At 70.8% G+C, this 55,901-nt stretch carries 54 protein-coding genes and 1 pseudogene (2 of these 55 only partly in view); 27 read left to right on the top strand and 28 right to left on the bottom strand.

All coding sequences use genetic code 11. The features are described from left to right. The 9 genes from J2S55_RS03295 to J2S55_RS03255 all read left to right on the top strand — a co-directional run. On the top strand, positions 1–1,386 hold the 3' portion of the coding sequence (locus J2S55_RS03295; RefSeq protein WP_306857171.1) for an acyl-CoA carboxylase subunit beta. It extends 42 nt beyond the left edge of the window; only the last 1,386 of its 1,428 coding nucleotides appear in the window; its start codon lies beyond the left edge, outside the window; the stop codon is at positions 1,384–1,386. 16 nt (positions 1,387–1,402) lie between these two features. Continuing rightward, a complete protein-coding gene (gene gntA / locus J2S55_RS03290; protein WP_306857170.1) occupies positions 1,403–2,047 on the top strand; it encodes a guanitoxin biosynthesis heme-dependent pre-guanitoxin N-hydroxylase GntA in 645 nt (214 codons plus the stop codon). Next, positions 2,044–3,390, top strand: a complete 1,347-nt coding sequence (locus J2S55_RS03285; protein ID WP_306857169.1) for a cation:proton antiporter — start codon at positions 2,044–2,046, stop codon at positions 3,388–3,390. Before gntA ends, J2S55_RS03285 begins: the two co-directional genes overlap by 4 nt. A 136-nt stretch (positions 3,391–3,526) precedes the next feature. Further along, a complete protein-coding gene (locus tag J2S55_RS03280; protein ID WP_306857168.1) occupies positions 3,527–4,333 on the top strand; it encodes an AfsR/SARP family transcriptional regulator in 807 nt (268 codons plus the stop codon). 47 nt (positions 4,334–4,380) lie between these two features. Further along, positions 4,381–5,475, top strand: coding sequence for a sugar phosphate nucleotidyltransferase (locus J2S55_RS03275; protein ID WP_306857167.1), 1,095 nt, complete (start codon positions 4,381–4,383; stop codon positions 5,473–5,475). Then, the gene (locus J2S55_RS03270) at positions 5,472–6,917 is read left to right on the top strand and encodes a class I adenylate-forming enzyme family protein (RefSeq protein WP_306857166.1); all 1,446 of its coding nucleotides are present in this window, start codon (positions 5,472–5,474) and stop codon (positions 6,915–6,917) included. The genes J2S55_RS03275 and J2S55_RS03270 overlap by 4 nt, the downstream gene beginning before the upstream one ends. 18 nt (positions 6,918–6,935) lie before the next feature. Continuing rightward, the gene (locus J2S55_RS03265; protein WP_306857165.1) at positions 6,936–8,216 is read left to right on the top strand and encodes a cytochrome ubiquinol oxidase subunit I; all 1,281 of its coding nucleotides are present in this window, start codon (positions 6,936–6,938) and stop codon (positions 8,214–8,216) included. Positions 8,217–8,240: 24 nt separating this feature from the next. Next, a complete protein-coding gene (cydB, locus tag J2S55_RS03260) occupies positions 8,241–9,248 on the top strand; it encodes a cytochrome d ubiquinol oxidase subunit II (RefSeq protein WP_306857164.1) in 1,008 nt (335 codons plus the stop codon). 51 nt (positions 9,249–9,299) lie between these two features. Continuing rightward, entirely contained in the window at positions 9,300–10,214 is a 915-nt protein-coding gene (locus J2S55_RS03255) for an aldo/keto reductase (protein ID WP_306857163.1), read from the top strand. 224 nt (positions 10,215–10,438) lie between these two features. Here the strand turns inward: J2S55_RS03255 and J2S55_RS03250 are convergent, their stop codons facing one another. The 3 genes from J2S55_RS03250 to J2S55_RS03240 all read right to left on the bottom strand — a co-directional run bounded on the left by J2S55_RS03250 (position 10,439) and on the right by J2S55_RS03240 (position 13,193). Further along, a complete protein-coding gene (locus J2S55_RS03250; RefSeq protein WP_306857162.1) occupies positions 10,439–11,116 on the bottom strand; it encodes a response regulator transcription factor in 678 nt (225 codons plus the stop codon). Then, on the bottom strand, positions 11,109–12,068 hold the full coding sequence (locus J2S55_RS03245; RefSeq protein ID WP_306857161.1) for a sensor histidine kinase: 960 nt from the start codon (positions 12,066–12,068) through the stop codon (positions 11,109–11,111). Before J2S55_RS03245 ends, J2S55_RS03250 begins: the two co-directional genes overlap by 8 nt. A gap of 207 nt (positions 12,069–12,275) precedes the next feature. Then, positions 12,276–13,193 (bottom strand): UbiA family prenyltransferase, encoded by a 918-nt coding sequence (locus J2S55_RS03240; RefSeq protein WP_306857159.1) that lies wholly within the window; start codon positions 13,191–13,193, stop codon positions 12,276–12,278. A gap of 159 nt (positions 13,194–13,352) precedes the next feature. Here J2S55_RS03240 and J2S55_RS03235 point away from each other — a divergent pair. Together J2S55_RS03235 and fabG are read left to right on the top strand one after the other, a co-directional pair. Continuing rightward, a pseudogene (locus J2S55_RS03235) lies at positions 13,353–14,720 on the top strand (2-isopropylmalate synthase); the annotation flags it as partial. Between the two features lie 162 nt (positions 14,721–14,882). Then, positions 14,883–15,587, top strand: coding sequence for a 3-oxoacyl-ACP reductase FabG (fabG, locus tag J2S55_RS03230; RefSeq protein ID WP_306857157.1), 705 nt, complete (start codon positions 14,883–14,885; stop codon positions 15,585–15,587). A 16-nt stretch (positions 15,588–15,603) separates the two neighbouring features. Here fabG and J2S55_RS03225 read toward each other — a convergent pair whose 3' ends face one another. From J2S55_RS03225 to J2S55_RS03215, 3 genes are all read right to left on the bottom strand, one after another. Next, entirely contained in the window at positions 15,604–16,494 is an 891-nt protein-coding gene (locus tag J2S55_RS03225) for a Gfo/Idh/MocA family protein (RefSeq protein WP_306857156.1), read from the bottom strand. A 16-nt stretch (positions 16,495–16,510) separates the two neighbouring features. Next, a complete protein-coding gene (locus tag J2S55_RS03220) occupies positions 16,511–17,455 on the bottom strand; it encodes an NAD-dependent epimerase/dehydratase family protein (protein ID WP_306857154.1) in 945 nt (314 codons plus the stop codon). Positions 17,456–17,528: 73 nt separating this feature from the next. Then, the gene (locus J2S55_RS03215; protein ID WP_306857152.1) at positions 17,529–17,873 is read right to left on the bottom strand and encodes a YrdB family protein; all 345 of its coding nucleotides are present in this window, start codon (positions 17,871–17,873) and stop codon (positions 17,529–17,531) included. 115 nt (positions 17,874–17,988) lie between these two features. Between J2S55_RS03215 and J2S55_RS03210 the strand changes: the two genes are divergently transcribed. Then, positions 17,989–18,687, top strand: coding sequence for a TetR/AcrR family transcriptional regulator (locus tag J2S55_RS03210; RefSeq protein ID WP_306857151.1), 699 nt, complete (start codon positions 17,989–17,991; stop codon positions 18,685–18,687). 51 nt (positions 18,688–18,738) lie between these two features. Next, positions 18,739–19,101 carry a VOC family protein gene (locus tag J2S55_RS03205; RefSeq protein WP_306857150.1) on the top strand — a complete coding sequence of 121 codons (363 nt, stop codon included), beginning with the start codon at positions 18,739–18,741 and terminating at the stop codon, positions 19,099–19,101. A 130-nt stretch (positions 19,102–19,231) separates the two neighbouring features. On the opposite strand, the gene J2S55_RS03200 is transcribed toward J2S55_RS03205, so the two are convergent. The 3 genes from J2S55_RS03200 to leuA form a co-directional block, all read right to left on the bottom strand. Then, positions 19,232–19,717 carry an Ohr family peroxiredoxin gene (locus J2S55_RS03200; RefSeq protein ID WP_306857149.1) on the bottom strand — a complete coding sequence of 162 codons (486 nt, stop codon included), beginning with the start codon at positions 19,715–19,717 and terminating at the stop codon, positions 19,232–19,234. Between the two features lie 286 nt (positions 19,718–20,003). Next, the gene (locus J2S55_RS03195; protein ID WP_306857148.1) at positions 20,004–20,828 is read right to left on the bottom strand and encodes a D-arabinono-1,4-lactone oxidase; all 825 of its coding nucleotides are present in this window, start codon (positions 20,826–20,828) and stop codon (positions 20,004–20,006) included. 94 nt (positions 20,829–20,922) lie between these two features. Next, a complete protein-coding gene (gene leuA / locus J2S55_RS03190) occupies positions 20,923–22,632 on the bottom strand; it encodes a 2-isopropylmalate synthase (RefSeq protein WP_306857146.1) in 1,710 nt (569 codons plus the stop codon). Positions 22,633–22,962: 330 nt separating this feature from the next. Here leuA and J2S55_RS03185 point away from each other — a divergent pair, with 330 nt between their 5' ends. After that, entirely contained in the window at positions 22,963–23,208 is a 246-nt protein-coding gene (locus tag J2S55_RS03185; RefSeq protein ID WP_306857144.1) for a DUF2630 family protein, read from the top strand. Positions 23,209–23,389: 181 nt separating this feature from the next. Here J2S55_RS03185 and J2S55_RS03180 read toward each other — a convergent pair whose 3' ends face one another. The 3 genes from J2S55_RS03180 to J2S55_RS03170 are packed head-to-tail and all read right to left on the bottom strand — an operon-like array spanning position 23,390 to position 25,701. Beyond that, positions 23,390–23,524, bottom strand: a complete 135-nt coding sequence (locus J2S55_RS03180) for a hypothetical protein (RefSeq protein WP_306857142.1) — start codon at positions 23,522–23,524, stop codon at positions 23,390–23,392. A 57-nt stretch (positions 23,525–23,581) separates the two neighbouring features. Beyond that, the gene (locus J2S55_RS03175; RefSeq protein WP_306857141.1) at positions 23,582–24,613 is read right to left on the bottom strand and encodes a hypothetical protein; all 1,032 of its coding nucleotides are present in this window, start codon (positions 24,611–24,613) and stop codon (positions 23,582–23,584) included. Further along, complete coding sequence (locus J2S55_RS03170; RefSeq protein WP_306857139.1) at positions 24,565–25,701, bottom strand: transporter substrate-binding domain-containing protein; 1,137 nt, start codon at positions 25,699–25,701, stop codon at positions 24,565–24,567. The genes J2S55_RS03175 and J2S55_RS03170 overlap by 49 nt, the downstream gene beginning before the upstream one ends. A 253-nt stretch (positions 25,702–25,954) precedes the next feature. On the opposite strand from J2S55_RS03170, the gene J2S55_RS03165 reads away from it, so the two are divergent. Further along, the gene (locus tag J2S55_RS03165; RefSeq protein WP_306857137.1) at positions 25,955–27,931 is read left to right on the top strand and encodes a serine/threonine-protein kinase; all 1,977 of its coding nucleotides are present in this window, start codon (positions 25,955–25,957) and stop codon (positions 27,929–27,931) included. Positions 27,932–28,007: 76 nt separating this feature from the next. Here the strand turns inward: J2S55_RS03165 and J2S55_RS03160 are convergent, their stop codons facing one another. The 3 genes from J2S55_RS03160 to J2S55_RS03150 all read right to left on the bottom strand — a co-directional run bounded on the left by J2S55_RS03160 (position 28,008) and on the right by J2S55_RS03150 (position 31,331). Further along, a complete protein-coding gene (locus J2S55_RS03160) occupies positions 28,008–29,456 on the bottom strand; it encodes a hypothetical protein (RefSeq protein ID WP_306857136.1) in 1,449 nt (482 codons plus the stop codon). 95 nt (positions 29,457–29,551) lie between these two features. After that, entirely contained in the window at positions 29,552–30,697 is a 1,146-nt protein-coding gene (locus J2S55_RS03155; protein WP_306857135.1) for an FAD-dependent monooxygenase, read from the bottom strand. 355 nt (positions 30,698–31,052) lie between these two features. Then, positions 31,053–31,331 (bottom strand): hypothetical protein, encoded by a 279-nt coding sequence (locus tag J2S55_RS03150; RefSeq protein ID WP_306857133.1) that lies wholly within the window; start codon positions 31,329–31,331, stop codon positions 31,053–31,055. Between the two features lie 201 nt (positions 31,332–31,532). Between J2S55_RS03150 and J2S55_RS03145 the strand changes: the two genes are divergently transcribed. Then, positions 31,533–33,077 carry an endonuclease/exonuclease/phosphatase family protein gene (locus J2S55_RS03145; RefSeq protein WP_306857131.1) on the top strand — a complete coding sequence of 515 codons (1,545 nt, stop codon included), beginning with the start codon at positions 31,533–31,535 and terminating at the stop codon, positions 33,075–33,077. Between the two features lie 142 nt (positions 33,078–33,219). Here J2S55_RS03145 and era read toward each other — a convergent pair whose 3' ends face one another. Then, positions 33,220–34,140, bottom strand: coding sequence for a GTPase Era (gene era / locus J2S55_RS03140; RefSeq protein WP_306857130.1), 921 nt, complete (start codon positions 34,138–34,140; stop codon positions 33,220–33,222). Positions 34,141–34,157: 17 nt separating this feature from the next. Next, complete coding sequence (locus J2S55_RS03135) at positions 34,158–34,490, bottom strand: cytidine deaminase-like protein (protein WP_503167696.1); 333 nt, start codon at positions 34,488–34,490, stop codon at positions 34,158–34,160. A gap of 148 nt (positions 34,491–34,638) precedes the next feature. On the opposite strand from J2S55_RS03135, the gene J2S55_RS03130 reads away from it, so the two are divergent. Genes J2S55_RS03130 through J2S55_RS03120 form a run of 3 tightly spaced genes read left to right on the top strand, consistent with a single transcriptional unit; the run spans position 34,639 to position 37,379 of the window. After that, positions 34,639–35,877: a sensor histidine kinase gene (locus tag J2S55_RS03130; RefSeq protein WP_306857128.1), complete on the top strand. Its 1,239-nt coding sequence runs from the start codon at positions 34,639–34,641 to the stop codon at positions 35,875–35,877. Then, positions 35,868–36,509 (top strand): response regulator transcription factor, encoded by a 642-nt coding sequence (locus tag J2S55_RS03125; protein ID WP_306857126.1) that lies wholly within the window; start codon positions 35,868–35,870, stop codon positions 36,507–36,509. Before J2S55_RS03130 ends, J2S55_RS03125 begins: the two co-directional genes overlap by 10 nt. Before the next feature lie 15 nt (positions 36,510–36,524). After that, on the top strand, positions 36,525–37,379 hold the full coding sequence (locus tag J2S55_RS03120) for a DUF4097 family beta strand repeat-containing protein (RefSeq protein WP_306857124.1): 855 nt from the start codon (positions 36,525–36,527) through the stop codon (positions 37,377–37,379). 132 nt (positions 37,380–37,511) lie between these two features. On the opposite strand, the gene J2S55_RS03115 is transcribed toward J2S55_RS03120, so the two are convergent. The 5 genes from J2S55_RS03115 to J2S55_RS03095 form a co-directional block, all read right to left on the bottom strand. Next, the gene (locus tag J2S55_RS03115; protein ID WP_306857122.1) at positions 37,512–37,928 is read right to left on the bottom strand and encodes a hypothetical protein; all 417 of its coding nucleotides are present in this window, start codon (positions 37,926–37,928) and stop codon (positions 37,512–37,514) included. A gap of 761 nt (positions 37,929–38,689) precedes the next feature. Beyond that, positions 38,690–39,994 (bottom strand): hemolysin family protein, encoded by a 1,305-nt coding sequence (locus J2S55_RS03110; RefSeq protein ID WP_306857120.1) that lies wholly within the window; start codon positions 39,992–39,994, stop codon positions 38,690–38,692. Further along, positions 39,991–40,473 carry an rRNA maturation RNase YbeY gene (gene ybeY / locus J2S55_RS03105; protein WP_306857119.1) on the bottom strand — a complete coding sequence of 161 codons (483 nt, stop codon included), beginning with the start codon at positions 40,471–40,473 and terminating at the stop codon, positions 39,991–39,993. Before ybeY ends, J2S55_RS03110 begins: the two co-directional genes overlap by 4 nt. 85 nt (positions 40,474–40,558) lie before the next feature. Further along, a complete protein-coding gene (locus tag J2S55_RS03100; protein ID WP_306857117.1) occupies positions 40,559–41,623 on the bottom strand; it encodes a PhoH family protein in 1,065 nt (354 codons plus the stop codon). Positions 41,624–41,714: 91 nt separating this feature from the next. Next, on the bottom strand, positions 41,715–42,065 hold the full coding sequence (locus J2S55_RS03095; protein ID WP_306858551.1) for a histidine triad nucleotide-binding protein: 351 nt from the start codon (positions 42,063–42,065) through the stop codon (positions 41,715–41,717). A gap of 285 nt (positions 42,066–42,350) precedes the next feature. Between J2S55_RS03095 and J2S55_RS03090 the strand changes: the two genes are divergently transcribed. Next, positions 42,351–42,830 carry a SigE family RNA polymerase sigma factor gene (locus J2S55_RS03090; RefSeq protein WP_306858550.1) on the top strand — a complete coding sequence of 160 codons (480 nt, stop codon included), beginning with the start codon at positions 42,351–42,353 and terminating at the stop codon, positions 42,828–42,830. Continuing rightward, complete coding sequence (locus tag J2S55_RS03085) at positions 42,827–43,489, top strand: hypothetical protein (RefSeq protein WP_306857115.1); 663 nt, start codon at positions 42,827–42,829, stop codon at positions 43,487–43,489. The genes J2S55_RS03090 and J2S55_RS03085 overlap by 4 nt, the downstream gene beginning before the upstream one ends. Positions 43,490–43,525: 36 nt before the next feature. Here the strand turns inward: J2S55_RS03085 and J2S55_RS03080 are convergent, their stop codons facing one another. The 3 genes from J2S55_RS03080 to hrcA form a co-directional block, all read right to left on the bottom strand. Beyond that, positions 43,526–44,257, bottom strand: a complete 732-nt coding sequence (locus tag J2S55_RS03080; protein ID WP_306857113.1) for a 16S rRNA (uracil(1498)-N(3))-methyltransferase — start codon at positions 44,255–44,257, stop codon at positions 43,526–43,528. Positions 44,258–44,344: 87 nt separating this feature from the next. Then, entirely contained in the window at positions 44,345–45,487 is a 1,143-nt protein-coding gene (gene dnaJ, locus J2S55_RS03075) for a molecular chaperone DnaJ (protein ID WP_306857111.1), read from the bottom strand. A gap of 12 nt (positions 45,488–45,499) precedes the next feature. Beyond that, positions 45,500–46,513, bottom strand: coding sequence for a heat-inducible transcriptional repressor HrcA (hrcA, locus tag J2S55_RS03070; RefSeq protein ID WP_306858549.1), 1,014 nt, complete (start codon positions 46,511–46,513; stop codon positions 45,500–45,502). Between the two features lie 179 nt (positions 46,514–46,692). On the opposite strand from hrcA, the gene J2S55_RS03065 reads away from it, so the two are divergent. From J2S55_RS03065 to J2S55_RS03055, 3 genes are read left to right on the top strand one after another with little or no spacing between them, the layout of a single operon-like run. Beyond that, entirely contained in the window at positions 46,693–47,427 is a 735-nt protein-coding gene (locus J2S55_RS03065) for a hypothetical protein (protein WP_306857110.1), read from the top strand. A 55-nt stretch (positions 47,428–47,482) separates the two neighbouring features. Continuing rightward, complete coding sequence (locus tag J2S55_RS03060; protein WP_306858548.1) at positions 47,483–48,298, top strand: DUF3097 domain-containing protein; 816 nt, start codon at positions 47,483–47,485, stop codon at positions 48,296–48,298. 24 nt (positions 48,299–48,322) lie between these two features. Continuing rightward, complete coding sequence (locus J2S55_RS03055) at positions 48,323–48,994, top strand: DUF4870 domain-containing protein (RefSeq protein ID WP_306857109.1); 672 nt, start codon at positions 48,323–48,325, stop codon at positions 48,992–48,994. A gap of 149 nt (positions 48,995–49,143) precedes the next feature. On the opposite strand, the gene hemW is transcribed toward J2S55_RS03055, so the two are convergent. Then, complete coding sequence (gene hemW, locus J2S55_RS03050) at positions 49,144–50,355, bottom strand: radical SAM family heme chaperone HemW (protein ID WP_306857108.1); 1,212 nt, start codon at positions 50,353–50,355, stop codon at positions 49,144–49,146. Positions 50,356–50,535: 180 nt separating this feature from the next. On the opposite strand from hemW, the gene J2S55_RS03045 reads away from it, so the two are divergent. Further along, complete coding sequence (locus J2S55_RS03045) at positions 50,536–51,813, top strand: glycoside hydrolase family 18 protein (RefSeq protein ID WP_306857107.1); 1,278 nt, start codon at positions 50,536–50,538, stop codon at positions 51,811–51,813. 85 nt (positions 51,814–51,898) lie between these two features. On the opposite strand, the gene lepA is transcribed toward J2S55_RS03045, so the two are convergent. After that, positions 51,899–53,737: a translation elongation factor 4 gene (lepA, locus tag J2S55_RS03040; protein ID WP_306857106.1), complete on the bottom strand. Its 1,839-nt coding sequence runs from the start codon at positions 53,735–53,737 to the stop codon at positions 51,899–51,901. A 74-nt stretch (positions 53,738–53,811) separates the two neighbouring features. Here lepA and J2S55_RS03035 point away from each other — a divergent pair, with 74 nt between their 5' ends. After that, positions 53,812–54,813: a glycoside hydrolase family 18 protein gene (locus tag J2S55_RS03035; RefSeq protein WP_306857105.1), complete on the top strand. Its 1,002-nt coding sequence runs from the start codon at positions 53,812–53,814 to the stop codon at positions 54,811–54,813. Between the two features lie 148 nt (positions 54,814–54,961). Then, positions 54,962–55,234, top strand: coding sequence for a 30S ribosomal protein S20 (gene rpsT / locus J2S55_RS03030; RefSeq protein WP_306857103.1), 273 nt, complete (start codon positions 54,962–54,964; stop codon positions 55,232–55,234). A gap of 436 nt (positions 55,235–55,670) precedes the next feature. On the opposite strand, the gene J2S55_RS03025 is transcribed toward rpsT, so the two are convergent. Then, on the bottom strand, positions 55,671–55,901 hold the 3' portion of the coding sequence (locus tag J2S55_RS03025) for a MarR family winged helix-turn-helix transcriptional regulator (protein WP_306857101.1). Its footprint extends 258 nt past the window's final position; only the last 231 of its 489 coding nucleotides appear in the window; its start codon lies beyond the right edge, outside the window; it ends in the stop codon at positions 55,671–55,673.

Raw genomic sequence — 55,901 nt, 5'->3', positions numbered from 1 at the left:
GCGGCCGGGGACGCGGACCCCAGGGACCCCCATCCGCGCCTGGCGGCGTTCTTCGACCCCGGATCGCTGACGCTCCTGGCCCCCGCCGACGGCAGCGGGGTGCTCGCCGGCATCGGCCGGGTGCAGGGCGTCAAGGCGGTGGCCTTCGCCAGCGATCCCCGCGTGCAGGGCGGCGCGATGGGCTCGGCGGGCTGCGAGCACATCGTCCGCGCCTACGACACCGCGGTGCACGGGCGCCTGCCGATCATCGGGCTCTGGCACTCCGGCGGCGCCCGACTGGCCGAGGGCGTGGCCTCGCTCCACGCGGTGGGCCGCGTCTTCGCGGCCATGACCCGCGCCTCCGGCGTCGTGCCGCAGATCTCCGTCGTGTTCGGCCCCGCCGCGGGCGGAGCCGCCTACGGCCCCGCGCTGACCGACATCGTGATCATGTCCGCCCAGGGCCGCATCTTCGTCACCGGGCCCGACGTGGTGCGCAGCGTCACCGGCGAGGACGTCGACATGGCCACGCTGGGCGGGCCCGACCCGCACAGCCGCAAGAGCGGCGTCGTGCACGTGGTCACCAAGACCGACGAGGAGGCGTTCGCCAGAGCCCGGACCCTCACCGGGCTGCTGGGCGAGCAGGGCGGCGTGCCCGGCGAGGTCGCCGAGATCGACTTCTCGACGCTGCTGCCGGACAACCCCAAGCGGGCCTACTCCGTGCAGCCGGTCGTCGACGGGCTCCTCGACGAGCGCGGCGTGGAGCTGCACGCCAAGTGGGCGCCGAACATCGTGACCACGCTGGGCAGGCTCGGCGGGCGGACCGTCGGGGTCATCGCCAACAACCCCATGCGGCTCGGCGGCTGCCTCAACGCCGTCTCGGCGGAGAAGGCCGCCCGCTTCGTGCGGATGTGCGATGCGTTCGGAGTCCCCCTCGTCGTCATCGTGGACGTCCCCGGCTACCTGCCCGGGGTGAGCCAGGAGTGGGACGGCGTCGTACGGCGCGGCGCCAAACTGCTCCACGCCTTCGCCGAGGCGAAGGTCCCCCGGGTCACCCTGGTCACGCGCAAGGCGTACGGCGGCGCCTACATCGCGATGAACTCCCGCGCGCTCGGCGCGACCCGCGTCTTCGCCTGGCCGACCACCGAGGTGGCCGTGATGGGCACGGTCGCGGCCGTGCGCATCCTGCACCGCCGCCGCCTCGCCGCCTGCGCCTCCCCCGAGGAGCAGGCGGCCCTGGAGGAGGAGCTGGCCGTACAGCACGACGAGATCGCCGGCGGCCTCGGACGCGCGGTCGAGCTCGGTGTCGTCGACGAGGTCATCGCCACCCACGAGACCCGGGGTGCGATCGCGCGGGCCATCGCCTGCGCCCCGCCCGCGCGGGGCACCCACGGCAACATCCCCCTCTGATCTTGGAGCTACCGGCATGGATGACGATGTCTTCGACGCTCTGGCCAAGTTCATCGAGCAGAGCGACTTCGTCTGTCTCGGGGCGCGTGCGGCGTTGCGCAAGAAATCCATCGTGCACCACCACTATCCGGAGCTGGGCGCCGAGGAGTCGGTCCTGGCCCACCACCGCGACCTCCTCACCTTCCTGGAGACCTTCGAGCCGTCCGCACGCAGCTTCACCTCCTTCGTCGCCACCTTCGAGGGACCGCTCCACCTCACGGAGCAGGAGTACGAGGACCGGGTCTGGCGCCACCTGCAGACCATGCACGACGAGGACAGCAGGAATTACAAATGGAGTGACAGATACGACTCCGATCCCGCGTCGGCCGACTTCGCGTTCTCCGTCGGCTCGCACCCGTTCTTCGTCGTAGGACTGCACAACGGCGCCTCCCGGCCCAGCCGGCGATTCGAGAAACCGGCCCTGGTTTTCAATTCGCATATACAGTTCAACGCCCTGGGGATCAAGTTCTTCAAACTCCGCGGCAAGATACGTGCCCGTGAGCGTTCGTTCCACGGGTCCGCCAACCCCAGTTTCACCACTTACAGAGAGGAGGCACGACACTACGGCGGCAGGTTCACCGAACCGGAGTGGAAGTGCCCGTTCTCGCCGAACGGAGAATGACGGTCTTGGACGTGGTCGCGCACTTCTTCCTCGGCGTCGTCGTCGTGCTGTCCTGCGCGCACCTGGCCGGCTCGCTGGCCCAGCGTCTGGGACAGCCCCGGGTGGTCGGCGAGATCTGCGCAGGTCTCGCGCTCGGCCCCTCACTCCTGGGCAACCTCAGCCCCGAGCTCGCGGACCTCCTCCTGCCGCGCGACATCCTGCCGATGATCGACGGGCTCTCCCAGCTGGGCCTGGTGCTGTTCGTGTTCGGCGTCGGCCAGGAGCTGGCCTCCACCCGGCTGCGCGGGACCGCCAGGCAGGGACTGCTGATCAGCCAGGCGTCGATGGCCGTGCCGTTCGTCGCGGGCGTGCTCGTCGCCGTCCCGCTGATCGGCGGGACGGCCGAGCACCCGGTGGCCTCCGTGCTGTTCATCGGATGCGCGCTGAGCATCACCGCCTTCCCCGTGCTGGCCCGCCTGCTCAGCGACCTCGGCATCGGCCGCACCCGTCCGGGACAGCTCAGCCTGCTCGCCGCCGCGGTGGGCGACGGGGCCAGCTGGCTGCTGCTGGCCGTCGCCCTGGCGGTGGCCGGCGGCTCGGGGCCCGGCGGCCTGCTGGTGAGCGCGGTCGGCGCGGTCGTCGTCACCATCGCCTTCCTCGGCCCCGTGCGCCTGGCGCTGGCCCGCTGGGCCGACCGGGCCGGCCCGGCGTCCCCGATCTCCGGCGGCCTGCTGCCGGTCGTGGCGGTGGCGGCGACGGCGACCCTGACCGCGGTGATCGGCATCCACCAGCTCATCGGCGCGCTGCTGGTCGGCATCGCCTGGCCGGCCCACCGCCAGGGGGCCGCCGCGCTCATGGAGACGTCCAAGTCGGTGCTCCTGCCGTTCTTCTTCCTGAGCTTCGGGCTGGGCGTCGACCTCGGCTCGCTCCAGCTGGACGGGGCCACCATGGGCGCCCTGGCCGCGCTGCTCACCGCCGCCGTCGGCGCCAAGATCGCCGGCCCCGGCCTGTGCGGCCGGCTCACCGGGCTGTCCTGGCGCGACTCCTTCATCCTGGGCTCCCTGCTGAACACCCGCGGCCTCACCGAACTGGTGGTGATCCAGGTCGGCTACCAGGCCGGGCTCATCGACCAGCGGCTGCTGGCCATCCTGACGGTCGTCGCGCTGGCCACCACCGTCATGACCGCGCCCCTGCTCCGGCTGGCCGGCCTGCGCCCGCCGGGCACCCGCACCCGGCGGGCGGCCGCCGGACCGGCCCCGCCCCCGGCCGGAACGTCCGCCCCCGCGCCCCCGGCCCCAGCCGAAACCCCCCTCCCGGCACCTCCGGTCCCAGCCGAAATGTCCGTACCGGCGCTCCACAACTGAATCTTTCGATACTCAGGCGATCCCCCTGGTTCACATCGGGCGACCTTGGTGAATTTCTATTGTCGCTGGCCCGGGGGACTGACTACCTTCAGATCTGACCGCGATCGGAACCGGCCTGGAATTGAGGGTGATCCTGATGGTGGAGTTCAAAGTGCTCGGACCGTTGGAAATCAGTTCAGGCAGCCGGGCCTGGCGACTTACCGCTCCCCGGCAGCAGCAGATCATGGGGCTGCTGCTGCTCTCCGCCAACCAGATTATCGACGCCAACTCCCTGATCCTCGAACTGTGGGGAGAGAATCCCCCGAAAAGCGCCATGACAACTGTCCAGACCTATATTTACCAGCTCCGTAAACTGTTCGATCACGAGGGGATCCACACCACCGCGGCGGAGATCCTGACCACCAGGCCGCCTGGCTACAGCCTGGAGGTGAACCCCGAGCAGATCGATGTGTTCGCCTTCCGCGAGCTCGTCCAGAAAGGCCGGGCGCACCTGGACGGCGGGGACCCCGAAAAGGCGTCCCGGTGGCTGCGCCAGGCCCTGGAGCTGTGGACCGGGCCGCCGCTCATGGGCATCACGGCCGGCCGTGTCCTCGAGGCCCACCTCGCCGACCTGGAGGAGCAGCGGCTCCGCGCCCTGGAGATGCGCATCGACGCCGACCTGCAGACGGGCCGGGGCCGCGAGCTCATCGGTGAGCTCAGGTTCCTCGTGGCGACCAACCCGCTCAACGAATGGTTCCACGGCCGTCTCATGACGGCGCTGTGCCAGGTCGGCCGGCGCAACGAAGCGCTGGGCGCCTACCGGGAGCTGCAGGCCGTACTGGACCGCGAGCTCGGGCTGGAGCCCTCCTACGAACTGCGGCGCCTGCGCTACCGGATGCTGGACAGCCAGCCCGTCCCGGCGCGGGCGGCCTCTCACATGCACGACATCGCAGCGGCCGTATAAGGCCGCACGGCCTCCCCCGAGGTCATACGAGAAGGAAGGGATAGGTCGTGAAGGCACTTGTCCTGGCGGGCTGGGCGAGGGCGCGGCTGCGGCCTCTCAGCCACACCGCGCAGAGACAGCTCCTCCCGGTCGCCAACCAGCCGGTCCTCTTCCTCGGCCTGGAGGCCATCAGGAAAGCCGGGATCTCCGAGGCCGCGATCGTCGTGGACAGGGACGACCGGGTGGTCCGCGAGGCCGTCGGCACCGGCGCGACGTTCGGGCTCGACGTCTCCTACATCTACCAGGACACCCCTCGCGGCCTCGCGCACTGCGTGCTCATCGCCCGGGACTTCCTGCAGGACGACGACTTCCTGGTCCACCTGGCCGACAACGTCATCCTGCGCGGCTTCGACGGGCTGCTGACGGACTTCCGGCTACGTGACCGCCCCGACGCGATGGTGATGATCGGCCAGGCGCCCGGGTCCGGCGGCCACGGCGTCGCCCGCGTCGACGGGTCGGGCAACGTGACGGGCCTGGCGGAGGGGCCGGGGCGGGCCGGAGAGCAGGCCCTGGTCGGCGCCTACGTCTTCACCCCCGCCATCCACCAGGCCATCCTGTGCACCAAGCCGACCTGGCGCAGGGAACGGGAGATCACCCACGCCGTCTCCTGGCTGATCGGCAACGGGGGCACCGTGCTCGCCCACACCGCCGACGGTTACTGGAGGGACACCGCGAGCGTCGATGACCTGCTGGACTGCAACCGCGAGGTCCTCGCCGGGATCGAGCCGGTGATCCGCGGCGACGTCGACAGCGGCAGCGAGCTGATCGGCCCGGTGATGGTCGACGCGGGCGCGTCCGTCCGCCGCTCCCGCGTGGTCGGGCCCGCCGTCATCGGCGTGGGCGCGACCGTGGTGGACAGCGCGATCGGCCCCCATACCTCAATCGGTGCCGACTGTGACATACAGACCAGTACGATCGAGGCCTCCATCGTGCTTCAGGGGGCGTCGCTACGCGGAGTCGGTCCTGTCAGAGCGTCGGTGATCGGCCGTGACGCCCGTGTCTGGGCCGAGCCCGGCGGCTCGCGCCTCGTTCTCGGCGACCACAGTCAAGTATCGCTTCAGCAGTGCGTGCATTCGGGACCGCAGACGGAGGTGGCGTTGTGAACGAGCCGGATGGCCGGACTTCTCCGGTGTGGGAGGTCCTGTGGCCGGCCGCGGCGGAGAAGGAGGCGCTGGAGGTCGCCGCCCGGCTGACCGGGCAGGGTCTGCGCGCCGGTGACCGGGTGCTGCTGACGGGAGAGAACTCCGCCGGTTTCGTGACCGCGCTGCTGGCCCTGTGCCACCTGGACGTCTCGATCGTCCTGGCCGACCCGCAACTGACCGCCGAGCAGCTGGAGCGGATCACGCGCGTGGCGGAGGTGCGCTGGGCGGTCGCGGGGGCGACGGCGGCCCGGCCCCCGCTCCCGCCCTCGTCGATACTCGACCTGGAGGTCACCGGCCGTCCGGCCGGCGCGCTCCCCGAGCCGTCGGGGAGGATCTCCCTGGAACGGTGGGAACAGCGCCGCGACGCCGTCGTCATGTGGTCGTCGGGGACGACGGGCGACCCCAAGGCCGTGGTGAAGTCCGGCCACGCCGTCATGGAGAACTCCCGGGTCACCGCCCGGGTCATGGGCTACCGGTCCGACGACGTGCTGGCGCCGCTGCTGCCCTTCTCCCACCAGTACGGCATGTCGCTGCTGCTCATCTGGTGGCTGACCGGATGCGGCCTGCTCGTCGCCCCCTACCGCAGGCTGGAGCAGGCGCTGACCGCGATGGCCGAGTCGGGGGCCACGATCGTCGACGGCTCACCGCCCACCTACCACGGCATGCTGACCCTGTTCGCCCGCACCCCCGCCCTCCTGGAGGGTCTGCGCGGGGTACGCATGTGGTGTGTGGGCGGCGCGCCGCTGCACCGGTCGCTGGCGGCGCACTTCCGCACCGCGACCGGACACGACCTGCTGGACGGCTACGGGATGACCGAGACCGGCAACATCGCGCTGACCGTCCCCGGCCGGACCGAGGGCTGCGGGGCACCGCTGCCCGGCGTGGAGGTCCGTGTCCTCGGCGAGGACGGCGCGCCGGTGCCGGCGGGCTCCCCGGGGGAGGTCACGGTGCGCACCCCCGGCCGGTTGGCGGGCTACCTGCGGGAGGACGGCGGCCTGGAGCCCTGCGCCGAGACCTGGTTCAGGACCCGCGACCTCGGCCAGATCGACGACGGCGGCCGGCTCCACGTGTTCGGCCGGATGAACGCGGTGCACCGGATGGGGCACACGCTCTACCCCGAATACCTGGAGCGCCGGGCGGAGGAGTGCGGCGCCCCGGTGAAGGTCGTCGCGCTGGACGACGAGCGGGCCGGATCCGTGCTCGTCTTCTTCGTGCGCGACGTCACCGACGACGAGCGGGTCTGGCGGAGCAGGTTCCGCTCCTACCTGGCCGCCTACGAGCGGCCGAACGCCGTCGTGACGGTCCCCGACTTCCCCGTCAACCGCAACGGCAAGGTCGACGTGGCCGCGCTGAGGGAGAGCGCGGTGCGGATCCTCACCAAAACCGCACACCCGACGAGATGATCGGACGAGATCGAGTTGATGATGGACGCTGACATCCTGGCGCGGCTGCAGTTCACCGTCACGAGCGGTTTCCACTGGCTTTTCGTCCTGCTGACACTGGGGCTGGCGCCGATCATCGCGATCATGCACACCCGCCACGTCCTCACCGGCAACCTCCGCTTCGAGCGCATGACCCGGTTCTGGGGGCAGATCTACGTCGTCAACTACGCGCTCGGGATCGCCACGGGACTGGTCATGGAGTTCCAGTTCGGGCTGGCGTGGAGCGGCCTGACGACGTTCGCCGGCAACGTCTTCGGGGCGCCGCTGGCGATGGAGACGCTCGTCGCCTTCTTCGCCGAGTCCACCTTCCTCGGTATGTGGATCTTCGGCTGGGGGAGGCTGCCGAAGGTGCTCCACATGCTCCTGTTCTGGCTGGTCACGCTGACCGCGTACGCGTCGGCGTACTGGATCATGGTGGCGAACGGCTTCATGCACCGTCCCGTGGGGCATGAGGTGCGCGACGGGGTGGCCTACCTGACCGACTTCGGGGCGCTGCTGACCAACTCCAGCGCCATCAACGCGATGGAACACGTCGTGGGGGCGGCCCTGCTCACCGGCGGGGCGTTCGTCGCGGGGGTCAGCGCCTACCAGTTCTCCAGGCGCACGGCCGAGGTCGACTTCTTCCGGAGCTCGCTGCGGCTCGGGCTCCTGTTCGCGGTGCCCTTCGGCATCGCCACGGTGGAGGCCGGCTTCCGGCAGTTCCCGGACCTCAACGTGGCCCAGCCGATGAAGATGGCGGTCCTGCGCGACTTCCTGCAGCCCGAGGACCGCGGACCGTACACCGTCGAGCAGGTCCAGTCCATGATGGTCCAGCAGTACGGCCCCGGGGACTACGCGCCCCCGGCGTGGATCGGGTCGGCCTACGACTTCATGACGATCACGGCCTTCTTCATCGTCGTGATCTCCCTGTTCGGCGCCGGGTTCCTGATCCGCGACCACATCGTGCGCTCACGCGGCGCGGCCCTCATGGTGACGGTCATCATCCCGCTGCCCTTCATCGCGGCGACCCTCGGCTGGCTCGTGCGGGAGGTGGGCCGGCAGCCGTGGACCATCTACGGCGAGCTGCTGACCTCCCAGGCCCGCTCGTCGGTGAGCGCGGGCACCATGCTGGCCTCCCTGATCGGCTTCACCGCGCTCCTGGCCGGACTGGCGGTCACCAACTGGATCCTGATCGGCAGATACGCCCGGCGCGGCCCTCGGGAGACCGACCTCGGCAGTCCCGGCCCGCGCGTCGACCCCGAACCCGTCATGGCCCTCTAAGCCCTACTAGCCCTAGGACGACTCATGAGTCTGGAAGTCACCTGGCTGGCCCTGCTGGGGCTGCTGCTCGCCGGCTATTTCGTCCTCGGCGGCTACGACTACGGCGTGCAGATGCTCCAGTCCCCCCTCGCCCGCGACGAATCCGAGCGGCGCCTCGCGCTCAACTCCTTCGGGCCGTTCTTCCTCGGCAACGAGGTGTGGCTGGTGGCCTTCGGCGGGGTGCTCATCGGAGCCTTCCCCTTTCTGGAGGGCCCGCTGCTGTCGGGGATGTACGCCCCGGTAGGCGTCATCCTGGGCGGAGTGGTCCTCGGCAACGTCGCGGTCCAGCTGCGCAGCAGGCACGAGGGCCGGGCGGCGCGGGCGGTCTGGGACCGGCTGGCCCTCGTCGGCGGGGTGGTGCCGGCCGCGGGCTGGGGGCTGGTGCTCGGCCTGCTGATCCGCGGGCTGCCGCTGACCCCGCAGGGCACCTTCACCGTCGGCCTCGCCGAGCTGCTGGACCCCTTCGTCCTGCTGTGCGGGGCGACGACCCTGGCGCTGTTCGCCGGGCACGGAGCGGCGTTCCTGGCGATGCGGACCCGCGGCGGCCTGCGCGAGCGCGCGATACGCGCCGGGCGGCCCCTGCTCGGCGTGGCGGCGCTGTGCGCCCTGGCCGGCCTGGCGCTGGGCGCCCTCTCCGGCGTGGCCGCCGACGGCAGGACCGCCGCCCTCCTGACCGGGGCGCTCCTGCTGGCCCTCGTCGTGGCCGTCGTCGCGCTGTCCCGGGGCGGCGCCCGGACCGCGTTCGCGGCCACCTGCTGCGCCGCGGCCCTGCCCGTGCTCATCGCCGGGCTCGGCCTGTATCCGGACCTCCTGGTCTCCACCGGCGGCGGAGCGTACCGCCTGGCCGTGCCGGAGGCGGCGGCCGACGCGGCCACCCTGCAGCTCCTGCTGCCCCTGGGCACCCTGGTGATCCCGCTGCTGATCGCCTTCCAGGCGTTCAACTGGTGGGCCTTCCGCGGCCGGGTGGACGGGCGCCACTCCATATACCTGTGAGACATATCAGTGAGACGGGCACCACTGGGAGGGACAATCGGAGGTGAAGCCATGCAGCGCAGAAGGCTGGGTCACGCTGGACCGGTCTCGTCCTGCCTCGGCCTGGGCAGCATGGCTCTCACCGGCGCCTACGGGCACGTGGACCCCGGGGCCGCGGCCATCATCGGGCAGGCCGTCGACGCCGGGATCACCATGCTCGACCTCAGCGACCTGCGCGCCGGCAGCGAGATGGAGGCGATGGTCGGCAAGGTCCTGGACGGGCGGCGCGAGGGGGTGCTGCTGGCCACCTGCCAGGGGACGGATCCCTGGACCGCGGGCGGGCCGGGACGGCTCGGCCGTTCCTGCGACGCCACGCTGGCCCGGCTGGGCGTGGACCACATCGACCTCTACTACCTGCACGCCGGCCCGGGGGTGCCGATCGAGAGCCACATGGCCGAACTGGCGGAGCTCGTCGGCGCCGGGAAGATCCGCCACATCGGTCTGCACGGGGGGACGCCCCAGCAACTGCGCCGCGCCCATGCCGTGCACCCCGTCGCCGCGCTCTCGACGGAATACTCGCTCTGGCAGCCGGGCGCCGAGAAGGAGCACCTGCCCGTCGCGCGGGAGCTGGGCGTCGGCATCGTCGCGCGGGCTCCCCTCGGGCGCGGCTTCCTCGGCGGCCGGATCAGGTCCCGCGCCCAGCTCGACACGCTCGACCTCAGACGCGCGGACCCGCGCTTCTCGGCGGGGAACCTGCGGCGCAGCATGCGCATGCTGCGCGAGGCCGAGGCGACCGCGGCGGACATGGACATCGGCATGAGCCGCCTGGCCCTGGCCTGGCTGCTGTCCAGGGGCGAGGACATCGTCGCCGCCCCGAGCACGGGCGACCCGATCCACCTGGAGATGAACATCGCCGCGGTCGAGGTGAGCCTGACCGCCGAGACGCGCGAGCACCTGGCGCGCATCTTCTCCCCGGACCGGATCTAGGCTCCGCCGCCCGGGTCCGCCGCCCCGCGGGCGCGGGAGGGGCCGGCGGGAGGCCCCCACTGCGCCGACCCGCCACGCCCTGCTCCGGGCACCGGTTCAGGTCCGCCCGGAGCCTGCCGTACGCGGCCTGGGCGGACCCGGCGTCCCGGCACGGCGTGAGCTGCTCGCCGCCGGAGGGTCCCGACAGAGCATGAGCTGCTCGCCGCCGGAGGCCGGAGGAGGGTCTAGACGAACCCCTGCGGGCCGGCGCCGGGATCGCGCTGGGAGGTGATCAGTGAGGCCGCGACGGCCTTGTTGACCGCGTCGATGCGGGAGACGGCACCGAGCTTGACGAAGATGTTGCGCAGATGGCGCTTGACGGTGGCCTCCGTCAGGCCGAGGCGGGTGGCGATCTGGTGGTTGCTGAGCGCCTGGGCGGCGAATTCGAGGACCTGCCGCTCCTTGTCGGTCAGGACGTCGGAGGAGGCCCCGTTCACCTGGGCGAGGCTGTCTCGGGAGACCGCCAGCACGAGCCGGTCGGGGTCGTTGACGACGCTCCTGATGGCCGAGATCACCTCCTCCCGGTGCACGCTCTTGAGCAGGTATCCGTGGATGCCGGCCGCCAGCAGCCGGCTCAGCAGCTGGGGTCCGTCGTACATGCTCAGCACAATGATCTTGGTGCCCGGGGACATGGCGCGGACCTGCGCCACGGTGTCGAGGACACCCCTGCCCGGGATCTCGATGTCGAGCAGGAGGACGTCGGGGCGCTCCCCCGCGACCATCGTCAGGGCTTCGACGGAGTCTCCCGCCTCGCCCACGACCGCGAAGTCGTCGTGCGCCCAGAGGATCTCCCGTAGCCCCTCGCGGAAGAGGGCGTGGTCGTCGACGATGCCTATCGTGGTCGGTCCGCCCGGCTCACTCATCGAGCCGCCCGGGTAACGGCATGTGGAGGTCCACGCAGGTGCCCTCCACAGGATCGCTCGTCACAGTGATCGTCCCCCCCAGCAGTTCGGCGCGCTCCCGCATGGATATGAGGCCCATGGATCCGGTGTTCGGCACCTGGTCCACGGCGAAGCCGCGGCCGTTGTCCCGGACGAAGCCGAGCAGCTCGTGCGGGGCGATGTCGATCCGGATGAGGATCATCGAAGCCTGCGCGTGGGCCAGCGCGTTGCGGGTGGCTTCGCGGAAGATGAGGAAGGACTCGTCGCGCACCTCCGGCGACGCCCACGTCTCGTCCCCGTTGACGTGGAGATGGACGGCCACGTCGCCGGTCTCGACCGTGGCGAGATAGCCGAGCAGCGCTTTCTCCAGGCTTTTCAGCGGCTCGTGCGGATGCAGTTCCGACGTCACCTGCCGCAGGTTCCGCATGGTCTCCTGGATGGCCTGCTCGGCGAGCTCGACATTGACCAGGGCTCTGGCCGGCTCCGTGGAATGGTGGAACTCATACAGTTCGAGCTGCTGGTGGACGACGCTGATCCCGTGCCCGATGCGGTCGTGGAGCTCCCTGGCGATGCGGCGCCGCTCCTCCACCTGCACCTCGTGCATCTTGTTGAGAAGAAAGCTCGTGTAGCTCTCCGACGCGGCGCGGATCCGGGTCGAGATGCTCTGTTCCAGGCTCAGGGTCACAATGTTGAACAGCCGCACGTAGTCCGGGTGCTCCCTCAGGAGTTCGCTCAACGTGGACAGCGCTATCCGGAAGAAGATCGACGCGGCGTCGAGCGATTCTTTCGGGTGGATGCCCGCCCCGGCCCTGTCCGCGCCGATGTCCCAGGCGAGAAGGCTGTGGGAGTCGTCGGTCTGGACCTTGCCGGTCTCCAGCGCCGTGGCCACATCGCTCAGGATCTCTTCGGCGTTCGCCATCATCTGGCGCAGCATCCGGGGTTCTCGCGCGAGACGGCCGCCTTCGACTTCCAGTCTCCGGATGTATTCCGCGAGGATGCGAGGACGGCTCGCATCTACATAAGCTGCGAAATTTCCCTCATCGCGAGTCTGGCCCCCCACCCAACTCCGCCTCTCGGTGCTAGGCAATCTGAAGCACCTATTTATACCTAATTACCGCTACCCAGGGCAACAGTCCGAAAACTAATACATGATTAAACTGAGGTGTAAGGCATACTGCGTCACCATAAACGCCCGATAAGAACGCCGACGCCGGAGACGGTTTCCGTGTGAGAGCGGACTGAGGGTGACCACGGCGACGAGGACGGCACCGGTCAGCAGTGTGACAACCGTCCCGACCATGGGCAGGTCCATGATCAGTACGGCGGCCCCGAACGCGACGGCGACGGTCAGCGCCGCACCGGCGGCGAGCAGCCGGACCGGCCCCTCCCCGCACGTCACCCCCAGGGTCGTCCGGCCCGCCGCGGCGTCGCCCTCGATGTCCGACAGGTCCTTGGCGCACACGCCGACAAGCCCCATCCACAGGGACGCGGTGAGCATGAAGACGCACAGCACCTCCATCCTGGTGCTCCAACCGCCGGTATGGCCGGCGAATCCGGCGGCATACGTCAGGAGGCCTGCCGCCGCGCCGATGGCCGCGGTGGCCCCCGAGCGCCGCTTCCAGTGGAACGGCGGCCCCGAATACACATATCCGAGGGCCAGCACGGCGAGGACCATCCAGAGGATCGGCCCGCCCAGCGCGACGGCCCCCGCGACCGACGTCAGGGCGGCGGCCAGGACGACGACGAGGGCGTCGCCGGGGTCCAGGATCCCCCGGGCGATCGGGCGCGACGAGCCGTTGACCCGGTCCTCGCGCACGTCCATCACCCCGTTGAACAGATAGACGGCGAATATCGCCAGACCCCAGACCAGCCCCCTTCCGACCAGCTCCGTCTCCATGCCGGAGGCCTCGACCCCCAGGGCCGCGCCCGCGACGAACCGCAGCATGAAGATGACGAGCACGGAGGGCCGGGCCTCGGTGACGCACATGCGGAAGAGGCTGACAGTGATCTTGACGGGGCTGACGGACGACAGCCCGACAGAGCCGCGAATGATAGACATAATCCCGAGCGTGCAGCGATTAAGAATCCAAGTTAAGGGGGTGAGTAAAAGGTTGTATCCCGACTACTACTTCCGATATTTCGATCGCACTTGTCGACCCTGTGGACCGCTTGTAGCGTGAAGCCGGGACAGCAGAAGTGGGCATTAGGTCGCACTGCGATGATACTCGAGAAAGGAAATCCGACTGTGAAATCCGCTCGACGGCCCGCCGGACGTTATAGGGAATTCACGCCACTGTCACTCCCGGACCGCACCTGGCCCGACAAGCACATCGTCGCCGCTCCGCGCTGGCTCTCCACCGACCTGCGCGACGGCAACCAGTCACTTTCCAGGCCGATGAGCCCGGCCCGCAAGCTCGCGATGTTCGAGCTCCTGGTGGGGATGGGCTACAAGGAGATCGAGGTCGGCTTCCCCGTCGCCAGCAAGGACGACCACGACTTCGTACGGCTGCTCATCGAGCAGGACCTCATCCCCGACGACGTGTGCATCTCCGTGCTCGTCCCGGCCCGTGACGAGCTGCTGAGGCGGACCGTCGACAGCCTGCGGGGCGCGCCCCGCGCCACGGTCCACGTCTACAACGCGACCGCGCCGATGTTCCGGCAGCTGGTGTTCGGGATCACCCGCGCCGAATGCAAGGACCTCGCCGTTCAGGGGACGCGGCTGATGATGAAGTACGCCGAGCGGACGCTCGCCGACTGCGACCTCCGCTACCAGTACTCCCCCGAGCTGTTCAACGAGACCGAGCCGGACTTCTCGCTGGAGGTCTGCGAGGCGGTCATGGACACCTGGGAGCCGGGGCCGGAGCGGGAGATGATCCTCAACTTCCCCACGACCGTGGAGCGCTCACTGCCCCACGTCTTCGCCGACCAGATCGAATGGCTCGACCGCAACCTGTCCAGGCGGGAGCACGTCTGCCTGTCCATCCACCCGCACAACGACCGCGGCACCGGGGTCGCCTCGGCGGAGCTGGCCGTGCTGGCGGGGGCCGAGCGCGTCGAGGGCTGCCTGTTCGGCAACGGGGAGCGGGCGGGCAACGTCTGCCTGGTGACCTTGGGCATGAACCTGCTGACCCACGGTGTCGACCCGGCCATCGACTTCTCGGACATCAACGCGATCCGGGACACCGTCGAACACTGCAACCAGATGGCCGTGCACCCGCGCCACCCCTACGGCGGCGACCTCGTCTACACGGCCTTCTCGGGCTCCCACCAGGACGCGATCAAGAAGGGGTTCGACGCCCTGGAGCGCGAGGCCGCCGAGGCGGGGGCCGAGCCGGCCGACCTCCCTTGGCGGGTGCCGTACCTGCCGCTGGACCCCGCGGACGTGGGGCGCGGCTACGAGGCGGTGGTGCGGATCAACAGCCAGTCAGGTAAAGGCGGCGTCGCCTACGTGATGGACGCCCACCACGGGGTGGACCTGCCGCGTGAAATGCGGCGTGAATTCGCCGACCTTATCCAGGCCTACGCGGACGCCGAAGGCGGGGAGATCTCCCCCGACCGGATCGCGGAAATCTTCAGAACCGAGTATGAGAACGCTTTCGAGATCGTTGATCACTAACGGACCGCGCAGCTGGGGGACCCCCGAGATTCTCTGTGAGAACTTGACTTTCCGCCTGACAACTATAACAAGTTCCAGAAACCCTCGCCCAGGCGGGGCCGTCCGACATCTTCACCCCCAGGGAGAGAGACCGTGAGTCGTTCCGTCCTCGTCACCGGTGGCAACCGCGGCATCGGGCTCGCCGTGGCGCGGGCCTTCGCCGGCGACGGAGAGAAGGTCGCCGTCACCTACAGGTCGGAGCCGCCGCCACCGGACCTGCTGGGTTTCCACTGCGACGTCACATCGGCCGCGGACGTGGAGCGCGCCGTCGCCGAGGTCGAGGTCCAGCAGGGGGCCGTGGAGGTCCTCGTGGCCAACGCCGGCATCACCCGGGACAAGCTGCTCCTGCGGATGGGCGAGGAGGACTTCGAGGCCACCCTCGACGCCAACCTCAAAGGGGCCTTCCGCGTGGTCAGGCAGGTGGCGCCGAAGATGCTCCGGGCCAAGCGGGGGCGGATCGTGTTCGTCTCGTCGTCGGTGGGCCTGCGGGGCGAGCAGGGGCAGAGCAACTACGCCGCCTCGAAGGCCGGTCTGATCGGATTCGCGCGCTCCCTCGCCTGGGAGTTCGGCAGCCGGGGGATCACGGTGAACGTGATCGCCCCCGGCCTCACGGACACCGACATGACCTCCGGACTCCCCGAGAAGCGCATCGCCGAGATGTGCGCGCAGATCCCGCTGCGGAGGATGGCGAGCCCGGAGGAGATCGCGGAGGCCGTGCGTTTCGTGGCCTCCCCGCGGGCTTCGTACATCACCGGCGCCGTCATCCCGGTGGACGGAGGCGCCTCCATGGGTCACTGACGGCCCGTCCCGGGACCTAAACCGCGCAGGCGCGGACGATGTCCTCGCAGATCGCGTGGGTGGCCAGGGCGTCGTCGGCGCCGATCAGGGTGCCGGAGCGGACCGCGCCGAGGAACTCCAGGCAGAGCTGTTCGATGCCGCGCTGGCGGGCGACCGGGATCCAGTCGCCGCGCCGGGCCAGCGTCTCCGTCCCGGCGTAGTCGGTCACGTCGGCGATGTTGACCACCCGGCGTTTGACGTCGTCCCCCATGACCTCGACGGTCTCCTCGGTGGCGCCGCTCACCCGGTTCATGATGCCGAAGGCGGTGAAGCCGGCACCGGACAGCTCCAGCGTCACGTGCTCCAGCAGCCCGTCCCTGACCCGGGTCCGGATCCCGGTCTGCTCGACCTGTCCGGGCACCAGGTATCTGAGGGTGTCGACGACGTGGACGAAGTCGTCGAAGATCGCGGTCCGCGGGTCTTCCGGCAGGCCCCTGCGGTTCTTCTGCATCACCACCAGATGGCGGGGCAGATCCAGCAGGGCCGCGTAGGAGGGCGCCCTGCGGCGGTTGAACCCGACGAGCAGCGACCGCTCCACCTCGTGCGCCAGCCGTACCAGACGCTCGGACTCGGCCAGGGTGTAGGCGATCGGCTTGTCCAGGTAGACGTGGACGCCGGCCCGGAGCAGCGGCTCGACGATCTTCACGTGGGCGCCCGTGGCGGCGTGCACGAAGGCCGCCTCGACCCCGGCCGCGAGCACCTCCTCCACCGAGGTGGAACGGCGCCCGATCCGGTAGGCGTCACCCAGGCGGTCGAGCGTGTCACGGTTGCGGGTGCACAGGTGGAGGTCGAGGCCGGGCAGCGCGGAGAGGACGGGAAGATACGCCTTCTCCGCGATGTCACCGAGGCCGATCACAGCGGTCTTCATGCTGAGAGCGTACGGCCTAGGCCGCGCCGGCCAGGCGCTCGCGCCACCACGCGACCGTCGCGGCCAGCGCCTCGTCCATCGGGGTCGGGGCCACGCCGAAGGTGGCCTGAAAGTCGGTGGAGTCGAGCACGAAGGGCCGGACGAACTGGTAGCGCAGCTCCTCCAGCTCACCGAGCATGGGCGAGAAGGCGCCCGCGGTACGGACGACCCAGTGCGGCATGACCTTGACCCCCGGGTTCGGGACGCCGGCCAGCGCGCACATGCGCTCGGCGACCTGGTGCGCCGTCATCTCCCCGGCCGTCGGGACGTGCCACGCCCGGCCCCAGGCCCGCCCGTCCGTCGCGGCCGTCACCAGGGCGCGGGCCACGTCGGGCACGTAGGTCCAGCTGTGCGGCTGGGCGGGGTCGCCGATGTAGCGGACCGGCCTGCCGGCCAGGAGCCGGGGGACGAACCTGTCGCCCAGGTGCGCCTGGTCGAGGCAGCCGGGACCGAAGTAGTCGGACCCGCGCACCTCCGTCACCCGGACCCGTCCCGCCTCGTGCGCGGCCAGGGCCTCCCGCCACATGCGGGCCCGGATCCCGCCCTTGACGCTGGGCGGCGTGAGCGGGTCGCTCTCCCGCATCGGCCGCTCGGGCGCGGCGTAGACGTAGAGGTTGCCCAGGATGACGTATCCCGCGCCGGTGGCCTCGGCGGTGGCCAGCAGCGACTCCGCGATCGGCGGCCAGTCCTGCGCCCAGCGGTTGTAGGGCGGGTTGACGCAGTTGTGGAGCGCGTCGGCCCCCTCGGTCAGAGCGGTCATCCGCTCCCGGTCGGCGGCGTCGGCCGCCACCTTGCGGATCCCCCGCAGGTCGGGGCCGGACCCGGAGCGGCTGACGAGGACGACCTCGTGTCCCTGGCCGGCCAGCAACCGGGCGACCTCGGAGCCGACCTGACCGGCTCCCGCGATGACGTGCTTGCCCATGATGGTTCTTCCCTTCGTCGATGGTGACGCGGCTCGTCGATGGTGATGCGGCCGGGCCCGGCGGGCCCGGGGTTCACTGGTTCCAGACGAGCCGCAGGACGGCGTTGACGACGTAGACGGCGGCGAAGACGATCCCCGGGGTGAGCCGGCCGGCCATGACCAGTGCGGCGGCGCCGCCACCGAACCACAGGACCTCCAGGAGGACCCGGGCGGCCCCGGTGAGCGGGATCGTGGCGCCGTTGGCCGCGCCGAAGATCGCCCAGACGGCGATGAACAGCGCCGGGGCGCCGAGCCCGAGGAGCAGCTTCACCAGCAGGCTCTGGCCGACGGTGAACCCCCAGTAGCCGACCGAGGCGAGAACACCCAGCTCCAGCAGGAACATGACGAGGAGGTTGGTGTTCTTGGCCAGAGACAGCATCGGGGGCTCCTTGGAGAGTGACGTTCCGTTCTGAGAGCAATGCTCTCGCCAAAGAGCGCAGCTCGTCAAGAGCAGTGCTCTTATTTTTTTTCAGTGCTCTGATAGGGTTCCGGGCATGAGCTCAAGCCGCACAGCACGGGAACGGGTCCGGGCCGAGCTGACCCGTGAGATCACCGACATCGCCCGCAGGCACCTGGCCACCGAAGGCGCGGGCGGCCTGTCCCTCCGCGCGGTCGCCCGCGAGATGGGCATGGTGTCCTCGGCGATCTACCGCTACTTCCCCTCCCGGGACGACCTGCTCACAGCCCTGATCATCGACGGCTACAACGCCGTCGGCGAGGCCGTGGAGAACGCCGAGGCGCTCTGCCCGCGCGAGGACCACACCGGCCGGTGGCTGGCGCTCTGCCACGCCGTACGGGACTGGGCGCTGGCCCATCCGCACGAGTACGCCCTGCTGTACGGCTCGCCCGTACCCGGATACCAGGCGCCGCAGGACACCGTCGCCGCGGCGGTCCGCGACACGATCGTCTACGGCCGGCTCGTCGCCGACGCCCACCGGGCGGGGGCCCTGAACCCGCCGGACATCTGCCCGCCCGCGCCGGCCTCCTTCAGCGGGGACGCCGCCAACGTGCGCGCCGTCATCCCCGACGTCCCCGACGACGTGATCGTCCGCGCCCTGATCGCCTGGACCGGCCTGTTCGGCTGGCTCAACTTCGAGCTGTTCGGCCAGTTCAACAACACGATCCTCGACCCGGGCCCCGCCTTCGACCACTCCATGCGCTGCAGCGCCGCCTTCCTCGGCCTGCCCGTCTGACCCTCCGGGAGCGGCCGCCGGCACGGAGCCGGCCCGTGCCACAATCGCCCCATGCTGAACATCGGGATGATCGTGCTGGGCGCCGCCGACGTGCGGCGGGCGGCCGCCTTCTGGAGCCGTGCACTGCGCTATGTCACCCGCGAGAGCGAGTCGAAGGACGACTGGATCGTGCTGGAGCCGGCCGACGGCCCCGGCACCGCGCTGGCGCTGGATCTCAGCCGGACCCCCCTGCAGGAACACCCGCGCGTCCACATCGACCTGCACACCGAGGACCAGAGCGCCGAGGTGGAGCGGCTGCTGTCCCTCGGCGCCGAACGGGTCGACTGGGACCTCTATCCGGACGACCCCGACTTCGTCGTCCTCGCCGACACCGAGGGCAACCGCTTCTGCGTCATCGACCTCAACCACGGCTGAGCCCCGCGACCGTGACGGGGGGCTCGGGCGGGTCCGTGACGGCCGGGTGCGTACCGCCGCGCGCTCTCCCCACACGGGGCCGGGCACCAGACCGGCGTGGTCAGAGCATGACCTGCCGGGACCCGGGTGATCAGGCCAGGTGCAGGCCGACCTCGACGTTGCCCAGCAGCGCCCTGGAGTACGGGCAGTGCTCGTGCGCCTGCTCGACGATGCGGCCGGCCAGGCGCGGGTCCACCTCCGGGAGATGGACGGTCACATCGACGCCGATCACGTAGTCGTCCTGCCTTCCGCGCCTGCGCAGCTCCACCGCCGCCTCGACGCCGGCGTCGGTGGCGTCCACCCCCGCCCGGCCGGCGACGAGTGTGAGGGAGTTGTGGAAGCAGGCCGCGTACGCCGCGGCCATGAGCTGCTCGGGGTTGGGGGCGCCGCCGGGCCCGCCGAGCTGCTCCGGCACCCTGATCTCCAGGTCGAGGAGGCCGTCGTCCGTCGTCACCCGCCCGCTCCTGCCGCCCGTCGAAGCGGCGCGCGCCGTGTAGAGGGTGCCGTAGCCGGCCTCGCCGCCGAGGGTCCCGGTGAGCTCGGCCTCGACTCCGGGGCCCGAGTAGTCCGAGGCCATCGGCCGCCTCGGCGTACCGGCCGCCCCGCCGGGCCCGCCCTGTCCGGATCGCACATCATGTCCCATGGGTCCGTCCCCCGATCCGCCACCTGAGCCGGCCCGGACGCCCCACCGCGCTCTCCCCCGCCCGGACCCGCATGAACTGGCCGAAACGCTGGTTACCTACCCGCGGGGACGGTGACGACACGGCGCCGCGGCCCCACCGCCGGGTCCACGTGTTCACCAGGAGCGGGCCCCGGCGAAGACATGGTCGTCGACGAACGCGTTGCGGAACTTGCCGGCCGGGTCATAGGCGTCGAGCAGCCGCTGGAAGTCCGGCAGCCGCCGGTAGAGGGAGCGCAGGCGGTCCGGGCGCATGACGAAGAGTGCCCCAGTGGGGCCGGGCGTCGAAGGGCTCCAGCCGCTCCTCGACCACGGCGAGCACCCGCCGCACCGCCGGCCAGTCCTTCTTCCAGGTGAAGTGGACGGCGACGGTCTCCTCCCCGTAGGAGGGACTCATCCACAGGTCGTCGGCCGCGACGGTGCGGATCTCCGACACCTGCAGGACGGAGGCCACCTGGTCCCTGACGCCGTCCAGGGCCCCGAGCGCGGCGAGCGCGTGGCGGCGGGGCAGCAGATACTCGGACTGGAGCTCCTCTCCGCTGCTGGGCGTGAAGTCCAGGCGGAAGTGCGGCAGCCGCTCGTGCCACGGGCCCGGCACGCCCATCTGCCGGGTGCAGTTGGCGGCCGGCATGCCCGGCAGGGGGTGCAGATCGGCCCGCGCCGGCGTCGCGCCCAGCCACCGCGCCCCCGCCTCCCAGGGACCGGCCGCGTCGGCACGCCGCTTCAGCCACACCTGGTTGATCAGCGGACCCCGCCAGTCGGTGAACAGGCTCGCGCTGTAGGCGGCGGAGAAGATCTCCTCGAAGTGGTCCTCCAGCCGCGCCCACGGGAGGTTCTCACGCACCTCCTGCCGCACGTCGAACGCCGGGACGGTGTCGAGGGTGACCCGGGTGACGATCCCCAGCGCGCCGGCCCCGACCACCGCTCCGCGGGCCGGGGCCGGACCGGGCTCCTCGACGGGGCCGCCGGCCGTGTCCGGACATGACTCGACCGCGCGTCCGCGGGTCACGCGGAGGGCGCGGTCGAATGGACGACGTGCGGCCTTGTGGGCGGTTGTCGAGCGCCTCGCCCGGCAGGTCGTGCCGGGACCGCGCCTGCCGTGCCTAGCGGGTCGCGCGGTTGACGGCGGAGATGATGGCCTTCAGGGACGCGGTGGTGGTGTTGGCGTCGATGCCGACGCCCCACAGGGGCTCGCCGCCGATCTCGCACTCGATGTAGGAGGCGGCCTTGGCGTCGGTGCCCGCGCTCAGCGCGTGCTCGGCGTAGTCGAGGACGCGGACCTGGGTGCCGATCGACGACAGGGCGTCGCAGAAGGCGGAGATGGGACCGTTGCCGACCCCCTCGACCTCGCGGATCTCACCGTCGACGCGCAGGTCGACGCTGATGGCGTCCTTCTCGTCGCCCCTGGAGACGGTGCGGTGGGCCAGCAGGCCCAGCCGCCCCCACGGGCTGGCCGGGTTCGGGAGGTATTCGTCGGTGAAGACCTCGAACATCTGGGCCGGGCTCACCTCGCCGCCGAGGCTGTCGGTGCGGGCCTGGACGACGCGGGAGAACTCGATCTGCAGGCGGCGCGGCAGGTCGAGCTGGTGGTCGGCCTTCATGATGTAGGCGACCCCGCCCTTGCCCGACTGGCTGTTGACCCGGATGACCGCCTCGTAGCTGCGGCCGATGTCCTTGGGGTCGATCGGCAGGTAGGGGACGGCCCAGGTGAACTCGTCCACCGGGACGCCGGCGGCGGCCGCGTCGCGCTCCAGGTGCTCGAAGCCCTTCTTGATCGCGTCCTGGTGGGAGCCGGAGAAGGCGGTGTAGACCAGCTCGCCGCCCCAGGGGTGGCGCGGGTGGACGGGCAGCTGGTTGCAGTATTCGGTGATCCGGCGGATCTCGTCGATGTCGGACAGGTCGACCTCCGGGTCGACGCCCTGCGAGAACATGTTCATGCCGAGGGTGACCAGGCATACGTTGCCGGTGCGCTCGCCGTTGCCGAACAGGCAGCCCTCGATGCGGTCGGCCCCGGCCATGTAGCCCAGCTCGGCGGCGGCCACGGCGGTGCCCCGGTCGTTGTGCGGGTGCAGGGAGAGCACGATCGAGTCGCGGTAGGCCAGGTTGCGGTGCATCCACTCGATCTGGTCGGCGTAGACGTTCGGCGTGGCCATCTCGACGGTGGCGGGCAGGTTGACGATGACCTTGCGGTCCGGGGTGGGCTGCCAGACCTCGTTGACGGCGTCGCAGACCTCCACGGCGTACTCCAGCTCGGTGCCGGTGAAGGACTCCGGTGAGTATTGGAAGTAGACGTCCACCTCGGAGGCGTCGGCCAGCTTCTTGCAGAGCTTGGCGCCCTCGACGGCGATGGCGGTGATGCCCTCGCGGTCCTGGCCGAAGACGACCCGGCGCTGGAGCGTGGAGGTGGAGTTGTAGAGGTGAACGATGGCCGTCTTCGCGCCCTCGAGCGACTCGAAGGTCCGCTCGATCAGCTCGGGCCGGGCCTGGGTCAGGACCTGGATCACCACGTCGTCGGGGATCCGGCCCTCTTCGATGATCTGCCGGACGAAGTCGAAGTCGGTCTGCGACGCGGCCGGGAAACCTACCTCGATCTCCTTGTAGCCCATCTTCACCAGCAGCTCGAACATCTTGAGCTTGCGGTGGGAGTCCATCGGGTCGATCAGTGCCTGATTGCCGTCACGCAGGTCCACCGCGCACCAGCGGGGGGCCCGGTCGATGACCTTGCCGGGCCAGGTGCGGTCGTCGAGACGGACCGGGGCGTAGGGCTGGTAGCGATTGAACGGCATGGCGCTGGGTTGCTGCTGCGGATACATGCAAGGGCTCCTCGACTGGATGACAATCGTGGCCGACGCGCATGGCTCGCTCCGCGACGAGGGAGCCGGCCTCTTACAGGCCCTCGTCGCGGCAGCTAAGAAGCAGCCCGCGCAGCATGCATAGCACGCTAGCAGACAGTTGCAAATATCTGGGACACGAGCCCACATCGTGAGATCTCCGGCCCGCCCCCGGCCACCGCGGGGCCCTGGCCTGCGCGGCCCGGCTCAGGCGATCCGCTGGATCACCCGCCACCGTCGGCTCGGCCTCCGGCGGGGCGGTCACCTGCTGGTCGGATACAGTCCGAAAAGGACGCAGACAGGGGGAACGGCATGAAGGACGACGACATCCTCACCCATATCCACGAGCTCATCGCCGAGGAGCACGGTCTCCGGCAGCGGCTGGCCTCCGGCGCGATCTCCTCGCATGAGGAGAACAACCGGATCACGCAGCTGGAGGAGGCCCTCGACCAGGCCTGGGACCTGCTCAGGCAGCGCCGGGCGCGGCGGGAGTTCGGGGAGGACCCCGACTCCGCCGCGCCGCGTCCGATCGACGAGGTAGAGGACTACCGGCAGTGACCGGGGGCCGCCTCCGAGGGCGGCGCACAGCGGCCCTCACGACGGCGGGACTCCTCCACCGGACGCCCGCGCCAGGAGCGGTGGGCACGCCGGCCGCCACCGCCTGGACCGCCGGCGCGGGAGCGGTGACGGGTCCGCGCGGCAGCGCGCCGACACCCCGGAATGATCGTGGCCGTCCGCGTCATGCCGTCGCGCCCTCCGGCTCGGAGGAGCTCAGGCTGGGATCGTGGTCGGAGGCATCGATGTCGCACGTCGGCGTCATCCAGCGGTAGAAGTTGTCGCCCCGCTCGCGGAGCAGGTCGTGGAGCCGGCGCATGAGGCGTCGGCGGGCCGGCTGGAACTCGGGGCGCGGACACCTGTCGCTCAGGCGGCACTAGTCCTTGGGACGGCCCTGGCAGCGCGGGTCGACCGGGGCCGGCGGCGGGGCCGGGGCCAGCCAGGAGATCACGCTCTGCTCGACGTACCAGCCGTGCAGGTTCACCCAGGTTCTGGGCGCCTCGCCGGGGTCGGGGCAGAGCACCTTGGATTCGAGCCGGTCGTTCCGGACGAAGCTGACGACGCCCTCGCGCCCCAGCACGGTGGACATCTGGTCGTCGCTGGCGACCAGATAGCCCACGAGCACCCGCGGCTTCTCCTTCTCGGCCATTTGCAGGGCCACCAGCGGGAGGATCGGCGCCTTCATGACGACCACGCCCACGAGGAACGGCGTGAACACCGCCATCGCGACCGCGATGCCGTGAGTGAGCACCCGGGCGGGCACCGAGGGGACCGGGCCGGTCAGCAGGACCGCGACCCCCGGCGGGAGCGTGAGCAGCAGCGAGGTGGCCACATCACGAGCGGCGAACGCCGCCCCAATGGCCGGCCAGAGCACGACGTAGGAGATCACCGCGACCATCACGGGCAGCGCGTAGCAGACGGTGGCCCGCAGCCCCTCGTGGTGGGGGAACCGCTCCCGCACCGTCAGGCCCGCCGCGGCCAGCGACAGCATCGCCAGCGTCGGCAGGAACCGCAGCTGCCAGGCCGACAGGCCGACCACGACGGCCAGGGCCACCACCCAGCCGGGCAGCCGCTCGGCGGTCCGCACCAGCCAGGAGGAGTGGCCCGTGCTGATCCAGTAGAGGGTGCCAAGCACCCGGCCGCCCAGGATGAGGGCGGGCACGACCCAGACGGTGGTCAGCAGGACGGCGCTGAGCAGGCCCAGCGGGCTGGTGTTCTGCAGCAGCAGGAGCAGTGTCTGGGTGTCCTGCCGGCTGGCGTACCACAGCCGCATGACCAGCAGGACGATGGGGAAGACCGGCAGCAGCGCGAGCAGCCACTCCTGGTCCCGCGGCGCGTCCCTGACCCGCCTGCCCCCTTTCAACGGGTCGGGCAGTCCTGGACGGGCAGGGACCGCTCCCACGGCCATCTGCGCACCCGCGGGGGGAGCGCGCAGGGCTGCTCCGCCTGGGCGACGTTCACGTTGGGGCTGGCCGCCAGCATCGGGTCGATGTAGGTCTGGTAGGCCTGCTCCCACCGCTGGTCCTGGGGGTCGGCGTAGGAGCGGTAGAGCGCGAGGTCGACCAGGGTCTGCAGAGCCTTGTTGGAGCCGGTGTTGACCGCCCACATCTCGGTCTTCTCCAGCGCGATGTCGTGATGGCGCAGCTCCCCGTGCGCCTCGGCGACGAACCCGGCCAGGATGGCCGCGTCGGTGGTCATCGCGTCGAACTCACCCTCCTGGTCGGACTCGCTCTTCTTCAGGCCCCTGGCGCAGTCGCTGATCTGGTTCTTGGCGGTGACGGTGGCCTTCGTCGCCTTGCGCAGCTCGTTCTCGGAGGTCGAGGTGCCGAGCGTGCAGACCTTCTTTCCTTCGAGCTGTCCCAGGGAGGTGATGTCTCCCGGGTAGTCGGACCTGGTCACCACGGACTGCTCGGTGTAGAGGTAGGGCGTGGAGAAGCCGACGGAGGGGTCGTCCTGCCGGTCGCGTGTCACGCTGAAGGTGGCGACCACGAGGTCGACCCTGACGAACCGGCCGTTGGCGTCGCGCGCCTGCATGCGCGCCCGGTCCTCGGTGTCGATGGCCAGGAAGTCGACCTTGTCCGGCCGGTAGCCGAGATCCGCGGCGATCAGGTAGGCGATCTGGATGTCGAAGCCCTTGAAGTCGCGCCTGCCGGTCTGCTCCTGGTAGGCGATGCCGGGCGTGTCGGCCTTCACCCCGATCCGGAGCCTGTCCTTGTTGAACAGTCCGGCCTTCTCCCGCAGCTCGGCCTCGGTGGGCGGCCCGTTCACCCACATGATGGACACCCCGACGACGATCGCGGCCAGGATCAGCGCGATCCACGCCGCGAGCCGGAAGCGTCTGACCCGCCGCGGCGGTCCGGGGGCGGGCGGCGGCTCCGGCTCTGCCGACAGAACGGACTCGGACGACAGAACGGACTCGGACGAGGGAGCGGGCTCGGACGGCGCCACCGGCTCCAGCAGCGGACCGGCCCCGGGCAGCGGACCGGACTCCGGCAACGGACCGGCCCCGGACGGCGGACCGGGCCGCGACTTACGAGCTCTGGAACGGGCCGGCCGATCCCCCGCCCGGGTCCCCGCGTCCGCAGGCTCTTCGGTCATGGCACCTCCGGACTCCCTATCTGTTGAGCAGGCTATGCCGTCACCCCCCGGGCCGGGCGTCCCTTCACCAAGACGAGATCAAATGACTTGCGGGTGCGGTGACCGGAACACCCCTTAGGATCCTCTATCAGATCTCTGGGAGCGGGGGGCAATGAACACCGTCATTGGGCCGTACCGCGTGGTGAGCAGGCTCGGGCAGGGCAGGACGGGAGAGGTCTTCCTCGCCCGCGACCCCGACGGACGCCAGGTCGCCGTCAAGGTCGTCCACCCGCGACTGGCCGCCGACCCCGCCTTCCGGCGGCGCTTCCAGCAGGAGGCGGAGGCCGCCTCCCGGGTCGCCCGCTCCTGCACGGCGCCGATCCTGGACATCAGGCTCGACGACGGGCAGGTCTACCTGGTCACCGAGTACGTCGACGGGCCGGACCTGCGGCGGCGGGTCACGGATCACGGCCCCCTCTCCGGGTCGGGCCTGGAGACACTTGCGGTGTCCACCGCCGTCGCCCTGCAGGCCGTCCACGCCGCCGGCCTCGTGCACCAGGATCTGAAGCCGTCCGGCATCCTGCTCGGCCCGCTCGGGCCCAGGGTGATCGGTTTCGGCGTGGCCCACCTCGCCGGCCCCGCCGGCCCCGCCGGGGAGGAGGCGTCCCTCTACATCTCGCCGGAGCGGGCGCGGGGCGAGGAGGCCACCGCGGCGTCGGACGTGTTCGCCTGGGGCGGGGTCGTCCTCTACGCGGCGACCGGACGGCAGCCGTCCGGCGGCGGCACCGGCCACCCCGACGATCACGCCGGCCCCGGCCCGACCGGGCTGCACGGCGTGCTCCACGACCTCGTCGGCCGGGCCCTCGCCCGGGATCCGGGCCGTCGCCCCGGCGTGCCGGAGATCCTCAGGGCCCTGACGGGTGCCAGCGACCCGGCCACGTCCCTCGTCCGGCCGCCCACCGCGGCGGGCGAGCAGCCCGTGGAGCCGTTCGACGTCCCCACCAACCCGGCCATCCCCCTCGTCCGGCCCCCCGCGCCCCCCGTCGCGGCGGTGCCGCCCGCGCTGCCACCTCTCGACGTCCCCACCAACCCGGCCGTCCCCCTCACCCGCCTCCCGTCGGCGGACCTGCCCGCCGTACACCCACCCGACCTGCCCGCCGCGCACCCCGACGGCCTGCCCACCACGCATCCCAACGGCCTGCCCACCGCGCACCCCGACGGGCTGCCCGCCGCGCACCCCGACGGCCTGGCGGCCGGGGAGCAGCCTCCGCACCGGCCGGGCCGGATCCCCGGCGGAGGCGGGCCGGGCTCGCCCGGGGCCGCCCCGCCGCGCTGGGGCCGTTCGGTCGCCGCCCCCGTCCTCGCGGGAGTGGCGATCGCGCTGGTCATCGCGGCCGTCTCCTTCTTCCTGCCGCGGGACGGGGCCACCGGCGACCGTGAGCCCCTGGCCCAGCCGGCCGCCACGGCGGGCGACGGCGCCGGGCCCACACCGGAGACGACCGCGGGGGCCGTGGCCACGCTCTCTCCCTCCCCGCAGCCGACCCCGTCGCCCTCGACCGCCACGGCGACGGCCACTCCCGCGCCGGAGCGGGTCTGGCCGTTCCGGGACGACTTCACCGGCGAGGATCGCGGCTGGAGCGTGGCGGCGTGGGGCAAGGGCAAGGGCAGGCACCGCCCGGCCGGCGGCGCCTACCGGATCACCGCCAGGTCCGACGGCTATCTCCCGGTCGCCGCTCCCCTGGCCGCCCCGGTGAAGAACGCCACCATCACCGCGAAGGTCCAGGTGCTGAACGGCACGGGCACCTTCGGCGTCTTCTGCCGGGGCCGCGACGCGGGCGCCAGGCGCTACGAGTTCTCGATCAGCAGCGGCGGCGACGCCTCCATCGTCAAGAGCGGTGAGGCGCCCGCCTCGGTGAAGCGCGTCCCGGTCCCCGGTTTCCGCCCCGCCCGGCTCAACGTCCTGCAGGCGTCCTGCCTCAGCGGCAAGACGGGGACCCGGCTGAGCCTACGCGTCAACGGCCGGGGGGTCGTCTCCCGGCTCGACAGGGAACGGCCGTTCGCCTCCGGCTCCATCGGCGTGTTCGCCCGCGCCCAGGGCGGCGGCTCCGGCGTGGACGTCGGCTTCAACTCCTTCGAGGCCCGTTCCTGAGCCGGCCCCGCCACCGGGCCCGCCGCAGGCCCCGCCCCTGAAAGGGACATCGGACCCGAAGGCACGCCCCCGCAGGTCACCCGGGCCCGGCGGGACTCCGGGGCGGTGGTGGTGTGCACAGGTAGGGGTAGGCCAGGACCAGAGCGGCGGCGGTCAGGCCGATCCCGCAGTAGACAGGCGCAAGGTGCCAGAAGTCGGTGTAGCCGACCTTCCAGTGCACCACGACAGGGGGCATGAACCCCGCCACCGCGGCCGACGCCAACGACCGCCATACCCATGCCTCGCCGCGGCGCCATCCCCAAGCGCTCAGCAGCGTGATCGCCACGGCTGCGGCCATCAACGCACCACCGAACCCTGACCGGTCGTGCGCGATGAACGGCAGCAGCCGGGAGCTCACGGCGCGCAGGTCGCCGGGCGTGGCACCGAGGAAAGTCAGGTCGCTGGGGACGAACACGCGAGTGAGCCCCACGACGGACACGGCCGCCCCGCCCGCCAGCAGCCCCACTCCCGTGATGATCATTAGAAGTTGACCCAGCAGTGCCCTCCGCCACCGGGACGGCGGCCCCTCCGCCATCGATGTCCACTGTGGACGGGCCGGGGCCCGGAAGGTGGCGAGGACGAACATCGGGACGAGCACGACCGTGACCGCGATGTGCAACGGCTCCACGAATCCGAATCCCAGGAAGTAGAACAGGGTGAGGAACGCGATGGCCCCCGAGATCAGAAAGGCGTTCCGAGCCCACGGCCACCCGCGCCGGATCCCACCGACGGCCAGCCCGGTGTAGAGGATCCCGGTCGCCACCATCGTGCCGGCCATGGTGATCCTGTCGTGTTGAAGGAAATGCACCAGGTTGTGGTTGGTGCTGTGTATCTGGTGGAGGTCCAGGCCGAGGAAGTCCCGGTCGTACCAGAGCAGGACCGGACCGAGGGTGATGGCGGCCGCGCCCAGGCCCGCGCAGATCATCCCGATCCCCACCCATAGCCCCCACCACCAGGCAGGCCACCGTCGGGGATCACGGCCCACACTCCACAAGGCCGGCATCGGGTACGTCGGCGTGGCCGCTTCGGCCACCCGCTGAAACCAGCCGGGCCCCGCTTCCACCAGGGTCGCCGGAGTCGCCACGACTGCCTTGGTGTCATCCCTCAGGGCCGTCAGCGCGTCGGCGACGGCGGGAGCGGTCATCTCGACCACGTCCGTGTCGTCGGTCAACACCGCGTCGACATGGGCGGTGAGCGCCACCGCCACCGCGGGATCGGTCGTCCGCGCGAACACGGGGCACCGGCGGCCGGCGGCCGCCGTCCGCACCAGGTCGACATCGTCGCGGCCGACCGGCGCCACCACGATCAGACCGGCCCCTTGGGTCGGCAGCGCGCGGACAGCGTCGCGTGCCGTCGCCGGCGACACCACGGCGCCCAGCCGCGTCGCCACGCCGATACCGGCAACGGTCCCGGACAGCACGGCCGGGGGCGCGGTGTGGCCGAACACGCCGGCGATCACCCGGCGTCCGCCGGGCAACGAGGTCAAGGTCGCCAACGTCCGCAGAGCGGTCCGTTGCGATCGTCGTTGACCGAGCAAGGCACCCGCGAGCCCGCGCAGCGGGTGATAGGTCCAGTCGGGCATCAGGGTTTCCATCCGAGAATCGGTGTCATGGAACGTAGGGTCGCCGAGTTCGGTGTCAGTCTGGCGGCGAGATCACGGGCCTTGACAGCCGGTGGCCATGACCACTGTCCGACGGCCCCCAGACGGGCCGATCGGCGCACCACGTCCTGGGTCCTGGACCTACGCCGCCGGTCGTAGCCGGCCAGGCCCGAGGCGATGTCCGGCGCCCGGTCGAGGCAGGAGGCCAGGACGACGGCGTCTTCCAGAGCTTGGCAGGCGCCCTGTCCCAGGTTGGGCGTCATCGCGTGGGCCGCGTCACCGAGCAGCGCCACCCGACCGCTGACATACCCGGACAGCGGTGGCAGGTCGTAGATGTCGTGCCGCAGTACGTCGTCCTCGGCGACCGCGGCCAACAAGGTGGGGATCGGTCCGGCCCATCTCCCGAACCGGCGGTGCAGCTCGGCCCATTCGCCGTCCGGGCTGACGCCGCCGGCGGGCACCGTGGCGGTGGCGAAGCAGTAGGCCCGGTTGCCGGGCATCGAGGTGTATCCGAACCGTTCGCCTCGGCCCCAGTTCGAGGCGCCGTCGGTGAGCGGGGCGGGCAGCCGCGAGGTGATCATGCGCCAGGCGGTGTACCCGGCGTATCGGGGCGGCCGTGCGTCGGGCCGTCCAAGGCGGCGCACGGTGCTGTGCAGGCCGTCGGCACCGACCGCCACCTCGGCGCGCAGGCTCCCGTGGTGGTGTTCGACCACCACCGCATCGCCCTCGTCATGTACCCCGGTGATCGTGGTCGCCGGCCGTAGCGTCTTTCTCGGCAGCGCCTCGACCAGGACCCGCACCAGGTCGGCGCGGTGCACCACGACCAGCGGCCATCCGAACCGCTGTTCGAGCTCGACGTTGTCGGTCCGTGCCAGCCAACGACCCGCCCGGTCGCGCACACCGCCACCGGCCTCGACTGCGCCCAACTCCCTGACCCGGTCGGCCAGACCCAGGACTGCCAGGGCCCGCAGCGCATTGGGCCACAAGGACAGGCCGGCGCCGATCTCGGTGAACTGCGCGGCCTGCTCGCAGACCTCCACCCGCCAACCTCGACGGCACAGGGCGACCGCCGCTGCCAGCCCGCCGATCCCGCCGCCGACGATCACCGCGGTACGCCCGGCCGTCACAGCCGTTTTCTCAGTGTCGCCCGCGCCGCGCCGCCCGCATGATCATGCATTGGAGCTGCACATCCGCCCCGAAAATCATGACAAAACAGATATATTTCCGCCGGGCTCTCGGCGTCTCCGCTTACCCATGGCATTTGTGCAGATTAGCGCGGCGCATATCGATTCTTGCACCAGACAGAATCGGAGCGCTGTCGGATCCACGGCTGGGAGGCATGGTCTCCGTGCGTCCTGTCTCCACGCGGTGGGCTGGGAGGTCGCCAGGCTGGTCCCCTTCAAGGCACGCCACTGGTCTCCTTCAAGGCACGCCCGGCTGGTCTCCCTCAAGGCACGCCCGGCCGACAGGACCGCGGGGGACTCAGAGCGCCACGTCGTAGGAGGCGATGACCACACCACCACCCGGGAACCGGCCCGCCGGGGTCACCACGACCCGCCTGCCCGGGTCCTGGTAACCGTGCTCGGTCAGCCACAGCAGGGCGGCGGGCCCCAGGTCGCTGTAGGCGATCGGGGAGTCGGGCGAGAAGAGGTCCTCGCCGGCCGAGTGCTGTCCGGTGTCCCCTTCGACGATCCACAGGGTGTAGGTGGTGTAGTCGGTCATGGCGACCCCCGTGCCGTAGTCGTTGCTCTGGGGATCCATACCCACCTGAGGCAGAGCGACAAGAAGCACCCGTACAGACAAGATGCGCACACCTGTATAGACAAATAAGCAACTTGTACAGGGCTGAACTGCTGATATCGGCTTCCGATGCGCGCTAACTGATCGACAACCCGCGTACACCGTGTTTTTACCGGAGCACTCCACTCTGATGACGTCCCTACGAACGCAGAAGGAGTCCGGATGCGCCGGGTATTCATGGCGGCGGCAGCCGTGGTGGCACTCAGCCTGACGAGCACGCCCGCCACGGCCGAGGCCGACGGCACCCTCACCGCCGTCTCGACGTCGGTGAAAGCCGGCGAGCCGATCAGCCTCACATACTCCACTCCTCGCCCCGACCCGAAGAACTGGATCGGGCTGTACACCGACCCCGGCAACGGGCCCGTCGGCGAGACCAACGTCGGCCCCTCCCTGAAATGGGTCTACATCCCGGCGGGCAGCGGCACCGCGACGCTGCCCACCGACGGCCTCGAACCCGGGAACTACGTCGCCTACGCCTTGGCCAAGGACGGCTACGCCTGGCTCGCCCAGCCGGTCAGACTGCGGATCACGAGCAACGAGTCGCTGCACTTCGTCAGCGATGCCATCCCCTTGCGCAACGCCCGCGCGTTCAAGCCGTACGCCGCCACCGTCAAGGGTCTGCTGCGTGGCGACACCGACGGCCTGACCTTCCGCAAGACCGGCGGCCCTCGCTGGGTCACCGTCGGCGCGGACGGCGCGATCTCCGGCACGCCCCACCCCTCCGACGCGCACCGGCCCGCGGCGGTGAGGATCGAGGCGCGCAACGCCGCCGGGGAGACCGCGTCGGCGACCGCCGAGATCGAAGCGAGGGTTCCGGGCGCCAAGCTCGTACCCGACCTCAAGGCGATGAGCTGGAACCTGTGGCACGGCGGCAGCCAGGTCAAGGGCGGCCGTGAGAAGCAGCTGAAGTTCCTGCTCGACCACGACGTGGACGTGGTGGGCATGCAGGAGACCTCGTCCACCTCGGCCAAGGAGCTCGCCGAGGCGCTGGGCTGGGACTACTTCCAGGCCGGTGCCGACCTGGGCATCGTCAGCCGCTACCCGATCGTGTCACGGGGCCCGCTCCCCACCGAGTCGGGCCTGGCCGGGGCCACCGTCAGGATCCGGGTGGACGAACAGCGCAGGCAGGACGTCGTCGTCTGGAACGTCCACCTCGGCTACACCCCCTACGGCCCCTACGACGCCTGCTTCGGGAAGATGACCCAGGCCGAGTTGCTCGCCCGCGAGACTTCCTCCCGCCGCACCCCGCAGATCACCGCGATCCTGGCGGCCATGCAGCCTGACCTCAAGGACGCCGGGCAGACCCCGGTCCTGCTGACCGGCGACTTCAATGCCCCCTCCCACCTGGACTGGACGCGCGCGACCAACCGCTGCGGCTACGACTCCGTGGCCTGGCCCACTTCGGTCCTCCCTGAGAAGGCCGGGCTGAAGGACTCCTTCCGCGTCGCCAACCCCGACCCGGTCGCCGTCCCCGGCACCACCTGGTCACCGATCTACCCGACCTTCACCGGCGGCTACGGTCACGACGCGCACAAGGGCGAGCCCGAGCCGCAGGACCGGATCGACTTCGTGCACTACGCGGGCAAGCTCGGCGTCACCGACTCCCGCACCCTGGTCGAGGGCACGCCCACGGCCATCCCCAACCACCGTGACAACGCCTGGACCTCCGACCACGCCGCGGTCCTCACCACTTTCCGCATGCGCTGACCCGCAACGGGGAAGGGCGGTCCCACGCCGCCCTTCTCCCCTTGCGCGCGGTCTGCGGCTACTGGGTTGCGCACGATCTGCGGCTACCGAGCCACGCGGGTCCGGGCTCGGCGTCGGAGGCCGGAGCCAGGCGGGTCCGGGATCAGTCGTAGAAGCCCAGGCGGCGCAGCTGCTTGGGGTCGCGCTGCCAGTCCTTGGCGACGCTGATCCGCAGGTCGAGATAGACCCGGGTGCCGAGCAGCGCCTCGATCTGCTGGCGGGCCCGGCTGCCGACGTCCTTGAGCCGGCTGCCCTTGTGGCCGATCACGATGGCCTTCTGCGACGGGCGCTCGACGAACATGTGGGCGTAGATGTCGAGCAGGTCGTCACGGCCCTGCCTGGGCAGCATCTCGTCGACGACGACCGCGATCGAGTGCGGCAGCTCGTCCCGGACGCCCTCCAGCGCCGCCTCGCGGATCAGCTCGCCCACCAGCACCTGCTCCGGCTCGTCGGTGAGCTGGCCGCCCTCATACAGCGGCGGGCTCGCGGGGAGCCGGCCGATCAGCACGTCACCCAGCACGTCGAGCTGCTCGCCCGACTGCGCCGAGACCGGGACGATCTCCTCGAAGTCGGCGAGCTGGGAGAGCGCCAGCAGCTGCGCGGCGATCTGCTCGCGGGTCGCCAGGTCGCACTTGGTCACCACGGCGACGACCGGGGTCTTCTTGACCGCGGCGAGCTTCTCGGCGATGAACCGGTCGCCCTTGCCGATGGGCTCGTTGGCGGGCACGCAGAACCCGATCACGTCGACCTCGGTGAGCGTGGACAGCACCAGACTGTCCAGCCGCTCGCCCAGGAGGGTGCGAGGCCGGTGCAGCCCCGGCGTGTCCACGATGATGAGCTGGGCGTCCGGACGGTGCACGATGCCCCGGATGACCCGGCGGGTGGTCTGTGGCTTGGAGGAGGTGATCGCCACCTTCGTGCCGACCAACGCGTTCATCAGCGTGGATTTGCCGACGTTGGGCCGGCCGACGAAGCAGGCGAAACCGGCATGGAAATCAGCGGCTGAGGAACTCACGTCATCCATTGTCGCCGATGTCGGCCTCAGCTCTGACGCACGGTCCCGTCGGGACCGGCCACCAGCAGCGTCTTGCCGCCCATTTCACGGACCGCCCGCGCGTCCGCGTCGGCCGGGCCGTCCCCGGCGGTGACCAGCGCGGCCGCCTCCAGGGACTCGGCGCCGCTGGAGACGGCCATCGCCACGGCGACCTGCAGCGCCGAGAGCGTCAGCGACGGCAGCGCCACGTTGGTCGCCGCGTAGGTCCGGCCGGTCTCGTCGCGTACGGCGGCGCCCTCGGCGGCGCCGTTGCGGGCCCGGGCGGAGCGGGCCAGAACGATGATCTTGTTGTCCTCGGGGTCGAGGGTCGCGTCACTCACAGCGCCAGGGTAGTCAGCGCGCGGCATCCGGTCCCAACCGACCTGCCCGCCGTCCGCCGTACGGCGCTGCCGGGGTGGAGCCTGCCTCACCGTTTTCCGGGATGCCTCGCCCATGTCGCCGGGCAATCGTGATCTCTACGGTGGTCCCATGACCACGACCGGACTGACCACCCCCTGGGACAGGATCCACGCCCACTGGTCGGCGCGGACCTGGCTGCGCACCTCACATGTGGTGACGGGCCTGCCGATCGCCCTGCTGGCCCTGGCCGTCATCGTCGGGCTGACCGCGCTGTCGGTGCTGCTGGTCTGGACCGTGGTGGTCCCGTTGATCGCGCTGCCGCTGCTGTTCCGGTCGGTGCCGATGTTCACGCGGCTGCAACGGGCCCGGTTCCTGGCCTTCCTGGACGTGGACATCCCCCGGGCGCCCCGGCGTCCCAAGGAGCGGAACCCGCTCAAGTTGCTGGTCCGGGAGGCGCGGACGGGAAGCTTCTGGCGGCAGCTCGCCTATCACCTGCTGTCACCGCTGATCAACGGGGTCGGATTCCTCATGGTGATCGGGGCCTGGGCCGGAGGTCTGGTCGCGGCCGAATTCGCCGTCCAGGGCTGGATCATCTCGGAGAGCATGATGATTGCGGCATCCGCCCTGGCAGCGGTGTTGCTGCTCGTCACCGGGCCGTGGGTGGCACACGGGGTCACCGCGCTGGACACGATCGCCGCCGGGGCCCTGCTCGGCCCCAGCCGCAGCGACCTGCTCGTCCAGCGGGTCGAGACCCTGCAGGAGAGCCGCGCCGAGGTGGTCGACGCCGCGGACGCCGAGCGCCGCCGGATCGAACGGGACCTGCACGACGGCGCCCAGCAGCGGCTGGTCTCGCTCGCGATGAGCCTGGGGATGGCCCGGGCCACGCTCACCGACGTCCCCGAGCCGGCGCGGCGGGCCATCGCGCAGGCCCACGAAGAGGCCAAGCAGGCCCTGAAGGAGCTGCGCGACTTCGTGCGCGGGCTCCACCCGGCCGTGCTCGACGACCAGGGGCTGGACGCCGCGCTGTCCGGCATCGCCGCACGGGCCCCCTTCCCCGTACGGCTCCGCGTCGACGTGCCCGAGCGCGCGTCACCGACGATCGAGGCGATCGCGTTCTTCGTGGTCTCGGAGGCACTGACCAACGTCTCCAAGCACGCCGGGGCGTCCGGCGCCGAGGTCACGGTCCAGCGGGCCGCCGACCGGCTCCGCCTGGTCATCGTCGACGACGGCCGGGGCGGCGCCCGCCTCGGCGGCGGGACGGGACTGCGCGGTCTGGCCCAGCGGGTCGGCTCGGTGGACGGGACGCTGGACGTCGACAGCCCGCAGGGCGGTCCCACGGCGATCAGGGTGGAGCTGCCGTGCGAATAGTGCTCGCCGAGGACTCCGTCCTGCTCCGGGAGGGGCTCATCTGGCTGCTCGGCTCCGCGGGCATGGAGGTCGTGGCGGCGGTGGCCGACGCCGACGGGCTGCTGCGCGCCGTGGACGAACACGATCCCGATCTCGTGGTCACCGACGTGCGGATGCCGCCCTCGCACACCGACGAGGGCCTGCGCGCGGCACTCGTGCTCCGCCGGCAGCGACCGGGTCTGGCGATCCTGGTGCTCTCGCAGTACGTGGAGGAGCGCTACGCCACCCGGCTGCTGTCCACCGAGACCAGCGGCATCGGATACCTGCTGAAGGACCGCGTGGCCGACGTCGCCGAGTTCCTGGACGCCCTGCGCCGGGTCGCCGCCGGCGGCACGGCCCTGGACCCGGAGGTGGTCGCCCAGCTCCTGATCCGCAGGCACAGCGACCCGCTGGACCTGCTGACCCGCCGGGAGTACGAGGTGCTGGCGCTGATCGCCGAGGGCAGGTCGAACACCGGGATCGCCGAAGCCCTGACGGTCAGCGAGGGCGCCGTCGGCAAGCACATCAACAACATCTTCACCAAGCTCGGCCTCTCCGGCGCGGACAAGGACCACCGCCGGGTGCTCGCCGTACTGCGATTCCTGAAAGTGTGAGGGAGAGACATGCCGATGCGGAGCACCGTCCGGACCGCCTGGATCATCGTGGGCGGAGCGCTCACCGCGCTGATCGTGTCCTGGATCGGGCTGACCGCGTGGTCCGAGGTGAGCCGGACGGAGGCGACCGGCGACTCCTACGAGAGTTCCCTGCTGCGCCCCGCCAGGCTGTCGGAGACCTCCGTCCGCGACTACACGTTCACCTCGCCCGAGCTCGTCGTGCGGGCGGAGGGAGGGGTCGACGTCTCCGTCGTCACCGGCGCGGCGGGACGGCTGTCCGTCAGACGGGAGATCTTCTGGTCCGAAGGCGGTCCCGGCCCCGACCAGGGCAGACCCAACCTGTCCGAGCGGTGGAACGGCAGGACGTTGCGGGCCACCGTCGACTGCCCCGGCGGCACGCGGCCCGGCGAGCCCGTCTGCCACGCCGTCTACACACTGACCGTGCCCGCCGCCACCGACGTCGAGGCGGCGACCCGCTCCGGAACCGTGTCCGCCCACGCCGTCCAGGGTGACCTTCGGCTGTCCACCGGCTCGGGTGAGGTGACCGTGACCGGCGCGCAGGGGACGCTGTGGGCGCGGGCCGGGACGGGAGACGTGACCGCGACCGGCCTGCGATCGGCCGTGGCCGACGTCGAGACCGGCAGGGGTGACGCCGTGCTGGGCTTCCAGCATGCCCCCGACGACGTCAGGGCGGTCGCCGGGAAGGGCGGTGGCGTCGATGTCACCGTGCCGGACGGCGCCGGCTACCGGGTGGAGGTGAACGCCCGCGAGAGCACCGTCGAGGTCCCCCGGGACCCGGACGCCCCGCGGAGGATCACCGCCGTCGCCCCCGAGGGCCGGCTGCGGATCCTCCCGGACGGCCGACGGTGAAGGCGGGGCAGCCGGCGGTGAAGGCGGGGCGGGCGGGTCACGTGCCCCGGGGCGAAGACACGCCCGGCCGTGGGCCACGGGATCCGCGGCAGACCGGACGGCCGGCGGTGAAGGTACGGCGGGCGGCCACGCTCAGTGGGCTGCCTGGGCGACGAGGAACTGGGCGAGCTGCTGGGTGCGCCTGACGTCGACGCCGGCGATCCCGGTGTGCACCAGCGAGACCACGGTGCCCCCGATGCGGGCGAAGACCATGTGCATCTCGTAGGGATAGCCGTTCAGCCGGCCGCGCAGCCGCTTGGCCTGCATGTCGTCGCCGGCGGCGTCCAGATTCAGGCTGGACACCCGCAGGGAGGTGGTCCTGCCCGGCTGGCGTCTTCTTGCAACCGGGCAGCCCTCCAGCGCCTCGGTGAGCTCGGCGAAGTGCTGCTCGGCGGCGGCGCCGGTGTAGGAGGCCAGGCCGACCCCGATCAGCTCGCCGAGCTCGGCTCCCGGGTAGGTCGCGTCCACCCGGGTCCCCTGCGCCTCTCGCGGCAGCCTGCCCCCCGCCATGTCGAGAACGACCCGGCAGTCACGGTCGGCGGGGCGGAACGGGGACTTCCACCCCTCGCCGGACCAGGAGGAGAATCCCTCCGGTAAATCCTGCGCTTTCGGTAATAACCCGCGTAACCGTGTCAGTTCCGTGACGGTGTCCTTTCGAGCCTGCTCCGGCTCCGCACCGCACGCTGCCAGGGTCCCGGCCAGAGCCACGCAGACGCCTGCCGCAACGGCAATTCGAATCCCCCGCGTCATGACTATTCCCCCGATGTCACGTGCGAGGTGTCTTATCCCCGCCGATCCGCTTTCTTCCCCATTGGTAAAAGCGGCAATCATCGGGAAACGCCTAAGGGTGTTCTCAACCGCTTTATGCGGCTGAGAACACCCTCAGTGAGCGACACAGAACCGGCTGACGCCTGTCTCCATGCTCTTCTCCCCTGTGAAGCCGTCCCGCGCGCCGCGACCCCTCCCGGCTGCGGGGACATCTTCACCGGCTCCCGCGCGACCGGGTGCCGTGAGACGACGATGACGGACACCGCTTGCAACCTGCTTGTGGGCCACTTGGGGGAGCCGCCCGTCCCCTGCCCTCGGGGTCCTCACCGGGTCCCCGCTTGCCCTCGGGGTCCTCACCGGGTCCCCGCTGCCTTCCGGGTCCTCACCAGGTCCCCGCCGGGCGCACGCGCCCGCCCCGGCCGGCCGCCGGGGGGCGCGGTCACGTCCCGGCGCGGGCCGACGGTCACGTCCGGGGCAGGCACGGTCACGTCCGGCGCGGACCCCTAGTCATGCTCCGCGGAGGCCCCGACCGAGTCGGGCTCGGCCGGAGCGGTCCGCCGGACGACGACGGTGCCGATCCGGTTGCGGCGCCCGGCGAGACTCTCCGCCGTCAGGCTGAGCCCCTCCACCACGGCCTCGGAGCCGGCGATCGGCACCCGGCCGAGCGCGTGGGCCAGCAGGCCGCCGACGGTCTCGACGTCGTCGACCTCCAGCTCGATGTCGAACAGGTCCGCCAGGTCGCCCACGGGCAGCCTGGCGGTCACCCGGACCGATCCGTCGTCCAGCGGCTCCACGCGGGGAGCCTCCTGGTCGTATTCGTCGGTGATCTCGCCCACGATCTCCTCGAGGACGTCCTCGATGGTGACCAGACCCGCCGTCCCGCCGTACTCGTCGATGACGATGGCCTGGTGGATCTGGCGGGCCTGCATCTCGCGGAGGAGCTGGTCGATGGGCTTGCTCTCCGGCACGTAGGTGGCCGGACGCATGATCGTCTCGACCTGCTCGGCACGGCCGTCGTCGCCGGTCTCCTGCACCCGGCGGACGATGTCCTTGAGGTAGGCGATGCCGATGACGTCGTCCTCGTTCTCGCCGACCACCGGGATCCGGGAGAACCCGCTGCGCAGGGCGAGCGACAGGGCCTGGTTCAGCGTCTTGCCGCGCTCGATGAACACCATGTCGGTGCGGGGCACCATGACCTCGCGGACCAGGGTGTCTCCGAGCTCGAAGACCGAGTGGATCATCTCCCGCTCGTCCGGCTCGATGACCCTGCGCTCCTCCGCCAGGTCGACCAGGTCGCGCAGCTCGGCCTCGGAGGTGAAGGGCCCCTCCCTGAAGCCCTTGCCGGGCGTCACGGCGTTGCCCAGCAGGATGAGCAGCTTGGGGAGCGGTCCGAAGATCCGGGTCAGGCCGTACACGAGGGGGGCGCTGGCGAGCGCGATCGGCTCGGCGTGCTGGCGGCCCAGCGTGCGCGGGGACACGCCGACGATCACATAACTGATCACGATCATGACCGCCGCGGCGGCGGCGTAGGCCCAGCCCTGGTCGCCGAGCCAGTCGATGAACAGCAGCGTCGCGATCACCGTGGCGATCAGCTCGCAGCTCAGCCGGAGCAGGAGCAGCAGATTGAGGTAGCGCGGCGGATCGGCGACGATCGCCTGCAGGCGCGCGGCGCCCCGACGGCCGTCACGGGCGAACTCCTCCGCCCGCACCCGTGAGATGCGGGCCAGAGCAGTCTCCGCACTGGCTATCAGGCCACCGACCACGACCAGGACGACGGCCGAGAACAACCACCCGTTGGCGAGGTTCACCGCTGGGGGCGCACCTCCCGCCACGACTCCAGGAGCTCGCCCTGCAGGCCGAACATCTCCTTGTGCTCCTCGGGCTCGGCATGGTCATAGCCGAGCAGGTGGAGGATGCCGTGCGCGCACAGCAGCTCCAGCTCCGCCTCGGTGCTGTGCCCGGCCTCGGCCGCCTGCTTGGCGGCCACCTGCGGGCAGAGCACCACGTCGCCCAGGAGCGCCGGGTCGGTGGGGGCGTCGCCCTCCTGCCGGGCTCCGGAGCCCGGACCGGGACGGAGCTCGTCCATCGGGAAGGAGAGCACGTCCGTCGGGCCCGGCTCCCCCATCCACTGCTCGTGCAGCACCGCCATGGCCTCTTCGTCCACGATCAGGATGGACAGCTCGGCGAGCGGGTTGATGTCCATCCGCTCCAGCACATGGCCGGCCAGCGAGACGATGAGTCCTTCGTCGACCTCGACGCCGGATTCGTTGTTGACCTCGATGCTCACTGTCCGTTCACCGTTCCTCGCTCGCCACGCGGCCCGATCGTGCCCCGTGGCCCACTCCGCCCGCCGCGCCGGATCCGCTGCGCGCTCATCTTCTCTCCCGCGGGCGCTTGACCATGCCCTTGATCGCCTGAGGCGCGTTCTGCCGCTGCGTCTCGTCATAGCGCCCGTAGGCGTCCACGATGTCGCTGACGAGCTTGTGCCGCACCACGTCGACACTGGTCAGGCGGCTGAAGTGGATGTCGGCGATGCCGTCGAGGATCTCCTGCACCACCCTCAGACCGCTCAGGGTGCCGTTCGGCAGGTCGACCTGGGTGACGTCACCGGTGACGACGATCTTCGAGTTGAAGCCCAGCCGCGTCAGGAACATCTTCATCTGCTCGGGCGAGGTGTTCTGCGCCTCGTCCAGGATGATGAAGGCGTCGTTGAGCGTGCGGCCGCGCATGTAGGCGAGGGGAGCGACCTCGATCGTGCCCGCGGCCATCAGCCGGGGGATCGACTCGGGGTCGAGCATGTCGTGCAGCGCGTCGTAGAGGGGGCGCAGGTAGGGATCGATCTTCTCGTAGAGCGTGCCGGGCAGGAAGCCCAGCCGCTCGCCGGCCTCGACCGCGGGGCGGGTGAGGATGATCCGGTTGACCTTCTTCTCCTGAAGGGCCCGCACGGCCTTGGCCATCGCGAGATAGGTCTTGCCGGTGCCGGCGGGGCCGATGCCGAAGACGACGGTGTGCCTGTCGATCGCGTCGACGTAGCGCTTCTGGTTGACCGTCTTCGGGCGGATGGTCCGGCCCCGCGAGGAGATGATGTCGAGGGAGAGCACCTCGGCCGGACGGTCGGAGCTCATGCGCAGCATCGCGATGCTGCGCTCCACCGCGTCCGTCGTCAGCTCGGCGCCTCCCTGGACGAGCTCGGACAGCTCTTCGAACAGGCGCACCACGACGCTGCTCTCCTCCGGGCTGCCGGTGATGGTTATCTCGTTGCCCCGGACGTGGATGTCGGCGCGGAAGGCGCCCTCGATGACCCGCAACAGCTCGTCGCGCGAGCCCAGCAGGCTGACCATCGAATGATCATCCGGAATCACCACCTTCGCCTGGGTCCGGCTGGGACCCTTCGATCGCGGCGGGGATGTTCTGCTGGAATCGTTTGTCTCGGACATAGACGGGCCTTTCGGCCTGTTCGCCTCCAGATATCGGCGTGGGACTTCTACGCCATGGTATCCGTGATCGACGTGATCGCGCTTGTCGGTTTTACCCGGGCGGCCAGGTCAGGCCGCGTCCGCCGAGCACGTGTCCGTGCACGTGGGGGACGGTCTGGCCGGCCTCGGCGCCGGTGTTGAAGACCAGGCGGTATCCCGAGGCCGCGACGCCCTCCTGCTCGGCGACGGCGTGCGCCGCCTTGAGCACGTCGTCGGCGAGCCCGTCGTCGGCCGCGGCCAGCGCGGCCGCGTCCGGGTAGTGGTCCTTGGGGACCACTAGCACGTGGGTGGGGGCCTGCGGGTTGACGTCCCGGAAGGCCAGCGTGCGGTCGGTCTCATGGACGATCTTCGCGGGGATCTCCCCGGCGACGATCTTGCAGAACAGGCAGTCGGCTTCGCTCACCATGCAGGCACCCTATCCGTCCGTGACGTTGTCAATCGGTGATGGTCCATCTCCAGCAAAGAAAGATCCACCCGGATAAGGTGGGTATGCAAAACTTCAACAACTACAGACCATTGCGATCCGCACGATATGGCCGCCTGGCGAGGACACGACTGGGTCATGCCCCCTAATGAACCGGAAGAGCGTAAACCCTCTGGGAAGGCCGAGCGTCCCACTGATGTGACCACCGAGACCCTCCTGGCCGACAGGTCGCTCGGGGCGGTGCCCGTCGGGTGGGACGCCGACATGGCCGTTACCGCGCTCTACAGCGCGCACTATCGGTCGCTCGTGCGCCTCGCCGTGCTGCTCGTCCGCGACATGGCAACCGCGGAGGAAGTCGTGCAGGACGCCTTCGTCGCCATCCATGGCGCCTGGCGGCGGCTGCGCGACACCGACAAGGCACTCGCCTACCTGCGCCAATCGGTCGTCAACCGATCGCGCTCGGTGCTTCGGCACCGGGCGGTCGTGGAGAAGTACGCTCCCAAGGGCATGCCCGACGCGCCGAGCGCCGAGAACGGCGCGATCGGCGAGTTCGAGCGGTCCGCCGTCATCGAGGCACTCCGCGGCCTGCCCGCGCGCCAGCGGGAGGCACTGGTTCTGCGCTATTACGGAGACCTGTCAGAAGCGCAGATCGCCCATGCCATGGGCATCAGCAAGGGCGCGGTCAAGAGCCACACGGCTCGCGGCATGGCCGCCCTACGGACCACACTGGAGCAACTGTCATGACCGAGTCCCCCGACGAGTACGGCGAGCTGCTCCGCCGTGTCCTCAGCGCGGAGGCGGACTCGGTCGTTCCCTCCCCGGACGGCCTGGAGATCATCCGCGCCCGCGTGGAAAGACGCGGGCTCCGCGGGCTGATGTGGTGGCGCGCCGGAGCCTCGATCGCGGGAGCCGTCCTGGTCGCGGCCACCGTCGTCATGGTGGTCCCGGAGTTCCGCGAGCAGGTGACCCGGCAGGTGAACGACGTCAACTTCACCCATTCGACCCCACCTGACCTGTCCGCCACCTCGCGGGCCCCCTCCAACGGCGACGATCCGCTCCCGGTCGTCACCAAGCCCGAGCCCGGCACCACCGCGCCCCTGCCGACGCCCACCCACTCCAGGTCCTCGGCGCCGCACCCGAAGCCGAGCCCGAAGCCGACGCACAAGCCCACGCCGACCCCGGAGCCCACCCCGTCGCCCACCTGCCCCACGACTCCGCCCGACGGCACGGTGGTCGAGCCCGAGGAGCTCACCGAGGAGTGCCGGACGCCGGCGCCGACTCCGAGGCCCTCGGAGTCGTCCGCCCCCTCGGGCAGCCCGTGCTCGGTCGAGGAGTGCCCGCCGACGGACGATCAGTCGGCTCCGATGCCGACGGAGACGACCTCCATCTCCTCCGGCGGCTAGCCGTACCCGACCTCTCAGGTCAGTACGGCTGACCCGTCACCAGCGGCCGGTGCGCGTCTGGAGCACCGCCGCGGCGGCGACCCCGGCCGTCGAGGTGCGCAGCACCGTCGGCCCGAGCAGCGCCGCCACGGCCCCCACCGCGCGGAAGGCGTCGATCTCCTCCGGGCCGACGCCGCCCTCGGGGCCGACCACCACGACGATGTCACCGGCGCCGGGGAGCTCCAGGGACGACAGCGGGGAGGCCGCCTCCTCGTGCAGCACGACGCCCAGGGCGGCCGCCGACAGCAGCGCGGCGACCTTGGCGGTGGTGGCGGGCTCGGTCACCTCGGGCAGGTGGAAGCGGCGGGACTGCTTGCCCGCCTCCCTCGCCGTGGAGCGCCAGCGGTTCAGCGACTTGACGGCCCGCTCGCCCTTCCACTGGGTGACGCACCGGGCCGCGGACCAGGGCACGATCACGTCGACCCCGGCCTCGGTCATCATCTCCACGGCCAGCTCGCCCCGGTCGCCCTTGGGCAGTCCCTGCACCACGACCAGGCGGGGGCGCGGGGCCGGCACGTCGTAGCGGCGCAGCACCTCGACACGGAGGGAGTCCTTGCCCGCCTCCCGGACCACGCACTCGGCGACGGTGCCCGCGCCGTCGGTCAGGTCGAGCCGCTCCCCGGCCCGCAGCCGGCGTACGGCCGCCGCGTGGCGCCCCTCGGGGCCGCCGAAGGTGAACTCCGCCCGGGCCAGGTCGGCCGGTTCGGCCAGGAAGACCGGGGCCGTCATCGGCCGGCGGGGAGGTGCGGGCCGGGCCGGTGGACGCCTGCGGCCCGGCCGGCGCGGACGGGCCGGCCCGGCCCGGGGAGGCCGCCGTCAGCGGCCATTGAAGGCGTCCCGCAGCCTGGAGAAGAACCCCTGCTGGCCGGGGGCGAACTTGCCGGGCGGGCGCTCCTCGCCGCGGAGCTTGGCGAGCTCGCGCATGAGCTCCTCCTGGGCCGGGTCGAGGCGGGCCGGGGTCTCCACGTTGACGTGGATCAGCAGGTCGCCACGGCCGTTCTCGTTGAGGCGCTGGACGCCGCGGCCGTAGAGCGGGATGGTCTGGCCGGACTGGGTGCCCGGCCGGATGTCGAGCTCCTCGGCGCCGTCGAGCGTCTCCATGGTCAGGACGGTGCCCAGCGCGGCCGCGGTCATCGGGATCTGCACGGTGCAGTGCAGGTCGTCGCCGCGGCGCTCGAAGATCTCGTGCGAGCGCTCGACGATCTCCAGGAACAGGTCGCCGGGCGGGCCGCCGCCCGGGCCGATCTCGCCCTCGCCGGCGAGCTGGATGTGGGTGCCGTCCTCGACGCCGGCCGGGATGCGGACCTTGATGGTCCGCCGGGTGCGGACCCGGCCGTCGCCGGAGCACTCCTGGCAGGGGTTGCGGATGATCGAACCGAACCCGCCGCACTGGGGACAGGGGCGGGAGGTCATGACCTGGCCGAGGAAGGACCGGGTGACCTGGGAGACCTCGCCCCGGCCGTGGCACATGTCGCAGGTGTCGGGGTGGGTGCCGGACGCGGCGCCGGAGCCCGTGCAGACCTCGCAGAGCACGGCGGTGTCGACGACCAGCTCGCGGGTGGTGCCGAAGGCCGACTCACGCAGGTCGAGCTCCACCCGGATGGTGGCGTTGCGGCCCCGGCGGGCACGCGACCTGGGTCCGCGGGTGCCGCCGCCGCCGGCCGCGCCGAAGAAGGCGTCCATGATGTCGCTGAAGGGGAAGCCCGCCCCGAAGCCGCCCGGGCCCGCACCGGCGCCGGAGGAGAACGGATCGGCGCCCATGTCGTACATCTGGCGCTTGTTGGGGTCGGACAGGACCTCGTAGGCCTGGGTGATGTCCTTGAACCGCTCCTGGGTCTCAGGATCGGGGTTCACATCGGGATGCAGCTCCCGCGCCAGGCGACGATACGCCTTCTTGATCTCTTCCGCACTGGCGTCACGGCGCACCCCGAGGGTGCCGTAGTAGTCGCTCTTAGCCACTTAGTTGACCTCTTAAGATGCAGCCAGGATCTGGCTGACGTAGCGTGCCACCGCGCGCACCGCGCCCATCGTGACCGGGTAGTCCATTCGCGTCGGACCCAGCACACCGAGCCGGGCCAGTTGCTTGTCCCCCGAACCGTATCCGGCGACGACGATCGATGTGCCCTGGAGTCCGGTGTAGGGGTTCTCCGAGCCGATCCGTACTGTCAGCGCCGACAGGTCGGAGGTCTCACCGAGCAGGCGTATGAGCACGACCTGCTCTTCCAGGGCCTCCAGCACGTCGCGGAGCCCGACGGTGAAGTCGGCTCCCGCGAGGTTGGCCGCCCCGGCAAAAACGATCTTTTCATCATGCCGGTCCACGAGGGACTCCAGCAGCACCGACAGGACCGTGGCCGCGAACGGCCGATCCTCGGCCGGCAGTCGCTCGGGCAGGTCGGCGACCGTGTCGGGGACCCTGGCCAGCCCGCACCCGTCGAGGCAGGCGTTGAGAGTCGCGCGGAGATGGGCGACACGGGTCTCGTCCACCACGTCGGGCAGCTCGACCACGCGCTGCTCGACCCGTCCCGTGTTGGTGATGAGCACGAACATCAGCCTGCGCTCGCTCAACGGGACCAGCTCGACGTGCCGGACCGTGGAGCTGGTCAGCGTGGGATATTGCACGACGGCGACCTGCCGGGTCAGCTGCGCCAGCAGCCGCACCGTGCGCATCACGACGTCGTCGATGTCAACGGCGCCGGCGAGAAAGCTCTCGATGGCCCTCTTCTCCGCGCTCGACAACGGCTTCACCTGCGAGAGCCTGTCGACGAACAGCCGGTAGCCCTTGTCCGTGGGCACCCGGCCGGCGCTGGTGTGGGGCTGGGCGATGTAGCCCTGCTCCTCCAGCACCGCCATGTCGTTGCGGATGGTCGCCGACGACACACCCAGGTTGTGCCGCTCGACGAGGGTCTTGGAGCCCACCGGCTCGTTGGTGGACACGTAATCCTCGACGATGGCGCGGAGAACCGCCAGCTTGCGGTCGTCGACCAACGTGCTCACCTCCCTGCACCCGAATGTGAAACACCAGGTCTGGCACTCTGTGTTCCCGAGTGCCAAGTGTACGGCTCCAGCCCACGGGGTGCGATAACACGGCGTCAGGATGACGGGCCCAAGCAACTGTCAAGTCAACTGCTATCGGGATACAAGCGGCAAGACCCACAATTTACGACATGTCCCACGATTTCGGATCCCCCTCGGGCGGCGCCCCCTCCGGCGCCCCCGGCTACGGCGCCCCCCAGCAGCCCTACGGCCAGCACCAGGGCGCCCCTTCCTACGGCTACGCCTCCCCCGGTTACGGCGCACCCCAGGGGCCGCCGCCGAAGACGAAGGTCAAGCCCAGCATCGGCTGGATCGTCGGCGCCTGGCTGGTCTTCGTCCTCAGCGTGATCGTCGGCATCGCCGGTTTCGCCGGCGGCATCTTCAGCGCGATCACCGACGCCGCGCCCACCAGCTCGTTCGAGCCGGGCAAGGCCGTGACGGTCAAGCTCGACCCGGCGGACAAGCCCGCGATCTACGTCTCCGCCGAGACGGGCACCAACTTCGAGTGCCAGATCCAGGGTGATCCGGAGAAGGTCCGGCTCCAGCAGCCGGGCGTGCAGCAGACCGTCACCTCCGACGGCGTCGTCTGGGAGCTGGCCCTGCGGATCGGGGTGGACAAGGCCGGCGACTACCAGCTCACGTGCACCACCTCCGAGGGGGCTCCCGCCAAGTTCGGCGTCGGCAAGGAGATCGTCGCCGATTCGGTGGTGGGCGGCGCGATCGCGCTGTTCGCGGTGCCGGGGCTGGGCTTCCTGCTGGCCGTCATCGTGACGATCGTCGTGCTGGTCAGGCGGAGCGGCGCCCGCAGGCGCCAGGCCGCCGCCGCGGCGGGGCAGTGGGGACAGCCGGGAGCCTACGGCAGGTGATCACGGCTTTTGCTACCGTCCACTTGATCCCTGACGAGAGAGCGAGCGGCCGGTGATGTACGAGCGCGACGTGCTGTCGGAGAACTGGCGGCGCCCCCTCAAGGGGAAGATCCCCCAGGTCCCCGCGGAGCTCGACCTGGTCGTGGAGGACGCCGACGGCGGCTTCTGCGGCGCCGTGGTGGCCTGCGACAAGGAGGCCGTCACGCTGGAGGACCGGTTCGGGCGGCGGCGGCTGTTCCCGTTGGAGCCCGCAGCGTTCCTCCTGGAGGGCAAGGTGGTGACGCTGGTCCGGCCCACCGCCGCGCCGCGGGCTCCGAGGCGGAGCGCCTCGGGTTCGATCGCGGTGGAGGGCCTGCGGGCCCAGGTGGCCAAGGAGAGCCGGATCTACGTGGAGGGCGTGCACGACGCCGCGCTCGTGGAGAAGGTCTGGGGCCACGACCTCCGGGTGGAGGGCGTGGTCGTGGAGTATCTCGAAGGGGTCGACCATCTGCCCTCGATCGTCGAGGAGTTCGGGCCCGGCCCCGGCCGCCGTCTGGGCGTGCTCGTCGACCACCTGGTCCACGGCTCGAAGGAGAGCCGGATCGCCGCCCAGGCCTCCTCACCGCACGTACTGGTCGTCGGGCACCCGTTCGTCGACGTCTGGCAGGCGGTCAAGCCCTCGGTGCTGAAGATCGACTCCTGGCCGCCGGTGCCGCGCGGCATACCCTGGAAAGAAGGGGTCATCGCCGCCCTCGGCTGGGATCTGGAGCCCGCCGAGGCATGGCGCCGCATTCTGGGATCGGTCACCACCTACGCCGATCTGGAGCCGGAGCTGCTCGGTCCCGTCGAGGAGCTGATCGACTTCGTGACGGTTCCCGGCCAGGATGACTAACCCCGCACCCCATCAGGAGGGGCAATGAGCGACAGTCCCGAGAGCCCGCGGTACGGACCCGCGGGCGAGGAACCCACCAGGCAGGCCGGATGGCCGCCCCAGCCCGGCCAGGGCTACCCGCCCCCCGCGGCTCCGCCGTACGGATCCGGCGACCAGGGGCACCAGCCCGGCTACCAGGACGGCCACCAGGGGGCGTATCCGCCTCCCGGCGCGTACGGCCAGCCTTCCGGCGGGTACGGCCAGCCACCCGGCGGATACGGTCAGCCGACCGGCGGCTATGGTCAGCCGTACGACGCGTACGGTCAGCCGACCGGCGGCTACGGTCAGCCGGTCGGCTACGGATACCCGCCCCAGCAGGGGGCCTACGGCTGGCGGCCCAGCCGTGACGAGACCACCATGGCCATGCTCGCCCACCTGCTGGGCCTGCTGACCTCGTTCGTCGGCCCGCTGGTGCTGTATCTCGTGAAGAAGGACGAGTCCCCCTACGTGCGGAGCCAGGCGGCCGAGGCGCTCAACTTCCAGCTCACCCTGATGATCGCTTACTTCGTCTCCTGGGTCCTGGCCTTCGTGCTGATCGGCTTCCTTCTGATCTTCGTGCTCTGGATCGGGTCGCTCGCCTTGATGATCATGGCCGCCGTCGCGGCCAACCGGGGGGAGAGCTACCGCTATCCGATGAACATCCGTTTCGTCAGCTGACCACCGGCGCACGCCCGGCCCTCAGCCGCCTCCGGGCGCCGGCACAGGCGCCCGTCACGGCCCTCCGGGCCCGCCCTCACGCGGGTCCGGGGGGCCGTCACGCGGGTCCGGAGGGCCGTCACACGGCTGCCGGGCGCGTGGACAGGCCCTCAGGTCAGGTCCCGCACCAGGGCGTCGGCCAGCAGCCGCCCGCGCAGCGTCAGCACCGCGCGGCCCGCCTTGAACGGTTCCATCTCGAGCAGGCCGTCGGCCAGCGCCCTGGCGACGACCGGCGGCCGCTGGATCTCCTTGAGCGGGAACCCCTGGGCGAGCCTGAGCTCCAGCATCAGCCGCTCCACCGCCCTGTCCTCCGAGGTGAGCACCTCGCGGGCGTGCGCGGGCGAGACGCCGGAGGCCAGCCGCCGGGCGTAGGCCGCCGGATGCTTGACGTTCCACCACCGGGTGCCGCCGACGTGGCTGTGCGCGCCGGGGCCGACGCCCCACCAGTCGCCGCCGGTCCAGTAGAGCAGGTTGTGCCGGCAGCGTCCGGCCTCCGAGGTCGCCCAGTTGGACACCTCGTACCACTCGAAGCCGGCCTCGGCGAGCATGGCGTCGGCGATGAGATAGCGGTCGGCGGCCACGTCGTCGTCGGGCATGGGCAGCTCGCCGCGCCGGATCCTGGCCGCCAGCCTGGTGCCGTCCTCGACGATCAGCGAGTAGGCGGACACGTGGTCGGGCCCGGCCTCGATCGCCGCGGCCAGCGAGGCCCGCCAGTCGTCGTCGCTCTCCCCCGGCGTGCTGTAGATCAGGTCCAGGTTCACGTGGTCGAACCCGGCCTCCCTGGCCTCCCGTACGGCCTGCGCCGGCCGGCCGGGGGTGTGCCGGCGCTCCAGCACCTCCAGCACGTGCTCGCGGGCGCTCTGCATGCCGAAGCTCATCCGGGTGAACCCGCCGCCGCGCAGCTCGGCCAGGTAGGCCCGGTCCACGGACTCGGGGTTGGCCTCGGTGGTCACCTCGGCGCCGGGGGCCAGCCCGAACTCCTCCTCGATCGCCGCCAGGATCCGGACCAGGTCTCCGGCGGGCAGCAGGGTCGGGGTGCCGCCGCCGAAGAACACCGTCTCGACCGGGAGGTCCGCCCCGCCGAGGGTGGCCCGTGCCCGCCGTACCTCGTCGATCGCGGTGTCGGCGTAGTCCCGGTGCGAGGCGCCGGGACCGAGCTCGGCGGCCGTGTAGGTGTTGAAGTCGCAGTAGCCGCAGCGGGTCACGCAGAAGGGCACGTGGACGTAGAAGCCGAAGGGTCGCCCGCCGAGCCCGTGGAGCGCGCTGTCGGGGAGCCGGCCCGAGGCCGGTACGGGGTCACCGTCGGGAAGAGTGGATGGCACGACACCAAGTCTGCCGCTCCCGTCCGGGTGCCCGGAACGGCGGCCGGCGCGCCGCGCCGGCCGCCTATGCAGCAAATCAGCGGCAGACCGTTGACGCCCAGATCGGCCAAGTCTACGATCCGTGAAAACTTAAAGGAAAGTTTCCTATAAGTTAATCCCCCGACGCAAGTGGAGAAGCCCGTGCAGAGACTCCTCCGGCACACGCTCGCGGCGGTCATCGCCGCGGGCCTCACGGCGACAGCCGTACCGGCACCGGCTCAGGCCCGGACCGCCCCGGACCACGGCGACCGCTTCAAGCGGGTCGCCTACTTCATCCAGTGGGGCATCTACGGCCGCAACTACCACGTCAAGGACCTGGACACCACCGGCGCCGCCGCCAAGCTGACCCACATCAACTACGCCTTCGGCTCCGTCAGCGCCGGCGGCGACTGCGTCTCCTCCGACGCGTGGGCCGACTGGCAGCGCCCGGTCCCCGCCGGGCAGAGCGTGGACGGCGTCGGCGACGCCGAAGGCCAGGCGCTGAACGGCAACCTGAACCAGTTGAAGAAGCTCAAGGCCAAGCATCCCGGCCTGAAGGCGCTCATCTCCCTCGGTGGCTGGTCGGGCTCGAAATACTTCTCCGACGCGGTGCTGACCCCCGAGGGGCGCGTCAAGCTGGCAGCCTCCTGCGTGGACCTGTGGCTCAAGGGCAACCTGCCCGGCACCGCGCCCGGCGCCGGAGCCGGCGTCTTCGACGGCATCGACCTCGACTGGGAGTGGCCGGGCTCCTCCGGCAACGAGGGCAACGTCATCCGGCCCGAGGACAAGCAGAACTTCACGCTGTTCACCGCCGAGCTGCGCCGCCAGATGAACGAGCTGGACCGGCGGAGCGAACTGACCGCCTACCTGCCCGCCGCCGCCGCCAAGATCGACGCGGGCTTCGAGGTGCGCGACGTCTTCAAGCACCTCACCTTCGCCACCGTCCAGGGCTACGACCTGCACGGTCCGTGGGAGAACGTCACCGGCCACAACGGCAACCTGCTCACCGACCGGCGCGACCCCAGCCCGGTGAAGTACAGCGTGGACCAGACCGTCCGCGACTACCTGTCGCGCGGCGCCCCGGCCAGGAAGATCGTCGTCGGCATCCCGGCGTACGGCCAGGGCTGGACCGGCGTCACCGGCGGCCGCAACGGCCTGTACGGCACCGCCACCGGTCCCGCGCCCGGCACCTGGGCGGCCGGCAGCGACGACTACAAGAACCTGGTGAACAAGCCCGGCAAGCGCTACCGCGACCTGAGGACCGGCAGCAACTGGATCTACGACGGCAACGAGTTCTGGTCCTACGACGACCCGGCCACGGTGGTCCAGAAGGCGGCCTACATCCGCCTCAAGGGTCTCGGCGGCTCCATGATGTGGTCCATCGACCAGGACGACGCCAAGGCCTCGCTGACCTCGGCGCTCTACAGCGTCCTGCGCTGAGGCGCCCGTCCCCAGACTGGGCGGGGCCGCAGGTCCTGGGTCACCGGCGGCCCCGCCCGCCCGCTCCGGACGGGCGGGGCACCGGCTACTTCTTGGTCTTGTCGGCGGAGGACTCGGTGGACAGCGCGGCGACGAACGCCTCCTGGGGGACCTCGACGCGGCCGACCATCTTCATCCGCTTCTTGCCCTCCTTCTGCTTCTCCAGGAGCTTGCGCTTACGGGAGATGTCACCGCCGTAGCACTTGGCCAGGACGTCCTTGCGGATGGCGCGGATGTTCTCGCGGGCGATGACACGGGCGCCGATGGCCGCCTGGATCGGGACCTCGAACTGCTGCCTCGGGATGAGCTCGCGGAGCTTCTTGGCCATCTCGACGCCGTAGCCGTAGGCCTTGTCCTTGTGGACGATGGCGCTGAAGGCGTCGACCGCCTCGCCCTGGAGCAGGATGTCGACCTTGACCAGGTCGGACTCCTGCTCCCCCGAGGGCTCGTAGTCCAGCGAGGCGTAGCCGCGCGTGCGGGACTTGAGCTGGTCGAAGAAGTCGAAGATGATCTCGCCGAGCGGCATGGTGTAGCGGATCTCGACGCGGTCCTCCGACAGGTAGTCCATGCCCTGCAGGTTGCCCCGGCGGTTCTGGCAGAGCTCCATGATCGCGCCGATGAACTCCGAGGGCACCAGCACCGTGGACTTCACCATCGGCTCGAAGACCTGGTCGACCTTGCCCGTGGGGAACTCCGACGGGTTGGTGACGGTGACCTCCTTGCCGTCCTCCATGATCACTCGGTAGATCACGTTGGGCGCGGTGGAGATGAGCGAGAGGTTGAACTCGCGCTCCAGGCGCTCACGGACGATCTCCATGTGGAGCAGGCCGAGGAAGCCGCAGCGGAAGCCGAAGCCGAGGGCCGCGGAGGTCTCCGGCTCGTAGACCAGGGCGGCGTCGTTGAGCTGGAGCTTGTCCAGCGCCTCGCGGAGCTCGGGGTAGTCGTCGCCGTCGATCGGGTAGAGGCCCGAGAACACCATGGGCTTGGGGTGCTCGTAGCCGCTGAGCGGCTCGGTGGCCGGCCGCGCGAGGGAGGTGACGGTGTCACCGACCCGCGACTGGCGGACGTCCTTCACACCGGTGATCAGATAGCCCACCTCGCCGACGCCCAGCCCCTTGTCGGCGATCTTCGGCTCGGGGGAGATGACGCCGATCTCCAGGGTCTCGTGGGAGGCGGCGGTGGACATCATCTGGATGCGCTCGCGCTTGCCCAGGTGGCCGTCCATGACCCGGACGTAGGTGATCACGCCCCGGTAGGTGTCGTAGACGGAGTCGAAGATCAGCGCGCGGGCGGGCGCCTCGGCGTCGCCGACCGGGGCCGGGATGTTCTGCACGACGTGGTCGAGCAGCTCCCGGACGCCCACGCCGGTCTTGCCGGAGACCTTGAGCACGTCCTCCGGCTCGCAGCCGATGAGGTGGGCGATCTCCGCGGCGTACTTCTCCGGCTGGGCGGCCGGAAGGTCGATCTTGTTGAGCACCGGGATGATCGTCATGTCGTTGTTCATGGCCAGGTAGAGGTTGGCCAGAGTCTGCGCCTCGATCCCCTGCGCGGCGTCGACCAGCAGGATCGCGCCCTCACACGCCTGCAGCGAGCGGGACACCTCGTAGGTGAAGTCGACGTGCCCGGGGGTGTCGATCATGTTGAGGACGTAGTCGGCGCCGTCCACCTGCCACGGCAGCCGGACCGCCTGCGACTTGATGGTGATGCCGCGCTCGCGCTCGATGTCCATCCGGTCGAGGTACTGGGCGCGCATGGAGCGGTCGTCGACCACACCGGTGATCTGCAGCATGCGGTCGGCAAGCGTTGACTTGCCATGGTCGATGTGCGCGATGATGCAGAAATTGCGGATCACCGCGGGATCGGTCTGGCCAGGCTGAATGCGCACCGGTGTCCGTTTCGACGGGATTGACGACGATCTACGGCTGGCATACCAGCCGTCTTCCATGGTGACATGTCCGGGTGATTGCCCGGACCAGAGCACGGCGCGGCCTGCGGTTTCTGACAGTGGTGGCGGCCCTGCTCCTTGTGCTGCCCGGGGTGGCCGCGGCCACCCTCACGCTCCAGTTTACCGGGACACCCGCCTCGTGGGCGAAGAGCACCGGTCATGACGCCCTGTGGCTCGGTCACATGTGGGTGGACGGCCGCAAGGGCGCCACCGACGTGAAGAAGCTGGCCGTACGGCTGCGCAAGACAGGCATCAAGGACGTCTACGTCCACGCGGGCCCGTTCGGCCCCGACGGATCGCTGCCCGGCGACAGGCACCCCGCCGCCAAGGACTTCCTGAAGTGGTGGCGCGCGGAGCTGCCCAAGGTCCGGGTGTCGGCGTGGCTGGGCCAGAAGGTCGACGGCGTCCTGGACCTCGACGACCCGGCCTCCCGGCAGCGCGTGCTGGACGGCGTGCGCCACGTCATGGAGCTCGGCTTCGACGGCGTGCACTACAACTTCGAGCCGATCGGCAGCGGCGACACCGACTTCCTGGACCTGCTGACCCGTACGCGCCCGATCGTCGGCGACGGACTGCTGTCCACCTCCACCCCGCAGATCGAGCCGTTCCCGCTGACCCGCCCGGCCGTCCGCGCCGCCATCGGCCACGACAAGTACTGGTCGCCCGACTACTTCCGGGAGGTCGCGGCCCGCACCGACCAGGTGGCGGTCATGACCTACGACTCCTTCCTCCCCTCCGAGCTGCTCTACGGCGGCCACGTCGTACGGCAGGGCACCCTCGCCCTGGATCTCGTGCCGCCGGAGAAGACCCTGCTGCTCGGCGCGCCCGCCTACCACGACCACGGCGTCTCGTGGTCCGACGCGGCGGAGAGCGTGGCGACCGCGGCCGAGGCGGCACGCCTGGCGCTGACCTCCCACGGCAGGGGCCGGGAGCGGTTCGGGCTGGCCCTCTACGTCGACTTCGCGGCCACGGAGGAAGACTGGTCGGAATACGAGCGATTCTGGTCCCGTCCGTGACGGGAGCACGGTAAGCTGATCAGGCATCCCTCTGTCCAGTCGGTTGATTTGAGCGACCGTCCGGGCAGTTGGTAGCCTGTTCAACTGCGTGTGGCGCGCCCTCTCTGCCCGCGCGCCCCACTCCGACGACATTCACCGAGGCTTCTTCGTGGCGAACATCAAGTCCCAGATCAAGCGCAACCGGCAGAACGAGAAGGCCCGGCTGCGTAACAAGGCTGTCAAGTCGTCCCTCAAGACGGCGATCCGCAAGTTCCGCGAGGCCGCCGACCAGGGCAACGTCGACGAGGCCGTCGTGCTCCAGCGCGCCGCCTCCCGCCAGCTGGACAAGGCCGCCAGCAAGGGCGTGATTCACAAGAACCAGGCCGCCAACCGCAAGTCGGCGATCGCCCAGCGCGTCGTCGAGCTCTCGGCTGCCAAGTAACCCAGGTTCTTCCAGACGCCGCATCCCCCGATAAGGGGGGTGCGGCGTCTTGGCGTTCCCCCGACCCCCGCTCCCCCACGCCCCGGCCCCTCCACAGGCCGGGCCGGGCGGACCCGCGGATCGCGCCGCCTCCGGTCCGGGCGGACCCACGCCGGTCCGGGCGGATCCATATGTGACCGCTCCCAGGCCGGGCGGATCCATACACGACCACCCCCAGGCCAGGCCAGGCCAGGTGTGGCCACACGCGACCGCTCCCCGGCCAGGTCGGGCATGGCCAACGCGACCGCTCCCAGGCCAGACGTGGCCATATACGACCACTCCCAAGCCAGGCCAGGTGTGGCCACACGCGACCGCTCCCCGGCCAGGCAGGACATGGCCAACGCGACTCGGCAGACCAGATCCGGCGGACCTGGAGATCACCCCTCGCCGGGCCGGACTACTCCAGGACGCCCATCAGGGCCCTGAGCAGGTCACCGAGCCGCTCGCGATCCTCCTCCGACAGCACGGCCAGCGCCTGGTGCTGGGGTGCCAGTCCCGCGGCCACGGCCTCATCGATCACCTGCAGCCCCTGGACGGTCAGGCTGACGCGCAGCGCCCGGCGGTCCTCGAGATCAGGGGTGCGGACGATCAGCCCCGCCCGCTCCAGCCGGTCGAGCCGTCCCGTCAT

Source organism: Streptosporangium brasiliense (genome assembly GCF_030811595.1).
Classification (GTDB): Bacteria; Actinomycetota; Actinomycetes; order Streptosporangiales; family Streptosporangiaceae; genus Streptosporangium; species Streptosporangium brasiliense.
This window is presented reverse-complemented; position numbering and strand designations above follow the sequence as displayed.

Coding starts and splice junctions, on each gene's coding strand:
- J2S55_RS03085 (WP_306857115.1), top strand. CDS start 42,827: ATGACCGAGTCCCCCGACGAGTACGGCGAGCTGCTCCGCCGTGTCCTC.
- gntA (WP_306857170.1), top strand. CDS start 1,403: ATGGATGACGATGTCTTCGACGCTCTGGCCAAGTTCATCGAGCAGAGC.
- J2S55_RS03150 (WP_306857133.1), bottom strand. CDS start 31,331: ATGGATCCCCAGAGCAACGACTACGGCACGGGGGTCGCCATGACCGAC.
- J2S55_RS03240 (WP_306857159.1), bottom strand. CDS start 13,193: ATGTCTATCATTCGCGGCTCTGTCGGGCTGTCGTCCGTCAGCCCCGTC.
- J2S55_RS03205 (WP_306857150.1), top strand. CDS start 18,739: ATGCTGAACATCGGGATGATCGTGCTGGGCGCCGCCGACGTGCGGCGG.
- leuA (WP_306857146.1), bottom strand. CDS start 22,632: ATGTATCCGCAGCAGCAACCCAGCGCCATGCCGTTCAATCGCTACCAG.
- J2S55_RS03165 (WP_306857137.1), top strand. CDS start 25,955: ATGAACACCGTCATTGGGCCGTACCGCGTGGTGAGCAGGCTCGGGCAG.
- J2S55_RS03285 (WP_306857169.1), top strand. CDS start 2,044: ATGACGGTCTTGGACGTGGTCGCGCACTTCTTCCTCGGCGTCGTCGTC.
- J2S55_RS03250 (WP_306857162.1), bottom strand. CDS start 11,116: ATGAGTGAGCCGGGCGGACCGACCACGATAGGCATCGTCGACGACCAC.
- J2S55_RS03175 (WP_306857141.1), bottom strand. CDS start 24,613: ATGGCCGTGGGAGCGGTCCCTGCCCGTCCAGGACTGCCCGACCCGTTG.
- J2S55_RS03065 (WP_306857110.1), top strand. CDS start 46,693: ATGTCCCACGATTTCGGATCCCCCTCGGGCGGCGCCCCCTCCGGCGCC.
- J2S55_RS03185 (WP_306857144.1), top strand. CDS start 22,963: ATGAAGGACGACGACATCCTCACCCATATCCACGAGCTCATCGCCGAG.
- cydB (WP_306857164.1), top strand. CDS start 8,241: ATGAGTCTGGAAGTCACCTGGCTGGCCCTGCTGGGGCTGCTGCTCGCC.
- J2S55_RS03060 (WP_306858548.1), top strand. CDS start 47,483: ATGTACGAGCGCGACGTGCTGTCGGAGAACTGGCGGCGCCCCCTCAAG.
- J2S55_RS03215 (WP_306857152.1), bottom strand. CDS start 17,873: ATGCTGTCTCTGGCCAAGAACACCAACCTCCTCGTCATGTTCCTGCTG.
- J2S55_RS03090 (WP_306858550.1), top strand. CDS start 42,351: ATGGCCGTTACCGCGCTCTACAGCGCGCACTATCGGTCGCTCGTGCGC.
- J2S55_RS03145 (WP_306857131.1), top strand. CDS start 31,533: ATGCGCCGGGTATTCATGGCGGCGGCAGCCGTGGTGGCACTCAGCCTG.
- J2S55_RS03130 (WP_306857128.1), top strand. CDS start 34,639: ATGACCACGACCGGACTGACCACCCCCTGGGACAGGATCCACGCCCAC.
- J2S55_RS03115 (WP_306857122.1), bottom strand. CDS start 37,928: ATGGCGGGGGGCAGGCTGCCGCGAGAGGCGCAGGGGACCCGGGTGGAC.
- J2S55_RS03245 (WP_306857161.1), bottom strand. CDS start 12,068: ATGCTGCGCCAGATGATGGCGAACGCCGAAGAGATCCTGAGCGATGTG.
- J2S55_RS03210 (WP_306857151.1), top strand. CDS start 17,989: ATGAGCTCAAGCCGCACAGCACGGGAACGGGTCCGGGCCGAGCTGACC.
- J2S55_RS03225 (WP_306857156.1), bottom strand. CDS start 16,494: ATGAAGACCGCTGTGATCGGCCTCGGTGACATCGCGGAGAAGGCGTAT.
- J2S55_RS03100 (WP_306857117.1), bottom strand. CDS start 41,623: ATGTCCGAGACAAACGATTCCAGCAGAACATCCCCGCCGCGATCGAAG.
- J2S55_RS03055 (WP_306857109.1), top strand. CDS start 48,323: ATGAGCGACAGTCCCGAGAGCCCGCGGTACGGACCCGCGGGCGAGGAA.
- J2S55_RS03220 (WP_306857154.1), bottom strand. CDS start 17,455: ATGGGCAAGCACGTCATCGCGGGAGCCGGTCAGGTCGGCTCCGAGGTC.
- J2S55_RS03280 (WP_306857168.1), top strand. CDS start 3,527: ATGGTGGAGTTCAAAGTGCTCGGACCGTTGGAAATCAGTTCAGGCAGC.
- era (WP_306857130.1), bottom strand. CDS start 34,140: ATGGATGACGTGAGTTCCTCAGCCGCTGATTTCCATGCCGGTTTCGCC.
- J2S55_RS03265 (WP_306857165.1), top strand. CDS start 6,936: ATGATGGACGCTGACATCCTGGCGCGGCTGCAGTTCACCGTCACGAGC.
- J2S55_RS03120 (WP_306857124.1), top strand. CDS start 36,525: ATGCGGAGCACCGTCCGGACCGCCTGGATCATCGTGGGCGGAGCGCTC.
- J2S55_RS03080 (WP_306857113.1), bottom strand. CDS start 44,257: ATGACGGCCCCGGTCTTCCTGGCCGAACCGGCCGACCTGGCCCGGGCG.
- J2S55_RS03255 (WP_306857163.1), top strand. CDS start 9,300: ATGCAGCGCAGAAGGCTGGGTCACGCTGGACCGGTCTCGTCCTGCCTC.
- J2S55_RS03200 (WP_306857149.1), bottom strand. CDS start 19,717: ATGGCCTCGGACTACTCGGGCCCCGGAGTCGAGGCCGAGCTCACCGGG.
- J2S55_RS03180 (WP_306857142.1), bottom strand. CDS start 23,524: ATGCGCCGGCTCCACGACCTGCTCCGCGAGCGGGGCGACAACTTCTAC.